Source organism: Streptosporangium carneum (genome assembly GCF_027922005.1).
Taxonomy (GTDB): domain Bacteria; phylum Actinomycetota; class Actinomycetes; order Streptosporangiales; family Streptosporangiaceae; genus Streptosporangium; species Streptosporangium carneum.
The window spans coordinates 1-57,671 of sequence record NZ_BSEV01000039.1; the positions used below are offsets into that span (position 1 = coordinate 1).

At 69.7% G+C, this 57,671-nt stretch carries 44 protein-coding genes (1 of these 44 running past the window's edge); 26 read left to right on the top strand and 18 right to left on the bottom strand.

Annotation, left to right across the window (positions count from 1 at the left end; genetic code table 11):
- Positions 1-252: 252 nt before the first annotated feature.
- From PKF00_RS40785 to PKF00_RS40795, 3 genes are read right to left on the bottom strand one after another with little or no spacing between them, the layout of a single operon-like run.
- Positions 253-1,053: an ABC transporter ATP-binding protein gene (locus PKF00_RS40785; RefSeq protein WP_271223128.1), complete on the bottom strand. Its 801-nt coding sequence runs from the start codon at positions 1,051-1,053 to the stop codon at positions 253-255.
- A complete protein-coding gene (locus tag PKF00_RS40790; protein WP_271223129.1) occupies positions 1,050-2,153 on the bottom strand; it encodes a FecCD family ABC transporter permease in 1,104 nt (367 codons plus the stop codon). The genes PKF00_RS40785 and PKF00_RS40790 overlap by 4 nt, the downstream gene beginning before the upstream one ends.
- A gap of 56 nt (positions 2,154-2,209) precedes the next feature.
- Positions 2,210-3,262 (bottom strand): FecCD family ABC transporter permease, encoded by a 1,053-nt coding sequence (locus tag PKF00_RS40795; protein ID WP_271223130.1) that lies wholly within the window; start codon positions 3,260-3,262, stop codon positions 2,210-2,212.
- Between the two features lie 213 nt (positions 3,263-3,475).
- Here PKF00_RS40795 and PKF00_RS40800 point away from each other — a divergent pair, with 213 nt between their 5' ends.
- Complete coding sequence (locus tag PKF00_RS40800) at positions 3,476-4,483, top strand: ABC transporter substrate-binding protein (RefSeq protein WP_271223131.1); 1,008 nt, start codon at positions 3,476-3,478, stop codon at positions 4,481-4,483.
- Between the two features lie 139 nt (positions 4,484-4,622).
- Here the strand turns inward: PKF00_RS40800 and cds1 are convergent, their stop codons facing one another.
- Positions 4,623-5,699, bottom strand: a complete 1,077-nt coding sequence (cds1, locus tag PKF00_RS40805; protein ID WP_271223132.1) for an L-cysteine desulfhydrase Cds1 — start codon at positions 5,697-5,699, stop codon at positions 4,623-4,625.
- Between the two features lie 282 nt (positions 5,700-5,981).
- Here cds1 and PKF00_RS40810 point away from each other — a divergent pair, with 282 nt between their 5' ends.
- Positions 5,982-6,569 (top strand): sigma-70 family RNA polymerase sigma factor, encoded by a 588-nt coding sequence (locus tag PKF00_RS40810; RefSeq protein WP_271223180.1) that lies wholly within the window; start codon positions 5,982-5,984, stop codon positions 6,567-6,569.
- Between the two features lie 57 nt (positions 6,570-6,626).
- Here PKF00_RS40810 and PKF00_RS40815 read toward each other — a convergent pair whose 3' ends face one another.
- On the bottom strand, positions 6,627-7,463 hold the full coding sequence (locus PKF00_RS40815) for an EamA family transporter (RefSeq protein ID WP_271223133.1): 837 nt from the start codon (positions 7,461-7,463) through the stop codon (positions 6,627-6,629).
- A gap of 85 nt (positions 7,464-7,548) precedes the next feature.
- Between PKF00_RS40815 and PKF00_RS40820 the strand changes: the two genes are divergently transcribed.
- From PKF00_RS40820 to fmdA, 6 genes are all read left to right on the top strand, one after another.
- The gene (locus PKF00_RS40820; RefSeq protein ID WP_271223134.1) at positions 7,549-8,124 is read left to right on the top strand and encodes a helix-turn-helix domain-containing protein; all 576 of its coding nucleotides are present in this window, start codon (positions 7,549-7,551) and stop codon (positions 8,122-8,124) included.
- A 144-nt stretch (positions 8,125-8,268) separates the two neighbouring features.
- Positions 8,269-8,583 carry a hypothetical protein gene (locus PKF00_RS40825; RefSeq protein ID WP_271223135.1) on the top strand — a complete coding sequence of 105 codons (315 nt, stop codon included), beginning with the start codon at positions 8,269-8,271 and terminating at the stop codon, positions 8,581-8,583.
- Positions 8,584-8,665: 82 nt separating this feature from the next.
- The gene (locus PKF00_RS40830) at positions 8,666-9,301 is read left to right on the top strand and encodes a DUF2461 domain-containing protein (protein ID WP_271223136.1); all 636 of its coding nucleotides are present in this window, start codon (positions 8,666-8,668) and stop codon (positions 9,299-9,301) included.
- Between the two features lie 264 nt (positions 9,302-9,565).
- Positions 9,566-9,841: an FmdB family zinc ribbon protein gene (locus PKF00_RS44790; protein WP_369011198.1), complete on the top strand. Its 276-nt coding sequence runs from the start codon at positions 9,566-9,568 to the stop codon at positions 9,839-9,841.
- Between the two features lie 231 nt (positions 9,842-10,072).
- Positions 10,073-10,720, top strand: a complete 648-nt coding sequence (locus PKF00_RS40835) for an AmiS/UreI family transporter (RefSeq protein WP_271223137.1) — start codon at positions 10,073-10,075, stop codon at positions 10,718-10,720.
- Positions 10,721-10,894: 174 nt separating this feature from the next.
- Complete coding sequence (gene fmdA / locus PKF00_RS40840) at positions 10,895-12,142, top strand: formamidase (RefSeq protein WP_271223138.1); 1,248 nt, start codon at positions 10,895-10,897, stop codon at positions 12,140-12,142.
- Between the two features lie 121 nt (positions 12,143-12,263).
- Here the strand turns inward: fmdA and PKF00_RS40845 are convergent, their stop codons facing one another.
- The gene (locus tag PKF00_RS40845; RefSeq protein WP_271223139.1) at positions 12,264-12,551 is read right to left on the bottom strand and encodes a DUF397 domain-containing protein; all 288 of its coding nucleotides are present in this window, start codon (positions 12,549-12,551) and stop codon (positions 12,264-12,266) included.
- 710 nt (positions 12,552-13,261) lie between these two features.
- Positions 13,262-15,115 carry a translational GTPase TypA gene (typA, locus tag PKF00_RS40850; RefSeq protein ID WP_271223140.1) on the bottom strand — a complete coding sequence of 618 codons (1,854 nt, stop codon included), beginning with the start codon at positions 15,113-15,115 and terminating at the stop codon, positions 13,262-13,264.
- 310 nt (positions 15,116-15,425) lie between these two features.
- On the opposite strand from typA, the gene PKF00_RS40855 reads away from it, so the two are divergent.
- From PKF00_RS40855 to PKF00_RS40870, 4 genes are all read left to right on the top strand, one after another.
- Entirely contained in the window at positions 15,426-15,647 is a 222-nt protein-coding gene (locus tag PKF00_RS40855; RefSeq protein WP_271223141.1) for a hypothetical protein, read from the top strand.
- 10 nt (positions 15,648-15,657) lie between these two features.
- Positions 15,658-16,440 (top strand): alpha/beta hydrolase, encoded by a 783-nt coding sequence (locus tag PKF00_RS40860; protein ID WP_271223142.1) that lies wholly within the window; start codon positions 15,658-15,660, stop codon positions 16,438-16,440.
- 132 nt (positions 16,441-16,572) lie between these two features.
- The gene (gene pta / locus PKF00_RS40865) at positions 16,573-18,615 is read left to right on the top strand and encodes a phosphate acetyltransferase (RefSeq protein WP_271223143.1); all 2,043 of its coding nucleotides are present in this window, start codon (positions 16,573-16,575) and stop codon (positions 18,613-18,615) included.
- Positions 18,616-18,653: 38 nt separating this feature from the next.
- Positions 18,654-19,793 (top strand): acetate kinase, encoded by a 1,140-nt coding sequence (locus PKF00_RS40870; RefSeq protein WP_271223144.1) that lies wholly within the window; start codon positions 18,654-18,656, stop codon positions 19,791-19,793.
- 325 nt (positions 19,794-20,118) lie between these two features.
- Here PKF00_RS40870 and PKF00_RS40875 read toward each other — a convergent pair whose 3' ends face one another.
- On the bottom strand, positions 20,119-21,552 hold the full coding sequence (locus PKF00_RS40875; RefSeq protein WP_271223145.1) for an aldehyde dehydrogenase: 1,434 nt from the start codon (positions 21,550-21,552) through the stop codon (positions 20,119-20,121).
- A gap of 341 nt (positions 21,553-21,893) precedes the next feature.
- On the opposite strand from PKF00_RS40875, the gene PKF00_RS40880 reads away from it, so the two are divergent.
- From PKF00_RS40880 to PKF00_RS40890, 3 genes are all read left to right on the top strand, one after another.
- On the top strand, positions 21,894-22,805 hold the full coding sequence (locus tag PKF00_RS40880) for a coiled-coil domain-containing protein (RefSeq protein ID WP_271223146.1): 912 nt from the start codon (positions 21,894-21,896) through the stop codon (positions 22,803-22,805).
- Positions 22,806-23,001: 196 nt separating this feature from the next.
- Positions 23,002-26,310, top strand: coding sequence for an ATP-binding protein (locus tag PKF00_RS40885; protein WP_271223147.1), 3,309 nt, complete (start codon positions 23,002-23,004; stop codon positions 26,308-26,310).
- A gap of 180 nt (positions 26,311-26,490) precedes the next feature.
- Positions 26,491-27,231 (top strand): hypothetical protein, encoded by a 741-nt coding sequence (locus PKF00_RS40890; protein WP_271223148.1) that lies wholly within the window; start codon positions 26,491-26,493, stop codon positions 27,229-27,231.
- 23 nt (positions 27,232-27,254) lie between these two features.
- Here PKF00_RS40890 and PKF00_RS40895 read toward each other — a convergent pair whose 3' ends face one another.
- Entirely contained in the window at positions 27,255-30,347 is a 3,093-nt protein-coding gene (locus PKF00_RS40895) for an AfsR/SARP family transcriptional regulator (RefSeq protein ID WP_271223149.1), read from the bottom strand.
- Between the two features lie 378 nt (positions 30,348-30,725).
- On the opposite strand from PKF00_RS40895, the gene PKF00_RS40900 reads away from it, so the two are divergent.
- The 3 genes from PKF00_RS40900 to PKF00_RS40910 all read left to right on the top strand — a co-directional run bounded on the left by PKF00_RS40900 (position 30,726) and on the right by PKF00_RS40910 (position 37,036).
- Entirely contained in the window at positions 30,726-35,651 is a 4,926-nt protein-coding gene (locus PKF00_RS40900) for a LamG-like jellyroll fold domain-containing protein (RefSeq protein ID WP_271223150.1), read from the top strand.
- A 384-nt stretch (positions 35,652-36,035) separates the two neighbouring features.
- Positions 36,036-36,161, top strand: coding sequence for a hypothetical protein (locus PKF00_RS40905; protein WP_271223151.1), 126 nt, complete (start codon positions 36,036-36,038; stop codon positions 36,159-36,161).
- On the top strand, positions 36,140-37,036 hold the full coding sequence (locus PKF00_RS40910) for an aldo/keto reductase (RefSeq protein ID WP_271223152.1): 897 nt from the start codon (positions 36,140-36,142) through the stop codon (positions 37,034-37,036). Before PKF00_RS40905 ends, PKF00_RS40910 begins: the two co-directional genes overlap by 22 nt.
- Before the next feature lie 10 nt (positions 37,037-37,046).
- On the opposite strand, the gene PKF00_RS40915 is transcribed toward PKF00_RS40910, so the two are convergent.
- The 8 genes from PKF00_RS40915 to PKF00_RS40950 all read right to left on the bottom strand — a co-directional run bounded on the left by PKF00_RS40915 (position 37,047) and on the right by PKF00_RS40950 (position 45,722).
- Positions 37,047-37,592 (bottom strand): NADPH-dependent FMN reductase, encoded by a 546-nt coding sequence (locus tag PKF00_RS40915; protein ID WP_271223153.1) that lies wholly within the window; start codon positions 37,590-37,592, stop codon positions 37,047-37,049.
- Positions 37,593-37,661: 69 nt separating this feature from the next.
- Positions 37,662-39,125: an MFS transporter gene (locus PKF00_RS40920; RefSeq protein WP_271223154.1), complete on the bottom strand. Its 1,464-nt coding sequence runs from the start codon at positions 39,123-39,125 to the stop codon at positions 37,662-37,664.
- A 40-nt stretch (positions 39,126-39,165) separates the two neighbouring features.
- Complete coding sequence (locus PKF00_RS40925; protein WP_271223155.1) at positions 39,166-39,909, bottom strand: hypothetical protein; 744 nt, start codon at positions 39,907-39,909, stop codon at positions 39,166-39,168.
- A 56-nt stretch (positions 39,910-39,965) separates the two neighbouring features.
- Entirely contained in the window at positions 39,966-41,282 is a 1,317-nt protein-coding gene (locus PKF00_RS40930; RefSeq protein ID WP_271223156.1) for a hypothetical protein, read from the bottom strand.
- A 31-nt stretch (positions 41,283-41,313) separates the two neighbouring features.
- Entirely contained in the window at positions 41,314-42,471 is a 1,158-nt protein-coding gene (locus PKF00_RS40935; RefSeq protein WP_271223157.1) for a YcaO-like family protein, read from the bottom strand.
- 20 nt (positions 42,472-42,491) lie between these two features.
- Positions 42,492-43,781 (bottom strand): TfuA-like protein, encoded by a 1,290-nt coding sequence (locus tag PKF00_RS40940; RefSeq protein WP_271223158.1) that lies wholly within the window; start codon positions 43,779-43,781, stop codon positions 42,492-42,494.
- Positions 43,782-44,081: 300 nt separating this feature from the next.
- Positions 44,082-44,219 (bottom strand): hypothetical protein, encoded by a 138-nt coding sequence (locus PKF00_RS40945; protein ID WP_271223159.1) that lies wholly within the window; start codon positions 44,217-44,219, stop codon positions 44,082-44,084.
- A 168-nt stretch (positions 44,220-44,387) separates the two neighbouring features.
- Positions 44,388-45,722 (bottom strand): GH1 family beta-glucosidase, encoded by a 1,335-nt coding sequence (locus PKF00_RS40950; protein WP_271223160.1) that lies wholly within the window; start codon positions 45,720-45,722, stop codon positions 44,388-44,390.
- Between the two features lie 71 nt (positions 45,723-45,793).
- Between PKF00_RS40950 and PKF00_RS40955 the strand changes: the two genes are divergently transcribed.
- The 3 genes from PKF00_RS40955 to PKF00_RS40965 all read left to right on the top strand — a co-directional run bounded on the left by PKF00_RS40955 (position 45,794) and on the right by PKF00_RS40965 (position 48,577).
- Complete coding sequence (locus PKF00_RS40955) at positions 45,794-46,486, top strand: TetR/AcrR family transcriptional regulator (protein ID WP_271223161.1); 693 nt, start codon at positions 45,794-45,796, stop codon at positions 46,484-46,486.
- 34 nt (positions 46,487-46,520) lie between these two features.
- Positions 46,521-46,961 carry a MerR family transcriptional regulator gene (locus tag PKF00_RS40960; protein WP_309298476.1) on the top strand — a complete coding sequence of 147 codons (441 nt, stop codon included), beginning with the start codon at positions 46,521-46,523 and terminating at the stop codon, positions 46,959-46,961.
- 98 nt (positions 46,962-47,059) lie between these two features.
- The gene (locus PKF00_RS40965) at positions 47,060-48,577 is read left to right on the top strand and encodes a peptidoglycan D,D-transpeptidase FtsI family protein (protein ID WP_271223163.1); all 1,518 of its coding nucleotides are present in this window, start codon (positions 47,060-47,062) and stop codon (positions 48,575-48,577) included.
- Here the strand turns inward: PKF00_RS40965 and PKF00_RS40970 are convergent.
- On the bottom strand, positions 48,565-50,364 hold the full coding sequence (locus PKF00_RS40970) for an ABC transporter ATP-binding protein (protein ID WP_271223181.1): 1,800 nt from the start codon (positions 50,362-50,364) through the stop codon (positions 48,565-48,567). The two genes, PKF00_RS40965 and PKF00_RS40970, sit on opposite strands and share 13 nt — an antisense overlap.
- 521 nt (positions 50,365-50,885) lie before the next feature.
- Here PKF00_RS40970 and PKF00_RS40975 point away from each other — a divergent pair.
- The 5 genes from PKF00_RS40975 to PKF00_RS40995 all read left to right on the top strand — a co-directional run.
- Positions 50,886-53,363, top strand: coding sequence for an ATP-binding protein (locus tag PKF00_RS40975; RefSeq protein WP_271223164.1), 2,478 nt, complete (start codon positions 50,886-50,888; stop codon positions 53,361-53,363).
- Between the two features lie 847 nt (positions 53,364-54,210).
- The gene (locus PKF00_RS40980; RefSeq protein ID WP_271223165.1) at positions 54,211-55,002 is read left to right on the top strand and encodes an AMP-binding protein; all 792 of its coding nucleotides are present in this window, start codon (positions 54,211-54,213) and stop codon (positions 55,000-55,002) included.
- A 253-nt stretch (positions 55,003-55,255) separates the two neighbouring features.
- Entirely contained in the window at positions 55,256-56,542 is a 1,287-nt protein-coding gene (locus PKF00_RS40985; protein ID WP_271223166.1) for an ABC transporter substrate-binding protein, read from the top strand.
- Positions 56,543-56,633: 91 nt separating this feature from the next.
- Positions 56,634-57,530: a carbohydrate ABC transporter permease gene (locus PKF00_RS40990; RefSeq protein WP_271223167.1), complete on the top strand. Its 897-nt coding sequence runs from the start codon at positions 56,634-56,636 to the stop codon at positions 57,528-57,530.
- A 74-nt stretch (positions 57,531-57,604) separates the two neighbouring features.
- A protein-coding gene (locus PKF00_RS40995) for a carbohydrate ABC transporter permease (RefSeq protein WP_425582203.1) crosses the window boundary here: on the top strand, positions 57,605-57,671 show its beginning. It continues 803 nt past the right edge of the window; 67 of the gene's 870 nt are visible here — the first part of the coding sequence; its start codon is at positions 57,605-57,607; the stop codon falls past the right edge of the window.

Sequence of the window (57,671 nt, forward strand, 5' to 3'; positions counted from 1 at the left end):
CAACCACCGACGCCCGCCAGGCCGGAGGCCTGAATCCGCCAGAGCTCAGCTGAGACGGCCGGCCGGACCACCCGCCCCCCTCCACGCGAACCAAGCCGAACCAAACAAACCCGACGAACAAGCCAACCCGGCGAACCAAAAGAGCCAAAAGAGCCAAGAGGCCCAAGAGGTCCAAGAGGCCCAAGAGGACCAACCGAACAGCACAACCCCTCCGACCTCCTCGGACGAGGGACCGTTCGTGAACGCCTCCGTTCAGTCGCGTCGCGCCGGGGGAGGCAGCGGGCCGACGGGCACGACCAGTGGGGTGCCGGTCACCGGGTCCTCGATGACCTTGGCGGCCAGGTCGAAGACCTCCGCCAGGAGTCCCTCGGTGAGGACGTCGCCGGGAGGCCCGGCGGCGACGACCTCGCCGCCGCGCATGGCGACCAGGTGGTCGGTGTAGCGCGCGGCGAGGTTGAGGTCGTGCAGGACCATCACCACGGTGCGGCCGAGCTCGCTGTGGAGCCGCCGGACGAGCTCCAGGACCTCGATCTGGTGGGCCAGGTCGAGGAAGGTCGTCGGCTCGTCGAGCAGCAGCAGGTCGGTGCCCTGGGCCAGGGCCATCGAGATCCAGGCGCGCTGGCGCTGTCCGCCCGACAGCTCGTCCAGCGGGCGTTCGCCCAGGTCGAGCAGGCCGGTCATGGACAGGGCCTCGTTGACCGCCGACTCGTCTCCGGACGACCACTGCCGGTACCACGTCTGGTGCGGATGCCGTCCCCTGGCCACCAGGTCGGCCACGGTCAGCCCCTCGGGAGCCGTCGGGGCCTGCGGCAGCACTCCCAGGATCTTCGCCACCTCCCTGGTCGGCATCCTGTCGATGCGCTTGCCGTCCAGCAGCACCTCGCCGCCTGACGGCTTCAGCAGCCGTCCGAGGGCACGCAGCAGCGTGGACTTGCCGCATCCGTTCGGTCCGATGATCGTGGTCACCGTCCCGGCCTCGATCCCGAGATCGAGTCCGTCGACGATGACGCGGTCGCCGTAGCCAAGCTTGACGTCGACGGCTCGTAGCCTCAAGATCGTGCCTTTCTCCGTGCGCGGATGAGGAGATAGATCAGATACGGGGCGCCGAGGACCGCGGTGACCACGCCGACCGGCAGTTCGACGGGGCTGAACGCGGTCCGCGCGACCAGGTCGGCGGCGACGGTGAGGGCGGCGCCGGTGAGCGCGGAGACGACCAGCGGGGGCCGGGCCGCGCCGGTCAGGCGCAGCGCGACCTGCGGGGCGGCCAGGGCGACGAAGGCGATGGGACCCGCGGCGGCGGTCGCGACCGAGGCCAGCAGCACGGCGGCGAGGACCATCAGGCTTCTGACGAGGTTCGACCGCACGCCCAGGCCGGTCACGGTGTCGTCGCCGAAGCGCAGCGCGTCGAGGGAGCGGGCGCCGAGCAGGGCGGGAGGAACGAGCACGGCGAGTCCGATGGCGACGGGGACCACGTGTTCCCATCCTCTGCCGTTCAGCGAACCGCTGATCCAGACCATGGCCCTGCCGCTGTCGTTGACGTCGCCGATGGTCAGCAGCCAGTACTTGACGTTGGTGAACACCGCGGAGACGCCGATGCCGACGAGCACGAGGCGGTAGCCGTCCAGGCCTCCGCGCCAGGCCAGCGTGTAGACCGCCAGTGCCCCGACCAGGCCGCCGATCAGGGACAGCAGGGGAATCCCGAGCGTGGCGAGCGTGCCGCCGGGGCCGCCCGCCGCGCTCGAGGTGGCCACGATGACCGCGACCACGCTCACGCTGGCTCCCGGGGTCACCCCGAGGACGTCCGGGCTGGCCAGCGGGTTTCTGGCGACCGCCTGGGTGACGGCCCCCGCAAGGGCGAGCGCCGCGCCGACGAGGACGCCGGTCAGCGCGCGGGGAAGCCTGAGCTCCATCACGACGAAGTGGTCGGGTCCGTCTCCCACGACGGCCCCGACCACCTGGGCCAGGCTCATCGGGATGTCGCCGATCCGCATGCCGAGAGCGGTCAGCAGCGCGGTGGCGGCCAGCAGGACCAGTGCCACGGCGGCGGAGCGGGGGCGCACCGTCCACGAGGCGGGGCCGATCCGCAGCGGCCGTTCGCGCACGCGGTGGTCACGTGCGTACGGCGTCGTGGCCTTTTCCTCGGAGGCGCTCACAGGCGTGGCCTTTTCCGCGGGGGCGCTCACAGGCCTGGCCTTTTCCGCGGGGGCGCTCACAGGCGCACCGGCTTTCTGCGGCGGACCAGCGCGACGAAGAAGGGCGCGCCGAGCAGGGCGAGCACCACCCCGACCTCCAGCTCGCCGGGGCGGGCGACCACTCTGCCGACCACGTCGGCCAGCAGCAGCGCGGCGGCTCCCGCGAGCCCCGAGTACGGCAGCAGCCAGCGGTGGTCGGGTCCGGAGAGCGGGCGGGTCAGGTGGGGGACCATCAGGCCGAGGAACGACAGCGAACCGCAGGCCGCGACCGAGGCGCCGCCGAGCAACGTGATCGCGGCGACGCCGACGGAGCGGGTCAGGGTGATGTTCTGGCCGAGGGCGCGTGCCACGTCCTCTCCGAGGGAGAGCGCGTTGAGCCCGGGGGCGTTGAACAGGGCGAGCAGCAGGCCCACGGCGACGAACGGGAGCACCTGCCACACGACCTCGCCGTCGCGGCCCGCGATCGAGCCCGCCTGCCAGAACCGGAAGACGTCCATCGCCCGCTGGTCCATGAGGACCAGGGCCGAGGTCAGCGCGTAGAGGAAGGCGCTGACCGCCGTCCCGGCCAGGGCCAGGGTCACCGGGGTCGGGCCGCCTCTGCCGCCCGCCATGCCGAGGGCGAAGACCCCGGCGCTCGCGACGAGGGCCCCGGCCATGCCGAACCAGATGTAGCCGTACAGGCTGGTGACGCCGAGCGCCATGATGCCGAACACCATGGCGAACGCCGCTCCCTGGGTGACGCCGAGCAGTCCTGGGTCGGCCAGCGGGTTGCGGGTGTGGCCCTGCATGAGCGCGCCCGCGACGCCGAGCGCGACCCCGGCCATGACGCCGACGGCGGTCCTGGGAATGCGCAGCGACCGGACGACGATGTCGTTCTCCGTTCCGGTCTGCGCGGTCAGCGCGTGCCACACGTCGCCGGGCGGGACCGGCTTCGCGCCGACCATGACGCTCAGCATGACCGCGACCGCGAGGATCGCGAACAGTCCGGCCAGGACGAGCAGTCTGCGCGAGTGGACCGTTCCGGCCCTGCCGGGGGCACGGGGTCGCGCGGTGGCCGCTGATGCGCTCACGCGCCGCTCCTCTCGTTCGCCGGACCGGGAAGCGGTCCGCCGTCCGTCTGACGCCACCTGACGCCACCTGACGCCATCTGCCGACACCTGCCGACACTGCCTGCCCGGCGCCGCCCGACTGTCCGGGACGGTGTTTGCCGGATCCTGGATGAGTATGCCAGTTTAGGCATGCCTAATCTAATTTAGGTTTGCCTTTCCTTTGAGGAGTGACTGATGAGAGCGTTGCGTGCGCTGACCGTGGGAGTGGCGGGAGCCGTACTGTCCGCGGGGCTGGCCGCCTGTGGATCCAGCGCCCCGAGCACGACGGCCGACGCCGGCGCGACGCCCGCTCCGGCGGCGAGCGGCACGGCGGCGTTCCCCCGCACGATCAAGCACGCCATGGGGGAGACCGTGATCCCCGCGGCGCCGATCCGGGTCGTCGCCCTCGACCAGAGCTTCGTCGACGCGGTGCTCACCCTGGACACCGACGTCGTCGGGTTCACCACCTACCGGGCGATCGACGACAAGCTCCCCGACTACCTGACCTCGGTCCTGGACAACGCCAAGGAGGCGAAGTCCGTCGGCACCCTCGAGCAGCCGAGCCTGGAGCAGATCATCGCGCTCAAGCCCGATCTGATCGTCTCGGCGAAGGTCCGTCACGAGGCGCTGTACGACAAGCTGTCGAAGATCGCGCCGACGGTGTTCAGCGAGACCACCGGTGCGATCTGGAAGGAGAACCTCAGGCTCATGGGGCAGACCCTGGGCAAGGAGGACCTCGCCGAGCAGCGGCTCAAGGCCTACCAGGACCGCGCGGCCACGATCGGCGAGTCCGTCAAGAAGAAGGAGGGCGACCTGCCGACCGTCTCGGTCGTCCGCTTCGCCGGGGAGCCGACCGTGCGGCTCTACGTGGAGAACTCCTACTCCGGGCTGGTGCTGAAGGACGTAGGTTTCCCGCGTCCGAAGGACCAGCCGACCACGACCGAGACCATCGCGGTCGACATCAGCCAGGAGAACATCTCCCAGCTCGACGCCGACCACATCTTCGTCGCGGCCTATCCCGACCCGACGGTCGAGCCGATCAAGAAGAAGTTCGAGGCCAACCCGCTCTGGGGCAAGCTGAAGGGCGCCAAGCACGACGTCAGCGACGTCACCTGGATGAGCGCCGTCGGCATCCAGGGCGCCCACGCCATCCTCGACGACCTCGCCACGACCTTCGGGGTCGACCCCGCCAAGACGGCCTGACGCGGGCGCAGGACGTCGTCCCCGGTCACGGGCGGGCCCGCTTCGGGCCCGCCCGCCCGGCGTTTCAGAGCCTCGACGTCCTGGAATTCAGAGTCCTCGCCCGCCCGTCCTGGGGCCGAGGCGGGGAGCCTGCCGGGGTTCAGGACTCGGTCAGGAAGGACCTGAGCTCCTCGAGGTGAGGCGCGATGTCCAGGCCGCGCTCCGCCAGCCAGGCGTCGTCGCCGTAGGTGCAGCGGTAGCGCTCGCCGCCGTCGCAGATCAGGGTGACCACGCTGCCCCGCTCGCCTGCCTCGCGCATCTCCCGCAGGATCTGCACGGCCGCCGCCACATTGGTGCCGGTGGAGCCGCCGACGTCGCGCCCTGTGACCTCGCGGACCCAGCGCATGGCCGCGATGGATCGGGCGTCGGGGACCTGGATCATCCTGTCGATCACGGTGGGCATGAAGGACGGCTCGACCCTGGGCCTGCCGATCCCCTCGATGCGGGAGCCGGGGGCGGTGGTCGCGGCGTCGCCGGTGCGCCAGGAGGGGTAGAAGGCGGATCCCTCGGGGTCGACCACGGCCAGGCGGGTGAGGTGCCGCCGGTAGCGGATGTAGCGGCCGATGGTCGAGGAGGTGCCGCCGGTCCCCGCGCCGACCACGATCCAGGAGGGCTCCGGATGGGGCTCCATCTCCATCTGCTGGAAGATGCTCTCGGCGATGTTGTTGTTGCCGCGCCAGTCGGTTGCCCGCTCGGCGTAGGTGAACTGGTCCATGAAGTGGCCGCCGGTCTCGGCCGCGAGGCGGTGGGACTCCTCGTAGATCGTTCCGGGGTCGCGGACGAGGTGGCACTTGCCGCCGTAGAACTCGATCAGGGCGATCTTCTCGGGGGAGGTCGAGGAGGGCATCACCGCGATGAACGGCAGGCCGACAAGCCGGGCGAAGTAGGCCTCGCTCACCGCCGTCGAGCCGCTTGAGGCCTCGACGACCGTGGTGGAGGGGCCGATCCAGCCGTTCGCCAGGCCGTACAGGAAAAGGGAACGTGCCAACCGGTGCTTGAGTGAACCGGTGGGGTGGACCGACTCGTCTTTCAAGTAGAGGTTTACCCCCCACTGCGCGGGAAGCGGAAAGACGTGGAGATGAGTGTCGCAGCTTCGATGGGCGTCGGCCTCGACTCGGCGGATGGCTTCGGCCACCCAGGCGCGGGTGTTCGGGTCGTGCCTGTCCACGTGTTCCATGCGTCCAAAACTACCGCGAACTGGGGTTATGTGATGATGGACACAACCTCTGTCATTTTTGGAGGGGGATGTTACGATAATGAGACTTGTCTGGCTGTAGGGCGTGTCGTGTCCGTCCTCGAAGCAGCCACCGATCAACCTCCTGACCAGGCGGAACGGCTCTTAACGGCCCGCTTACAAGCCGACTGCGAGCATGCAACAAGCCGTCAGAAGGGGTGTGTCGTACCTGTGCCGGACGGTAGCGGGGGGAATCAGTACAAGGGGGAAGAACACGTGATCACGATGACCGAAGAGCAGCGCCAGGACTGGTTCGAGCGCGACGTCGTTCCGGTCACCAACCAGCTCTACGCGTCCGCGATGCGTTTGACCCGCAACTCCGCCGATGCAGAGGATCTCGTACAGGAGACGGTGGCCAAGGCCTTCACCTCCTACCACCAGTTCCGGGAGGGCACCAACCTCAAGGCGTGGCTGCACCGGATCCTCACCAACAACTTCATCAACGACTACCGCAAGAAGCAGCGCTCGCCCAAGCTCTCGGCGACCGAGGAGATCGAGGACTGGCAGCTCGCCGCCGCCGAGTCCCACATGTCCTCAGGGCTCAAGTCCGCCGAGACCGAGGCGCTCGAGCAGCTGCCGGACAGCGCCGTGATGAACGCCCTGCGCGCCCTGCCCGAGGACTTCCGGGTCGCCGTCTACCTGGCCGACGTCGAGGGCTTCGCCTACAAGGAGATCGCCGAGCGCATGGGCACGCCCATCGGCACGGTCATGTCGCGTCTGCACCGTGGTCGTCGCCAGCTCAGGACGATGCTGGAGGACTACGCCCGCGAGGAGGGCGCGCTCCGGCTGCCCGAGCAGCGCCAGGCCGCCTGACAGCCCGTTTCCGGGTCCGCTCCACCCCGCGGGCGGGCATCCCGGAAACCGTCGCGCTCAGGCCGCGGCTATCAACGCCACGGCCGCGAGGGTGAAGCCGATTCCCGTCACCTGTACGGCGTTGAGCCGTTCCTTCAGGACGTATCTGGCCAGCAGCAGGGTGCTCGCCGGATAGAGGGAGACCAGGACGCCGACGAGGCTCAGCAGGCCGCGCTGCTGGGCGAGCACGAACAGCACGTTGGCCGCCATGTCGAGGGCTCCGGCCGTCACGATGATCCGCAGCGCGCCGTGCCCGGGACGCAGCGTGCGGCGGGTGACGAGAGCCAGCAGGGCGATCAGGCCGATCGAGGACAGCCGCGCGCCGAACAGCGGCCACATCCCCGCCCCCTCGGGGGCCTGCGCGAGCAGGACGAAGAAGCCGCCGAAGCCCGCGCCTCCGGCGAGTGAGGCCAGGAGCGACCCGCGTCCCCGTCCCGCCGTCGCGGCCGAGGAGTCGCGGCTCACCAGCACCACCGCGACCAGCGCGAGCGCGACGCCGGCCAGCGCCGTCGTCTCCGGGCGCTCCCCGGTGGCCAGGCCGAACAGCACCGGCAGCGCGGCCGAGGTGGTCGCGGTCGTCGGGGCCACCACGGACATCACGCCGGTGGCCAGCGCGCGGTAGAACAGCACCAGCCCGGCGGCTCCCGAGACCCCGGCCGCCATGCCCCAGGCGAGCGCCTGCGCGGTCGGAGCGCCGGGCAGGAACGGCAGCAGCGCGACCACCAGGGCCAGTCCGGCCGTCTGGGAGAGCACGACGACGGCCAGCACGCGTGAGCGCCGGGTGGCCAGACCTCCGAAGAAGTCGGCCGTGCCGTACACCACAGCGCAGAGCGTGGCCAGCGTCACAGCGATCACTTCTCACTCCGGTTCAATGGATTGAACTTTTAGTACAAGATATAGAGAACAATATAGTGCACGATGTGTTCACTACACTGAACTCATGGATCCTGAGACGATCACCGCGGCGGTCGCGAACAACGTGCGGGCCCAGCGGGCGCACCGGCAGATGACGCTCGACGAGCTCGCCGCCCGTTCCGGGGTGAGCCGGGGCATGCTCGTCCAGGTCGAGCAGGGGCGGACCAACCCCAGCATCACCACGCTCACCCGCATCGCCGACGCCCTCGGCGTGACGGTCGCGCGGATCGTCGAGGTGTCCGACACCCCCGTGGTGCGGGTGGTCAGCGCCCGCGACGTCGTCACCTTCCCGCACGGGACGGCGAGCTCGGCCAGGCTGCTGGTCGGCACGGACGCGCCGTCGATCCTCGAGCTGTGGGACTGGCGCCTGGCCCCCGGCGAGCACCACGACGGCGACGCGCACCCGCCGGGCACCCGGGAGATGCTGACCGTCCTCGAGGGGGAGCTGACCCTCTCGGTGTACGGCGGAAGCCATGTCATCGGCGTCGACGACGCCGTCGTGTTCAGCGCCGACCGGCCGCACAAGTACGCCAACCGGGGGGAGGTCCCGCTCCGTTTCGTGATGGTCGTAACGGAACCTCGTGAGACGCCTGACCAATAGTGGGGAACAGGTGTCGGCGAACACTTCGGAGCCGCATCATTACACTATGTCGCTTTCGGTGTCCCGTGCCGACGTGCTGAGCTCGTCGGCCGACGGGTGCGTGCCCCGGTCGTGCCGTCCGTCTCCCCGCATCGGAGGTGACGGGTGAACGAGGCGGCCGTGGCGGCGGAGGCGATAGACAGGCTCAGGGCCGAGCTGGTGGGGCTCGGCGTCACCGGTGTCTACGAGGTCGGCGACGACGGCACCCTGTCGGTGTGGATCGGGCTCGTCGTCCGCTTCCGCGACGGGTTCTACCGGTGGCAGGAGGGGCGGGTGAAACGGCGTCACCTGGCCACGGATCCCGGAGGGTGCGCCGTTCGCGTGGCGCGTCGCTACGTGGAGCTCCAGGCTGACGTCCCGACCTGGTGGGACGAGCTGGCCAGGACCCTGCGGGGAGACGTGGCCGAGGACTACCCCTGAGGGGGTGAGGCCTCGAGACGCCGTCCGGTTCCGCGGGGCAGGGCTTCCGCGGCTGTCGGTGACGGGTGGCACGATGGGCGGCATGGGTTTCAACGGCTTCCCCGACGAGGCGTTCGTGTTCTACGAGGGTCTGGAGGCGGACAACTCCAAGACCTACTGGGCCCGTCACAGGCAGGTCTACGAGGACATGGTCAAGGTCCCGATGACCGCGCTCGGCGAGGAGCTCGAGGCGGAGTTCGGGCGGGCGCACCTGTTCCGGCCCAACCGAGACGTCCGCTTCTCCAAGGACAAGTCGCCCTACAAGACACACCAGGGCGCCTACGTCGCGACCGGCGAGGCCATCGGCTACTACGTCCAGCTCGACGCCGCCGGGCTCCACGTCGGGGCGGGCCTCTACGCCGCGCAGGGGGAGCAACTGGCCCGTTACCGCCAGGCGGTCGACGAGGAGATCAGCGGCGTGCCGCTGGAGAAGATCGTGACCGAGACGCGCCTGGCGGGCTACGAGATCGGAGGCGACCGTCTCAAGACGCGGCCGAGGGGCGTTCCCGAGGACCATCCCCGCCTCGACCTGCTGCGCCACAGGTCCCTGCACGCGAGCCGCCGCTTCGAGCCCGAGGCGTGGGTCCACACTCCCGAGGTCCTCGGCCGCGTGCGCGTCGTCTGGCGCGACCTCGTCCCGCTCGTCGAGTGGCTCACCGTCCACCTGCCGGCCGACTGAGTCCGGCGGCCTCCGGAGTTCCGGCACGCTCAGGGCACCGGATGCCCTCGGTTCGGTCTTTGTTCGTTTACGCCCGGCCCGGCTGACGCGGCTGCCCGCTGTTTTCCGCGCGTCGGCGCGGCGGCCGCGCGGCCCGGGCCTTGACAGCTCAGCCGGATTTCGGATAGTCCGGAAAGGTGGGTCCAGGCCATCGTGGCTCTGTGATGCCATCAACCGGAGAGCCAGACAAGGACGTCCTGCCCTTGGGGGCGCGGGGAGGTGCCTGTGGCAACCTACGAATACGCCTGTCAGGACTGTGGGCGATTCGACGTTCACCTTCCGATAGGGACCGCACCGCTGTCTCGTGGCTGCTCCGCATGCGGGCGCGACGCCCGTCGCGTCTTCTCCCCCCCGAGCTTCTCCCGGGTGCCCCCGGCGCTGTCCGCCGCGTTCGGTCGTGAGGAACGCAGTCGGGACGCGCCCGAGGTCGTCTCCGACGTGCCGCGCCGCAGAGCTCCCCGGCCACCTCATCCGGCACTGGCACGCCTGCCCCGGCCATGAACGGGCGGGCGCGCGGGAGACGCGGGCGGGGACGCGCGTGAGCGCGTGAGCAACAGAACACGGAACAACACGTCCGCGTAGGGCCCGAGCCCGGGACGCCCGTCGCCCATGGGGGCGGGGGCCGGACGCGGCGCGGCCGCGTGGCCGGAAGACGTGGGCCGTGCCGCCGGACGGCGCGCGGACACGCGACTGGGAACCGCCCATCACGGACACTTAGGGGGTGTGTCACCGATGGGAGTCGTTGGACTGCTTTACGTCGGTGCGGTGCTTTTCATCAACGGGATGATGCTGCTGGGGAAGATCGATCCACGGGCCGCAGGCATCTTCAACCTCTTCGTCGGGGCGCTGCAGGTGATCACGCCGACTGTCCTGATCATCCTCGGGGGCAACGACCCGTTGACGATCCTTGGCGCGTCGGGGATCTTCCTGTTCGGCTTCACCTACCTCTACGTGGGCATCGGCCTGCTCGGTGGGTTCGACACCACGGGGGTCGGTTACTTCTCGCTGTTCGTGGCCATCATGGCGCTCGGCTTCTCGTTCGCCAACTTCCGGCTTCTCAACGACAAGCCGTTCGGCGTCATCTGGCTCTACTGGTCGTTCCTGTGGCTGTTGTTCTTCCTGCTGCTGGGGCTGAAGCACGGACACCTGACGGCCTACACGGGCTGGGTGACGGCGATCGAGGGGTGGGTCACCGCGGCCATCCCGTCGTTCTTCCTGCTCACCGGTTACTGGCAGCGCTGGAACCAGAACCTCCTCGCCACGCTCCTCGCCGTGTTCGGCGTGGTGGTGTTCGGCGGGCTGTGGGTGCTGATGAGAAAGCGGGGCGAGCTGCCCAGCAGGGCAGGTCCCCGGGGCGGCGAGACGATCGCCGCGCACTAGGCCGCCCGTCGGGCCCGTCGCCGGCGACCACGGGGCGGGAGCGGCGAGAGCGGCCCGTAAGAGGGGCGCGAGAGGTTCGCGCGCGGGCGCGAAAGCGCCGAAGGGGGTGATGCGACCTGCGGATGTCCGGTCGTCGGGAGTGTGCCGAGGAGAAGACGAGAAGAGGGAGTCATCATGCCGAAAGTCGTGTTCAGCGTGGACCAGTCGAAGTCAATGCGCGATCAACAAGTACCGGGTCACAACCGATGGCACCCGGACATACCGGTAGCCGCCATGGTCCGGCCGGGAGACGTGTTCCGCGTCGAGTGCCGCGAGTGGACCGACGCCCAGTTGCACAACAACGACTCGTCCAACGACGTGCGGGACGTCGACCTGACCCTCGCGCACATGTTGAGCGGTCCCATCGGGGTCGAGGGAGCCGAGCCCGGAGACCTCCTGGTGGTCGACGTCCTGGACCTCGGCCCGGTCCCTCAGGAGACCGGTGAGGCGCCGGGGCAGGGATGGGGCTACACCGGCATATTCGCCAAGGTGAACGGTGGCGGCTTCCTGACCGACTACTTCCCCGACGCCTACAAGGCGATCTGGGATTTCAACGGTATATACGCGACGTCTCGCCACCTGCCCGGCATCAGATACGCCGGAATCACCCACCCTGGCCTGTTCGGCACGGCGCCGTCGGCGGAACTGCTCGCGAGCTGGAACCAGCGGGAGCAGGCGCTCATCGACACCGACCCCGACCGGGTCCCGGCGCTCGGTCTGCCGCCGCTCACCGACAACGCCCTCGGGGGAACGGCGACCGGCGAGGTGGCGGACCGGATCGCCCGTGAGGGAGCCCGTACCGTGCCCGCGCGGGAGAACGGTGGCAACCACGACATCAAGAACTTCACCCGGGGGGCGCGGGTCTTCTACCCCGTCCACGTGAAGGACGCCAAGCTCTCGGGAGGCGACCTGCACTTCAGCCAGGGTGACGGTGAGATCACCTTCTGCGGGGCGATCGAGATGGGTGGCTTCATCGACTTCCACGTGGACCTCATCAAGGGAGGCATGGAGAAGTACGGCGTCAGCACCAACCCCATCTTCATGCCCGGCAACGTCGAGCCGCGGTACTCGGAGTTCCTGTCGTTCATCGGCATCTCGGTCGACCACGACACGAACACGAACTACTACCTCGACGCGACGGTGGCCTACCGCAGGGCGTGCCTCAACGCCATCGAGTACCTCAAGAGGTGGGGCTACACCGGCGAGCAGGCCTACCTGCTCCTCGGCTCCGCTCCCATCGAAGGCCGGATCAGCGGGGTCGTCGACATCCCCAACGCGTGCTGCTCGCTCTACCTGCCCACGGCGATCTTCGACTTCGACGTGCGTCCGAACGCGGATGGGCCCGTCAAGCAGGATCGGGGACAGTGCGCGGTGACGTCCTGACCGATGAGCGCGAAAGGGGTGCCATGGCGCTCCTTTCGCAGGGAGGGTCCCCGGCGATGGGGCTGGGGACCCTCCACCTGCTCAGGTGGGACACCCGGCATGCCCGCGCGGTGTGCGCGGACTACTCGACGTGTCCGAACCATTGGGTCCGTTTGACGTGCTCGGACTGTTCGGTGGGTCCTCCGCCGAGGTCAGAGGCTTTCACACTGTCGAGGAAGGCCTTCCAGCCGGCGGGAGTGAAGTAGAGCACGGGACCCGAGGGGTCCTTGCTGTCACGGACGACATGGCGGGCCCCCTGCTTGTGCTCGGGTCTGGGTGAGGTGACGCCGAGTTCGGCGACCTCGACGCAGTCGCCCCCGTTGGGGCTGCTGAAACTCGACTTTCGCCACGGGAGATTGCTCAGGTCCATTTCTGCTCCGCCATTCTGTTGGTGCGGTCCCCCGGCGTGCCGGGCGGTAATTCCTGGACGCGGACAGCCTCAAATAGCCGCACTGCCCCCGAGGCCCCTTGGCGGTTCACCGATGATGAGGTCGCAAACGCCGTTTCGAACACGCTACATCGCTTCCGCTCTCCAGGACGGTGATACTGGCCCTTCCACCAGGTGTGCCGTGGCTCGGCCGCTCCTACTCGGCCGCTCCTAAAGGAGAGGCTTCAAGGAAAAACGTGAGGTGGGTAAGCGATCACTTCTGAAGGGGGCTCCGTGTTCTCCTGCGACACGAGGGGAAACACGATGAATCGGCCATTCGAATCGGTGTCGATTGGAAGGCCGTGAACCCGGTAATCGATGCGTCGCGCGGAGGCGGAATTCGCCCGCGGAGGCAGGGGTGGGATCCCCTGGAGGAGGGCGGGACCCGACCGGCGCAGCCGCTCACGCCTCCTGAGCCGGAACGGCGGAGGCTCCGGGCCGGGGAAACGGAAGAGGTTCCCCAGGCGGTGGGGCGAAGGCCGCCGTTCACGGGCCGCGAGCCGGGAAACGAGGCCCGCGAACCGGGAAACGAGGGCCTACGAACCAGGAAACGAGGCCCGCGAGCCGAAAAACGAGAAAGGGCGCCCGGCCGGAAGGCCGGGCGCCCTTTCTTCTGAGTTCCGCGGAGGCGGTGCTCCGAGGTCGGCTCGGGGTCAGCTGCCGCGCTTGGCGCGGGCGGCGCTCCTGCCGCGCGTGGCGGCGTCCAGGACGACCTTGCGGATGCGCACGTTCTCCGGCGTGATCTCCACGCACTCGTCCTCGCGGATGAACTCCAGCGCCTGCTCCAGCGAGAGCAGACGCGGCGGGATGACCTTCTCGGTCTCGTCCGCGGTCGAGGAGCGCATGTTGGTGAGCTTCTTCTCCTTGGTGATGTTCACGTCCATGTCGTCGGAGCGCGAGTTCTCACCGACGATCATGCCCTCGTAGACCTCGGTGGTCGGCGAGACGAACAGCACGCCGCGCTCCTGGAGGTTCAGCATGGCGAACGCGGTCACCGGGCCGGGACGGTCGGCGACCAGCGAGCCGTTGTTGCGGGTGCGCAGCTCGCCGAACCACGGCTCGTAGGTCTCGAAGACGTGGTGCACCAGGCCGGTGCCGCGGGTCTCGGTGAGGAACTCGGTCCTGAAGCCGATCAGGCCGCGGGCCGGGACCACGAACTCCATCCGGATCCAGCCGGTGCCGTGGTTGGTCATGTGCTCCATGCGCCCCTTGCGCACGGCCAGCAGCTGCGTCACCGCGCCGAGGTACTCCTCGGGGCAGTCGACGGTCAGCCGCTCGACCGGCTCGTGCACCTTGCCGTCGACGAGCTTGGTGACCACCTGGGGCTTGCCGACGGTCAGCTCGTAGCCCTCGCGGCGCATCTGCTCGACCAGGATGGCCAGCGCGAGTTCGCCACGGCCCTGGACCTCCCAGGCGTCGGGGCGGTCGGTCGGCAGGACGCGCAGCGACACGTTGCCGATGAGCTCCTTGTCGAGCCGGTCCTTGACCATGCGGGCGGTGACCTTGGAGCCCTTGACCTTGCCGACCAGCGGCGAGGTGTTGGTGCCGATGGTCATCGAGATCGCGGGCTCGTCCACCGTGATCAGCGGCAGCGGGCGCGGGTCCTCGGGGTCGGCCAGGGTCTCACCGATCATGATGTCCGGGATGCCGGCGATCGCGATGATGTCGCCGGGGCCCGCCGACTCGGCGGGCTTGCGCTCCAGCGCCTCGGTCATCAGCAGCTCGGTGATCTTCACCCGCTGGATGCTGCCGTCGGTGCGGCACCAGGCGACCTGCTGGCCCTTCTTGATGGTGCCCTGGTGGACGCGGCACAGCGCGATCCGGCCCAGGTAGGACGAGGCGTCGAGGTTGGTGACGTGCGCCTGCAGCGGGGCGGTCGGGTCGTAGGTCGGAGCCGGGATCGTCTCCTTGATGACCTGGAACAGCGGCTCGAGGTCCTCGGAGTCCGGCATGCCGCCGTCGGCGGGACGCTCCAGCGAGGCGCGCCCCGCCTTGGCCGAGGCGTAGACGATCGGGAAGTCGATCTGCTCCTCGGTGGCGTCCAGGTCCATGAAGAGCTCGTAGACCTCGTCCACGACCTCCTTGATGCGGGCGTCGGGACGGTCGACCTTGTTGATGCACAGGATGACCGGCATCTTGGCGGCGAACGCCTTGCGGAGCACGAAACGGGTCTGCGGCAGAGGCCCCTCGGAGGCGTCGACCAGCAGCACGACGCCGTCCACCATCGACAGGCCGCGCTCGACCTCGCCGCCGAAGTCGGCGTGGCCGGGGGTGTCGATGATGTTGAGGGTCATGTCGCCGTGCTTGACGGCGGTGTTCTTCGCGAGAATGGTGATGCCCTTCTCGCGCTCGAGGTCGTTGGAGTCCATGACACGGTCGTCGACATCCTGGTTTGCCCGGAACGCTCCGGACTGCCAGAGCATGGCATCCACGAGAGTGGTCTTGCCGTGGTCGACGTGCGCGATGATCGCGATGTTCCGCAGGTCATCGCGGCTGTTCAAAGGCATGATGGAGTCTCACTCTGTGATCGTGGAGGCTGGCCGCGGACCGTGCGGCCCCTCCATTTTAGTTGATCCGAACAATCGCTCTTACGTCCCCACCGGACGAACCTCCTCTGTTCACCCCGGAGACACCGTTTCGACGCACGGCTTAGACCTTTTCTCCGGTATGGAGAGCTGCTGGAATCCGTTTCCGTGGCATCTGACGTAGATCATGTTCACCGCCTCTGCGCCGAAGGCGACCTCCCCTGGGCGCGCTCCTATGTGGCCCGGCTGATCGCCGACCGCCCAGAAGATCCGGAACCGCTGCTTCTGCGCGATGCTCCACGCCCACCGCGGCGACGGGGAGGCGGCCCGCCGGGACCTGGCCCTGGCCGAGGGGCTCGGCGACGCCGGGTCCGCCCCGCTCCGCGCCGAGGTCGAGCATCTGCTCGCCTCGCCCGGACAGAGGCCTCCGGAGGAGCCGGGGGCGAAGCCGCGGGACGCGAGCGGACCGCCCGCCCGTGAAGGAGGTCGAGGGCGCGGGCAGGGGTCGTCCTAAGCTCGGGGACATGCCTCTAGCGCCGTCGTTCGCCGTGATGCTCAGGACCGAGGACAACGTGCGGATCGACGCCGCGCACACGCCGCCGCGCGAGCCGGGAGACCTGGGGATCGTGCTGGCGCACGGGTTCACCGGATCCCTCAGGGAACGCCCGACGCGGCGGATCACCCACGTGCTCAGCGGGTTCGGTGGGGTGGTCTCCTTCGACTTCCGGGGTCACGGCCGCTCGGGAGGCGAGTCGACCGTGGGGGACCTGGAGATCCTCGACCTGGACGCGGCGGTACGGCACGCGCGGGCGATCGGCTACGCCAGGGTCGCCGTCGTCGGGTTCTCGATGGGCGGGGCGGTGGCCGTACGGCACGCGGGGTGGCGTGGGCCGGGGCCGGGAGGGCGTCCGCGCGGCGGCGAGGTGGACGCCGTGGTCTCGGTCAGCGCGCCCGCCCGGTGGTACTACCGGGGGACCCGGCCGATGCGGCAGGTGCACTGGGCGATCGAGCGGCCGCTGGGACGCTGGGCCGCGCGGGTCGGCAAGGGGACGCGCATCAGGAAGGGGGTGTGGGACCCGGTGCCGCTCGCCCCCCACGAGGCGGCCGCGTGCATCTCGCCGACCCCTCTGCTGGTCGTGCACGGCGACGTTGACGCCTTCTTCCCCCTCGACCACGCGCACCAGATCCACGACGCGGCGGGGAAGCCGAAGGAGCTCTGGATCGAGCCCGGGTACGGCCACGCGGAGTCGGCGGCCACTCCCGAACTGGTCCGCAGGATCGGACGGTGGGTCGTCGCGAACTCCTGACCTCGCAGGCGGTGGGAGAGCCGGAGGTCCGGAGTTCACACCGGCGATGCTTCGAGGGTGTTTACTCCTTTTGGGATGAGCTTTCTTGGGATGAGCTTTCGCAGCACGGTTTCACGGCACAGGGGGACGCGCATGCGCAGCATCTACGTGGCCGGTCTCGGGCGAGGGGACGGCAGGCAGATCGTCGAGCTGGGCCTGATGGAGCTGCTCGCCCGCCGCGTCGGCAGGACGGGGGTGTTCCGGCCGATCACCAGGGGCGACGACCGCGTCCTCGAACTGCTCAACGTGAGATACCGCCCCTCGGCCTCGGCGACCGGCGTCACGGCGGAGGAGGCGGCGGAGGTCTACGCGCGTCACGGCACCGAGGAGCTGATCGCCAGGCTGGTGACCCGCTTCCACCCCCTGGAGGGGGAGTGCGACGCGTTGCTGGTGCTCGGCAGCTCCTTCGCCACCGACGACCTGCCGAGGGAGCTGGCGTTCAACGCCCGGCTCGCCGCCGAGTTCGGCGCCCCGGTGATCGTGGTGGTGGGCGCGCACGGCGAGGGGGCGGCCGAGGTCGCGATGGAGATGCGCACCGCCTACCAGGTCTTCTCCGACCTCGGCAGCACGGTGCTCGCGGTCGTCGCCAACCGGGTGCCCAGGGGGATGACCGTCGACGTCGACCTGCCGGTGCCCTGTTACCTCATCCCCGAGCATCCCTCGCTGTCCGCGCCGACCGTCGGTCAGGTGCTCAGGGCCGTCGACGCCAAGCAGGTCCAGGGCGACGAGGACGCGCTGCGCAGGGACGTGCTGGGGTTCGTGTTCGGCGGGGCGACGCTCCCGGTGTTCCTGGAGCATCTGGTCGACGGGGCGCTGGTGATCACGCCCGGCGACCGCGCGGACCTGCTGCTCGTCTCGGTCGCCGCGGAGGCCTCGGGCACCGCCAGGCCGTCCGGCGTGGTGCTGACGCTGGGGGAGGAGCCCAGCGAGGCCGTGAAGGACCTCACCGCCCGCCTGGCGCCCGGAGTGCCGGTCCTGTCGGCCGCCGCGGACAGCTTCACCGTCGCCACCACCCTGGCCGGGCTCGAGGGGCGGCTCACCGCCGACAACCCGCGCAAGATCGAGACCGCCATCGGCCACTTCGAGTCCCACGTGGACACCGGGGACCTGGCCGACCGGATCGAGCTCGCCCGCTCCGACCGGCTCACCCCGATGATGTTCGAGCACACCCTGCTGGAGCGGGCCAGGGCGGACCGCAGGCACATCGTGCTGCCGGAGGGCGAGGAGGACCGGATCCTGCGGGCGGCGGACGTCCTGCTGCGGCGCGGCATCGTGGACCTCACCCTGCTGGGCAGGCCGGAGGTGATCCGCAGGCGGATCGGCGACCTCGGCCTCGACCTGTCCGGCGCGGCCGTCGTCGACCCGCTGACCTCCCCGCTGCGCGACTCCTTCGCCCAGGAGTACGCCGAGCTCAGGGCGCACAAGGGCATGACGCTCGAACGGGCGAGGGAGGTGGTGGCGGACGTCAACTTCTTCGGCACGATGATGCTGCGCGCGGGCGCCGTGCACGGCATGGTCTCCGGCGCCGCGCACACCACCGCCGCCACGATCCTGCCCGCCTTCCAGATCATCAGGACGGTCCCCGGCACCTCGATCGTCTCCTCGGTGTTCTTCATGTGCCTGGCCGACAGGGTGCTCGTCTACGGCGACTGCGCGGTCAACCCCGACCCCGACGCCGAGCGGCTCGCCGACATCGCCGTCTCCTCCGCCCGTACGGCGCAGCGGTTCGGCATCGAGCCGAGGGTCGCGATGCTGTCGTACTCGACGGGGCGTTCCGGCACGGGCGCCGACGTCGACAAGGTGCGCGAGGCCACGGCCCTGGTCATGGAGCGGGCGCCGGACCTGCTCGTCGAGGGCCCGATCCAGTACGACGCCGCGGTCGACGCCAGGGTCGCCGCGGCCAAGCTGCCCGGCTCCCCGGTGGCGGGCCGGGCGACCGTGCTGATCTTCCCGGACCTCAACACCGGCAACAACACCTACAAGGCCGTGCAGCGCTCCGCGGGGGCCGTCGCGGTCGGTCCCGTGCTGCAGGGGCTCCGCAGGCCGGTCAACGACCTGTCCAGAGGGGCGCTGGTCACCGACATCGTGAGCACCGTGGCCATCACCGCCGTCCAGGCGCAGGAGGTCGCCGGGTGAGCGGGCGGGACGGCAGGGGAGAAGGGGACGAAGGGGAGATGGTGGGTCGCGTACTGGTGCTCAACACCGGCTCGTCCTCCGTGAAGTACCGGTTGCTCGCCGGTGCGGAACGGCTGGCGTCGGGGACGGTCGAGCGGATCGGCGAGCCGGGGTCCCCGGTGGCCGACCACGAGGCGGCGCTGAAGATCGTCGCCACGGAGCTCGCGGACCGGGGGCTCGGACTCGACTCCCCCGAGCTGACCGCGATCGGGCACCGGGTGGTGCACGGAGGCACGACCTTCACCGAGCCCACCCTGATCACGGAGGAGGTGGTCAGGAAGATCGAGGAGCTCGTCCCGCTCGCCCCGCTGCACAACCCCGCCAACCTGGCGGGCATCGAGGTCACCCGGCGGCTCCGCCCCGACCTGCCGCAGGTCGCGGTCTTCGACACCGCCTTCCACTCCACGATCTCCCCGGCCGCCGCGACCTACGCGATCGACAGGGAGGTGGCCGAGAGGCTGAGGATCCGCCGCTACGGCTTCCACGGCACCTCGCACGCGTACGTCTCCCGTGAGGCGGCCGCCGCCGTCGGCAGGCCGGGCGGCAACGTGATCGTGCTGCACCTGGGCAACGGGGCCAGCGCCTCCGCGGTCTCCGGCGGGCGCTGCCTGGAGACCTCGATGGGCATGACCCCGCTCGAGGGCCTCGTCATGGGGACCCGCAGCGGCGACCTCGACCCGGCGGTCGTCCTCTACCTGGGCCGGGTCGCGGGCATGTCCCTCGACGAGATCGACGAGTTGCTCAACCGCCGCAGCGGCATGCGCGGCCTGTGCGGCGACAACGACATGCGTGCCGTGCAGGAGCGGCTCGCCGCCGGAGACCGGGACGCGCGGCTGGCCTTCTCGGTCTACTGCCACCGGCTGCGCAAGTACGTCGGCGCCTACTACGCCGTGCTCGGCACGGTGGACGTGATCGCGTTCACCGGAGGGGTGGGGGAGAACTCTCCGCTGGTCAGGCAGACCGCGCTGGACGGCCTCGAGGCGATGGGCATCGCCGTCGACCCCGCCCGCAACGCCCGGGGCGAGCGGATCGTCTCCCCCGACGACGCCGCCGTGAAGGTCGCCGTGATCCCCACGGACGAGGAGCTGGAGATCGCCCGGCAGACTCTCGGAATTATTTCGCGAACCAATCGCGGATAAAACGCGTCTACCTAAATCAGATGGATGAGATCCGCCGGGAGAGGCCCACGGGACTCGACCCTCCGCTTCGCGGGAGTCGTGGGGCATGCTCGGTTGGTGGCGGTGGCCCAGCGTCGCGGGGGCGTGCTGGGCCGTTCGTCCGTCCCCCGGCGTGCTTGTACGGCTCCGCGGAGCCGTACAAGCACGATCCGGGTCCTGCCGCTCTCCCCCCGGTGGACGGATCGGGTGGACGGATTCAGGCGGGCAGGTCAGGAGACGTCGTGACCGTCCGGGCGGACGGATCGGGCGGGACGGGCGGGACGGGCAAGGTTCGGGGCGTCAGGGGTCAGCCGAGGCGGGCGATGGACTTGTGCTCCAGGTAGGCGGACAGCCCCTCGGGGCCCAGCTCGCGGCCGACGCCGCTGCTCTTGAAGCCGCCGAAGGGGGAGCTCGGCTCGATCATGTAGAGGTTGACGCCGTAGGTGCCGGTGCGGACCCGGCGGGCGATGTCGACCCCGTGCTCGGTGTCGGAGGTCCACACCGTCCCGGCCAGACCGTAGTCGTTGTCGTTGGCGATGCGGACGGCGTCGTCCTCGTCCTCGTAGGGGATCACGGTCAGGACCGGGCCGAAGATCTCCTCCCTGGCGACGCGCATCTCGTTCGTGACTCCGGCGAAGACGGTCGGGGCGACGTACCAGCCCCGGTCGTGGGGTCGCTCCAGGCCGCCGACGACGGGCTTGGCCCCCTCGTCGATGCCGATCCTGACGTAGCCCTCGACCCGTTCCCGCTGCCGCTCGGCCACCAGCGGTCCGATGCCGGTCGCGGGGTCGGCGGGGTCGCCGACCCGCATGTTCCCGACCATCGCCGCGACCGCGTCCACGACCTCGTCGTAGCGGCGGCGCGAGGCGAGGATGCGGCTCTGGGCGACGCAGGCCTGGCCGTTGTTCATCAGCGAGGCGATCGAGAGGAAGCCCATCGCGGAGGGCAGGTCGCAGTCGTCCAGGATGATCGCGGCCGACTTGCCGCCGAGCTCGAGGGTGCACCGCTTGAGCCGCTCCCCGCAGATCCCGGCGATGCGGCGTCCCGCGGCGGTCGAGCCGGTGAAGGCGACCTTGTCCACGCCGGGGTGGGAGACCAGGTGCTCGCCCGTCTCGCGTCCGGCGGCGACGATGTTGACCACGCCGTCGGGGACGCCCGCCTCCTTGACCATCTCGGCCAGCAGGTAGGCGTCCAGCGGGGTCTCGGGGGCGGGCTTGACCACGATCGTGCAGCCCGCGACGAGGGCGGGGGCCAGTTTGATCATGATGACGAACTGGGGAACGTTCCATGGGACCACGGCGGCGACCACGCCGACCGGCTCGCGGCGGACGATCACCGGGCCGAAGGTGCCCGGCCGCTCCTCCTCGACGGGGAAGGTCTTTCCGAGTTCGGCGTAGTACCGCAGCATGGCGAGCGGCTGCGGGGCCTGCGCCAGGTTGGAGAAGGAGATCGGCGAGCCCATCTCCAGCGTGATGAGCTCCGCCATCTCGGCCTGCCGGGAGGCGTAGATCTCGGCGAGCCTGCCGACGACGGCGGCGCGTTCGGCCATCGTCATCCGGGGCCAGGGGCCGTGGTCGAACGCCTGGCGGGCGGCGGCGACCGCGCGGTCCATGTCGGCGGGGGCGCCGTCGGGGACGCGGCCGACGACCTCCTCGGTGTGGGGCGAGACGACGTCGATGGTCCCGGTGCCGGAGGGGGCCACCCAGTCGCCCCCGATGAACAGCGTGTCGTGCTGGAGCATGATGCGGTGCCTCCTGGTCGGCGGGCCTGAGCCGGTTCGTGAACCACTGCTTGCCGGGACAGTGTCGGTCGAGGAGGAGAGGCCCACAATGTTCTCTGTTGCTGAGACGCATCCTGTTGATGAGACCGAATCATGTTCTGCCGATGATGGCAAGAGGGCCTGGGTGGACGGGGTGGGGGCCTGAGAGGAAGTTGTGACCGCTGAGGCATTTGTTTAAAGCACCGCAGACTGGTAGATAGTTCGTCAATGGTGCGGGAGTTCCGCCGTTTCGGTGGCGAGCCTCAAGATCGTCTTCTATAGTTTCGCTCCGGCCATGAGGGGGCTCTGGAGGTGAGCGAAGCGTGAGATCGAGTCGCTCGATCGCGCTGGCTGTCATGCTTTCCGCCCTGCTCATGACCCCGGTCGTGGCCGGGGCGAGCGCGGGCACGGCCGCCAAGCCCAACCCCGAGGCGGAGTTCAAGAGGCTCACCCGTGAGGCGAGCGAGCTCAACAAGAGATACCGGGGCGAGGTGCAGAGCCTGGAGGAGACCCGGATCCAGGCCGGCAAGGCCACGGCGCGGGCCAAGGGCCTCAAACGCACCCTGGCCACCGCCGAGATCGCCGTCATGCGCTTCGCCCAGACCTCCTACATGGGCGGCATCCTGGACAACAGCAGCCTGCTGGGCTTCCAGGGAGACCCCGGCATCGCCCTCGACCGGGCCGCCACCGTCTCCTACCTCGCGGGCCAGCGCGCCAACCAGCTCAACCGCATCAAGCAGTTGATCAAGGACGCCAAGGAGGCGGAGAAGGCGGCGGAGGCGAAGGTCGTCAAGCTCAAGGACGACATCGCCAAGCTGAAGAAGGACCGCGTCAGGATCGAGGCCCTGCTCGCCAAGTACGACTTCCAGCAGCCGGGCGGCAGCGAGGGGCTCACCCCCCGCATGGTCAGCGTGCGCAACACGATCCTGCAGACCTTCCCGATGCCCTACCCCGTGGGGTGTCTGAGGCGAGGCGACCCGGGCGAGCACGGCAGCGGCCGGGCCTGCGACTTCATGATGAGCGTCGGCGGCCGCATGCCGACCCCCGAGGCCAAGGAGCGCGGCGACCGCCTGGCCCAGTGGGCCATCGACAACGGCCGCGAACTCGGGATCATGTACATCATCTGGCAGCAGCGCTACTACGACATCCGTACCGGCGCGGGCTGGCGGATGATGTCCGACCGGGGCGGCGTCACCGCCAACCACTACGACCACGTCCACATCTCGGTCTTCTGAGGACGGCCCCGCCGAGAACCGAGACGCGGCGGCCCCTCCGTGGCCGCGGGCGGATCCCGGGTTTCGTTGCGGGTTCGCGACCCTTCTCGTGCGTCTGGACACGATCAATGTCCGATGATGGGGGTTCGTACCTGTCACAGTGGCCGCACCTGCTGTGCCGACCGTGAGTTCTGTGTCGACCGTAGGCGGGGTAGGGGTGGAGTTTCAGGTTCTCGGCCAGGTGGAGGCCTACGACGGGTGGGCGCCAGTCGGCCTCGGCGGTCCGCGTCAGCGCGCGGTGCTGGCCCGGTTGCTGGTCGCGGGGGGAGCGCTCGTCTCCACCGACACGCTGATCGACGACCTGTACGGCGACGCCCCGCCGCCGAGCGTGGTGGCCACCGTCCAGGCGTACGTGTCCAACCTGCGCCGGGCCATCGAGCCGAAACGCGCCCCGCGCACCCCTCCCCGGCTGCTCATCGGACGGTCGCCCGGTTATCTGCTCGCCACCACCGACGTCGACGCGATCCGGTTCACCGGCCTCGTCACCCGGTCGGAGTCCAGGCCGCCCGGTGAGGCGCTCGCCGACCTGAACGACGCGTTGCGGCTGTGGCGCGGTGTGCCGTACGGGGAGTTCGCGACCGAGCTGTGGGCGGTCGCCGAGGTCGGTCGCCTCCGCGAGCTGCGTCTCGTGGCGGTCGAGCGGCGCGCCCAGGCGCAACTGGACCTCGGTCGCCCGCAGGCCGTGATCACCGACCTGGAGATCGAGACGGCCGCGGACCCGCTGCGTGAGCGGCTGTGGTGTCTGCTGGCGCTGGCCCTCTACCGCGCCGGGCGGCAGGCCGACGCGCTGGCCGCGCTGCGCGGGGCCAGAGACCTGTTCGCCGACCAGCTCGGCCTGGATCCAGGGCCCGAACTGCGGGCGCTGGAGGAGGACATCCTGCGGCAGGCCGACTCGCTCATGCTTCCCCGGGTCCCCGCGACGCCCGTCCTCGTCACGGCCTCCTCGAGGCGGCGGGTCCCGCACGGCAGGGATCGGCAGTTCGCCGAGCTGGAGAGGCTGCTGGAACGGGACGGCCTGACCGTCGTCGCGGTGAGCGGCGAGCCCGGCATCGGCAAAACCCGGCTGATCGAGACCTTCCGCGACCACTGCGCCGACCTGGGCCGCCTGGTGCTCTGGGGGCGCTGCCCGGAAACCGAGGGCGCTCCGCCGCTGTGGCCGTGGCTGCGGATCCTGCGGGCGCTCACCCGGGTCTGCCCTCCCGCCGACCGGCAGGCGCTGGCCGGGCTTCTCGACGACGAGACGCCCACGGGGTCGACCGAGGCGGCACGGCTCCGCCGCCACCAGGCCATCGCCCACTGGATCACGACCACCGCGCTGACCCAGCCGGTGGTGATCTTCCTGGACGACCTGCACTGGGCGGACACCGCCTCGCTCGGGCTGCTCGGCGACGTGGTCGCGCTCATCGAGGACATCGAGGACTCAGGGAGGAACGCCCCCGTCACGCTGGTCGTCGCCTTCCGCGAGGGCATGGAGCGCCTTCCCCTTGAGGGCGTGCTGGGCCGCCTCGCCCGCCACGACATGCTCCGCCTCCGCCTGCCGGGCCTCGGGGCCGACGCCGTACAGGCCGTCGCCGCGGACATGGGCGTCGACATCGACGACCGCACCACCCGCAGGGTGGCCGAGCGCACCGGCGGCAACCCCTTCTTCGTCCGCGAGACGGCCCGGATGCTCGCCCAGGGCGGCAGGCTGGACGGGGTGCCCGAGGCGGTCGCCGACCTGATCCGCCAGCGGCTGAACGTGCTCGGCCCCCAGGTCGGCGAGGTGCTCAGGACCGCCGCGGTGATCGGCAGGCAGTTCGACCCCGACGTCGTGGCCAGGGTGTGCCGGACGGAGGCGTACGACCCGCTGGACCAGGCCGCTCGCGCCGGGCTCGTGGTCGCCCGCGCCAACCACATGGCCTTCACCCATGACCTGGTCAGGGAGACGCTCGCGCACGACATCCCCCCGCTGCGCAAGGCGGCGATCCACCGGGAGGTGATGGCCGTCCTCGCCGCCCGCCCCGGCGTGGACGTGGCCGTCATCGCCCACCACGCGGTCGAGGCCGGTCCCGCGGCGTACACGGAGGCGGCGCGCTGGGCCCGCGCCGTGGCCGAACAGGCGTCCCTCCGGCTGGCCTACGAGGAGGCCGCCCTCTGGTGGGGTCGGGCCGTGGAGGCCCACGGCGCCTGCGAGGGCGATCCGCTCGACCACGTCGAACTCCTGCTCCGGCAGGTCCGCGCGCTGCTTGAGGCGGGAGACCCGCTCGGAGCCAGGCAGGCGCGGGCACGGGCCATCCGCGTCGCCGACCGCGCCGCGGAGCGGGGCGGGCCCGCACTGATCGCCCGCGCGCTGACCGCCCTGGACGCCCCGTCGATCTGGACGCTGCGCAACCCCTACGAGGAGGTGGAGCTGCGCCTGGTGCACCGGTTCGAGACGGCGTTGCGCTCGCTGCCCCCGGGGGACAGCCCTGAACGCGCGCTGCTGCTCGGCGGGCTGGCGCAGGAGTTGTACGACGGGACCGACGACCCGCGCCGTCACTCCTTCGCCGAGGAGGCCGTCGGGATGGCGCGCAGGCTGGGGGATCCGCACCTGCTGATGCGGATGCTCAACGCGCGGCACCTGTCGCTGCCCCAGCCGATGCACGTCCCCGAGCTGCTGGAGATCGCCGCCGAGTTGCTCGACCTGGCCTCACGCACCCGGACGCCCGAGTTCGAGCTGTTCGCGCAGATGCTGTTCACCCACGACAGGCTGGAGATGTTCGACGTGGCGGGCGCGGACGAGGCCGCCACGCGCTGCGACGTCATGCTGGAACGGCTGCCGCTGCCCTGGCCGCGCTTCCAGCACACCATGTGGCGGGCCAACCGGCTCACCCTGGTCCACCGCTTCGACGACGCCGAGATCCTGTACGGCGAGGCGGAGCGACAGGCCGAACGGATCGGCATGTGGTACGCGGGTGCCGTGGTGGCCACAGGACGCATCCTGCTGCACCACCAGCGAGGCACCATGGCCGACGCCGGACCGCTGATCGACTCGATCACCGGCATCCACGCCACCATGGACCACGACGCCCGGGTCCTGCACCTGTGCGCGCGGGGCCGCGCGGAGGAGGCGTGGAAGCTGGTTGAGAACGGCTGGCCGTCGCCGCCGATCGACTGGTCCTGGCTGACCATGACCTGTCTGCAGGGAGCGGCGCAGGCGGCCCTCGGCGACATCCCCGCCTGTCAGGTGAGCTACTCGGCGCTGCTGCCGTACAGCGGGCGGATCTCGGCGGGCTCGGCGATCGCCCTCGCGGGGCCGGTCGACTGGTACCTGGCGCTGCTCGCCTCCGCCCTCGGCGACCACGGAGCCGAGACCCGGCACCTCATCACGCTGGCCCGGCTGGCGGGCCAGAGCGGGCTCCTGCGGTGGCGGGACCGGGCGATGTCGAGGGCGGGCACCGTCCCGCCCACCCGGGGCCTCCTGGCCGAGAAGGAACGATCCTCGTGACCGGGCGCGCCGTTCCCCGCGGCGCGCCCTGGCCGCCGACGGCGTCGGCCCCGAAACCGGTCCGCGGACCTCAGGCTGCAATCTGACGCAAGCGTTCCCAAGCCATCTGCAAGTAACGCCGGTGACCCTGTTCGTCTACCCCTCCGCTCGTCGGGCGAACGATGCAAACAGGGAGACACCGTGAGTGCAGTGATGGACCGATACGACGCGGCGCTGGACGCCGACCGGCGGCGCTTCGCCGGTGACCCGGCCGTGGAGCAGGTGCTCTCGCCCTCCTGCGACGGGCGGCTGTTCGCCCGGTGGACGCTTCGCTTCAACGCCCACGGCGTCCACATGACCCATGACGTCGCGCACTGGATCTCCGCCATGGACGAGCGGTGCTGCAGCCTCGGCACGGACGGGCTGGACAGAGCGCTCAGGGCGCACTCCCGCGCCGCGGCGAAGCACGACCGGATGATGGCCGCCGACGCGCGCGCCACGGCCGCCTGGTGGCACGAGCGGCACGGTGAGCCGCTCGACGCCGGAGCCCTGCTGGCCGCGCCGCCGCTGACCAGCGCGGAGTTCTACGCCAAACTGCACGAGAACGTGCTCTCAGGCCCGGCGCCGTTCTGCTGGCTGGCCGTCGAGTACGAGATCGGGCGACTGTCTGCCGTCGTCGGTCCCGCCCTGCTCGCGAACTGCCGGCGGGTCTTCGGCGCGTCCCCGGCCTGCTACGGCTTCCTGGCCGGACGCGTGGAGCCCGCCCCCGCCCGCGCGGCCCTCACCCGGCGACGGCTCGAAACCCTCATGTCGCCGTCGCCGTCCGTGCTGGACACGATGGTCAAGGCGGGAAAGACCGCCCTCGCGGTCTACGCGGCGTTCGCCGCCGAGTGCTGGGACCTCGCCCAGACCGACCTGCGGGCGGTGGCGGCCGCCGGGTGAGGCCCCGCCCGCGTGCGCCCGGGTCATCCGGAGCCAGGCGGGGACATGCCGAGGTCGGTGAAAATCGCGCGCGCCTCTCCACGGTGCTTCTCGGCGTCCTCGTGATCACCGAGGGCCTCCAGACCGTCGGCGACTCCCCTGTGGGCGTGTCCCATCTCGAGGCGGTCGTCGACGCGATTGGCGACCGCACACGCTCTGAGGTGGTGGGTTATGGCGGCCCGGTGATCGCCGAGGCCGCTGTAAGCACGGCCGAGCCGGTTCGTCGTCTCGCATTCGATGTGCGGATCGCTCAGGTCCCTGTTCAACTCCAGGGCTTGGCGCAACAGGGGCACGGCCTGCTCGAAGTCGCCCTTCAACAGGTGAACGGCTCCGCGCGTACCGACGGTGTGCACTCTGGCTTCAAGGTTGTCGAGGTCGTGAAGGATCTCCTCCGCCTGGTCCAGCGCTCTGGCGGCCGCCTCGTGGTCGGCTGAGTGCGTGAGGGCCAAGGCCATGTTGGTGAGCGCGAGGACTTCTCCACGACGCTCTGACAATCCTCGATAGAGGTCTATCGCGCTGAGGCTGTGCTTGATCACCAGGTCCGGCTGGACAAGGCGATTACCGGCGGTGGAGATGTTCGCATGGATTCCCGCCTCGCTGTGAGGATCGCCCATGCGGCTGAAATAGGTCAGTGCCTGCCGCCAGTAGGTCATCGCTTTGTCGAACTGACATCGGCGGGCATGGAAGATGCCCAGGTTGCTGAGGATCGTCGTCTCTCTGGTCTGGTCGCCGACTTCACGGAAAAGCTTCAGGGCACGCTCGTAGTATCGACCCGCGACGGAGAACTCGCCCAACAGGTCGTAGGTGAGCGCGAGGGCGTTCGAGACACGGCCCTCACCGTGGAGGTCGTCAGACCGGTCACGCAGCGCCTTGCCGGCCAGGTAGTGGTCGATGGCTTCGCGGTAGTTGCCGGAGCGCCGGTGGGCGTGGCCCAGGGTTTCCAGCAGGTAGGCCTCGGCGGTCGCGTCGTTCAGCGCTCTGGCTGTCTCCAGGGCATGCCGGTGAGTGCCGAACCAGTCGTCGGTGTGACCGCGGTAGGCGAAGAACTGCCACAGTGTGCACGCCAGCTGCCATGAGTGCGTCGGGTGTTTCTCCGCGGCCGCCCGGTGTATGGCCGCGACCAGGGCGGGGCGCTCGGTCTCCAGCCAGTTCAGCGCCTGTTCCAGAGTTCCGAGGACGGGGCCTGGAAAATGCGGGCGAGCCGCTGTGACGTCAATGGGGATCCGGTTGGCGTCGATGCGGTCGGCGGCGGCGCCCGCGGTGTGCAGGTACCAGTCGAACAACCGGGTCTGTACCGCGTCGAGCTCGGTCTCCGGCTCCTCGGAACGCGCGCGTTCGGCGGCGTAGACACGAAGAAGGTCATGCATCTGCCATCGGCCTTCTTCGGCGGGCTGAATCAGATGGGCGGTGGCCAACCGGTTCAGCGACGCCTCGGTGTCCTGGAGGCTGAGGCCGCTCAGCGCGGCAGCGGCGTGAAGGGAGACGCTTGGCCCGAGACCGGTCCCCAGCAGACGGAACAGCCGTCGCGTCGTCCCGGGAAGACTCCGGTAGGAAAGGCCGAACGCCGCACGGACCCCGATGTGGGGATCTTCCTCAAGGTCCAGAACGTTCAGTCGGTTCTCCTGCCCGAGTTTGGCCACGAGGTCTCCGACGCGCAGGGCGGGTCGGCCGGTGAGCTGTGCGGCGGCGAGCCGGAGGGCGAGCGGCAGATGTCCGCACAGGCGAGCCAGCTCGGCGAGCGAATCGATCTCGAGATCCGCTCGCGTTGGCCCCAGAAGTGAGGTGAGCAGGGCGGACGCCTCAGCGGGTGACAGCACGTCGAGGACGATGCCGTGCACGTCGTGGGTGACGAACAGGCCGCGCAAGGAGTCCCGGCTGGTGATGACGACCCTGGAGGGTGAGGAACCCGGCAGCAGCGGCCGGACCTGGTCGGGGGTGGCGGCGTTGTCCAGGACGATGAGCAGACGTCTGTCGGCCAGCAGGGACCGGTAGAGCGCCGTGCGCTGGTCGACGTCCTGCGGTATCTCGTCATTCGCGACGCCGAGCCCCTGGAGCAGATAGTGCAGGGCGTCGGACGGCGGCGTCAGACCTCCCTGGGAGTATCCGTGAAGGTTGATGTAGAGCTGTCCGTCGGGAAACCGGGAGGCCACCCGATGTCCCCAGTGCGTCACCAGGGCTGTTTTGCCCACTCCGGCGGCGCCCGCCACAGCCGACAGCACCAGAGCCCTCCCGCGCGGCTCCTCGGACAGCAGCGTGTCCAGTTCCAGGAGCTGGTCGGCTCGGCCGGTGAAGCGCAGGATGTCCGCGGGGAGCTGCCGCGGAACGTATGAGGACGGGAGCCGCTCCGGGGCACGCGGCGCCGAGACCGAGGCCGTCTGGCGCGCTTCGGGCCGTTCGGATTCGAGGTTCCCCGACAGGATCGCCTGGTGCAGGCGAGACAGTCCCTCCCCGGGTTCCAGCCCGAATTCGTCGCGGAAATGCTGTCGTCCGAGTCTGAATTCCTCCAGCGCTTCCGCCGTACGGCCGACATGGTGCAACGCCCGCATGAGCTGACCGCGCAAAGTCTCGTCCAACGGGTTTTCCGTGACCAGGCCGCGTAACTCGCCGACCAGCTCCGCGTGGCGTCCCAGGGCGAGGTCGGCCTCTATGCGGCTGATGAGTGCGGCGACGCGCGATTCCTCCAGGGCGGCGCCCTCACTGGCCTGGAGTTCCGGGTGGGTGCCGCCGAGCGCGGGGCCGCGCCACAGCGTCAGCGCCCCGGTGAATCGCTTCGACGCCTGTACGGCGTCGCCCGTGGAGAGCGCCGAACGGCCGAGAGCCGTCTCCGTGCCGAATACGCCCAGGTCGGAGGCGTCCGAATGGATCTGAAGCGAGTAACCGGTGGCCGTGCCGGCCAGTACGGCGTCGTCGTCCAGCAGCCGCCGCAGGGACCACAGGTGGTTGTGAAGCAATCGTCGCCCGTTGGCTGGAACGTCCGCTCCCCATAGCGCGGACAGCAGTCGGTCGTGTGAGACCACGCGGTTGGCGTGAAGGACGAGAACGGCCAGCAGGGTCCGTTGTTTCAGACCCGTCACCACGACAGGACTCTCATCTCGCCATATGTCAACCGGCCCGAGAACGCGAAGCTGCATATTTACCCCCGTAAAGCAGATATGTAACGCTGTGCCGTGCGTCGATCACTCATGTGTGTTTTGTGGAGGACGACTCCTGAGTGCGGCTTACCTTGATAAATCATTCTGAAGTAAGGCAAATCACAAGATCAAGACATTGTGGATGACAAGATCAACAGCATCGTCCGTCATCCTTGCGCTGATCATTCCGGCCAGACTCCCTCTTCCATACCTGGCCGCTCTCCCCCTTTGACGATGGAGGTACCGGTGGGGTCTTCCTTACCGAGCCGTCCTTCCACGCCACCGCCACGGCGTGGATCCCCCCGACGAGTCACGTCGACGATCGTGACCGTCTCGGCGCTGGCCGCGTCGCTCCTGGTGAGCGGTGGAACCTCGCCCGCGCAGGCCGACCCGGAACCGAGCGCCAAGCCCGCTCCTTCCGGACCGACGCTCACGACCTTTCCTCGCCCGAAGGACCCGGACGCCGCGCTCCGGGCCGGAATCGCGGAGGCGAAGAAGCAGAACAAGACGATCGAGGTCGCCGAGGCGGGCACCGAGACGGCTCGCACCTGGGCCTTTCCCGACGGCCACCTGACCACGCAGTCCTACGCCGCCCCCACCCGGGTCAAGCAGGCCGACGGATCCTGGGCGTGGATCGACACCACCCTGGTCGAGCGGGACGGGGCGCTGCGGCCGAAGGCGGCCAAGGCCGACGTGGAGTTCTCCGCAGGCGGCGCCGACAGGCCGTTCGCGTCGATGCGACGGGGCGACGGCCAGCGGTTCGCGCTGAGCTGGCCCACCGCGCTGCCCAAACCGACCGTCACCGGAAACGTCGCCACCTACACCGACGCCGCAGGACCCTCGGCCGACCTGGTGGTCACCGCCCTGCCGACCGGCTTCCGCCACGACGTGGTGCTGCGCGCCAAGCCGACGGGGCCGGTGGAGTTCCGCATCCCCGTCCAGACCGACGAGCTCACGCTCGCGACCACCAAACAGGACGGTCTGAAGCTCTCCGACGACAAGGGCAAGGTGGTCGCCCAGGCCCCGACGCCGGTGATGGCCGACTCGACCACCCCGGCGGCCGACGCCACCGGCAAGGGAACCGCCCGGCCGAAGACCGGGAAGATCGACACCCGCGTGGCCGTGGAGAACGGCAAGCCGGTGCTGATCCTGAAGCCGGACGCGAAGTTCCTGGCCGACCCCGCCGTCAAGTATCCGGTGACCGTCGACCCCACGACGACGCTGACCCTGCAGTCGGACGTCTCGGTGCGCTCGCGCTCCCAGTGCAACAGCCTGGGCGGCCCCGGTGCCGACAAACTGTGGGCCGGCGGCCAGTCCTACACCTGCGCGGGCACCAGCGCCCTGAACTACTACCGGACCTTCCTGAAGTTCGACACCGCGCCGTTGACCGGCAAGGCCGTCGGCAGCGCACAGCTGGAGCTGTTCGCCCAGACCGGACCCGGCTGCAACTTCAACACCAGCGGGATCAAGGTCTCCAGGGTCACCGCGGCCTGGGACCCCAACACGATCGACTACCTGGCCTGGTCGAGCCTTCCGGCGGCGGCCGAGAGCGGCTCGCAGGTCCAGCTGTGCCCGGAGTACTCGGCCTATCCGAAGCTGTTCTCCTGGTCGATCAAGGACATCGCCGCCGCCTGGGCGGCGGGCGCGGCCAACCACGGCCTGCAGCTGCGGGGCGTCAACGAGTCGATGACCTGGGGCCAGAACGGCTGGGTGGAGTTCCACTCCGCAGAGAGGACCGGCTCCGACGCCCGTCCGCCGAGGCTGACCGTCTCCTACATGCTGCCGCCGGAGATCCCCGTCGTCCACGCCGAGTCGATCGACTCGACCGTCGGCAACGACGTGATCGCCCGCAGCACCAATGTGAAAGTCGACTTCAAGTCCAGTGTCGCCGAGGGCACCGCCCTGGACTACACGGTCTCGGTCAACGACTCCACCATGGTCACCCCGCCCGCCCTCCCCACCGGCGAGGTCGCCTACTACAAGCTGGACGAGACCTCCGGCACCACTGCGGCCGACTCCTCCGGCCACAACGCCACCGCCACCCTGACCGGCCCCGTCACCCACGACACCGGCCAGCTCGGCCAGGCGCTCGTCTTCGCCAACGACCAGTCCGACAACAACGGCAACGACGCCTACGCCGCGACCGCCGGGCCGCTGCTGCACACCAACGCGAGCTTCTCGGTCAGCGCCTGGGTCAAGCTGACCGACCCTGTCGGCGAGCAGACCGTCTTCAGCCAGAGCGGCACCGTCCAGCCCGGCTTCGCGCTCGCCTACAACGACTCTCCCGGCAATCCCGACCTCGACCAGAAGTGGTGGCTGAGCATGCCGGCCACCGACGCCGGTTCCACCAGCTACACCGTGGCCGCTTCTGACAAACCCGCCAAGGTCAACGCCTGGACCCACGTGGCCGCCGTCTACGACGCCACCGCGCACAAGCTGCGCCTGTACGTCGACGGCGCCCTGGCCGCGGAGAAGGACCACACCGCTGCCTGGGATGCCCAGGGGCCGTTCCAGATCGGCCGCGGGAAGATCATCGGAATGCCGGGCTTCCTCAACGGCGCGGTCGACGACCTGCACGTCTACGACCGTGCCCTGACCACCACCGACGTCAGGGCGATCCATGGAGCCCCCAGCACGACCAGCTACAACGGCATTCCCTCCGGCCAGGTCATCGACAAGGTCTTCGCCCTGGACAACCCGGCCAGCTTCAAGTTCGTCGTCAAGGCCTGCCGCACCGGCGTGACCCCGCCCTCCTGCAACGAGAGCCCCGCCTACCGCATCACCTCGGACGCGCCCTTCCTGCCCACCGACACGCAGACAGGCTTATGGGGGACAGGACTGACCCCGATTCTGTCGGGCATGGTGGCCCGACCATCGGGCGGTCCAGTAACCGCCAAGTACTTCCTCTACGACAGCACGGGTGCGCCTGTCGGGTCAGTTCCCCTAGGGGAACACGTTGTCGGCGGTGGCGAGCGGGCCTCTTTCCAGATCCCGGAGAACACCCTTCAAGCCGGTCACACCTACAGCTGGCAGATGCAGGCCTGCATCTTGGAAGTCTGCACTCCGAAAACGGCTCCTGTCAGCTTTGACACTGAGGCGCTCGGGGAGGAGGTGATTGAGGAAGGCGATGACGAACGGCAGGTGACACTGGGGCAGGACAGCTTTGTAATCAAGAACGTGAAGACTGATCCGACAGCATGTGGTGGTGCCCCCTGCTCGGTGACGGACTCCACGGTTTTGCAACTCGGTGGTGTTGGCGTCGAGAAAACTGCCGCAGTCATAGGGATCAAGCTGGACGAGCTGCCCGATGGGGCAGCCGTAACAAAGGCTGTCCTTAAGCTTGGAACTCCCAGTTGCATTGGAGAAGCCTGTCCCGCTGACACCGTGATCACCGCAGTGCCTCTCAAAAAAGAGGTGAACGCGGAGACCAAAAGTTCCGACCTGGTGGCCGGCGTCGATCCCGGCGCCACCTATGCCCTGCCGATCACCGCACCTCAAGCCGATGTCTACGGCAGCGTGTACCAATGGCTGATGCTCACCTCCAATCGGGGAGAAGTAGTTACATTCGGTGCTGCCGGGTCTTCGGAGTCGAGATCGCTGGGTGTCACCTACCGACTGGCGAGTTCTCCTAGCCCTGTGTTGAACCTTGTGACACAGCCAGGCGACCAGGGCGCCGTCGCGAGTTGGGGGCTTCCAGAGAGCACCGGCAGCATCGCCCTCCTGGACGGCTACGACGTTGAGGCGGTCGACCAGAGTGGCAGTGTCGCTCGTACCACGTTCACCCCTGACCCGTGGGCGACGATCAACGGTTTGGCCAATGGCACGACATACACCATTAGAGTTCGCGCAAAAACCCGCTTTGGTGTGGGCGGCTGGGAGTCGGCTACCGTGACACCCAAGGCCCCGCCCCCCATTCCGCCTGCAGGTCAGGAATGTCACCCGGGCGAACCAGTGGGGTCCGCACAGGTGCAGGCGGCAAACGATGAAGCCGTGGAGTACGCCGACGCGATCAAGAGCTACTTTGAGGCGCAAGACGCCGTTCTGGAGGGGCGGGCGGCTAACGTCTGGCAAGCTCCGGGCATCACCTCGACCAGTGCTGTCGCCGCCGAGCTTTCCCTTGCTAATGCTCCGTTGGTGGCTGAGAAGCAGGCAATGGATCAGGAGAGTGCGCAGCGAACAAACTCCACAGTGGCTTTGAGCGATGTCGTCGCCTACAAAGCACCCGATGGAAACAGGTATGTCCGGGCAACGGTGAAGCGCACGTGGAACGTTGTCCATCCTGATCCTGAGGCACAGTCTCGGCCAGGTCGGAATGAAATCGTCGCTGGCCAGGTAGAACCTCATCAGAGTGAAACCAGTAGAGTGCACGCGTTCAACGACTGTGGTGAGCTCATCACCTTCCTGGAGCCCGACGGCGTCTACGAAGATGAGAGCGACGCCAGTGGCGTCTCCGATGAAGTCGACTTGCTCAAGCAGGAGATCAGGTGGTCGAATTTCGCCGTCCCCGGCACGCCGGGCGGCAGCTTCTCTGCGGGGCCTAATAATAGCTGCACCCCCTGGCTGCCCGGTGACGCGAGAAGTCAGGAGAAGAGGTCTATCGCAAAGGGAATGGTATTCGAGGTGACGGGGCTGGCTCAATGGCAAAGATGTAATCCTCGTCACGACTCCACAGAATGGACAGTCGACAAGGTGGCGGTGTCGGCCGTTATCTGGACCTCGCGCTGGTTCAGGAAGCCCACCAAGAAAGTCGGCAACAAGTACGTGGTCACCAAGAAGGACAAGGACAGGCACAACGCCATCGTCGCCAATTCGTCGCTCGATGCAGTCGCGTCTCCTTGCTATGTTCAGACAGTTACTCCGTGGCAAATCACTGGCCAGGTTCAAGTTGAGTTCAGTACCGGCTTCCCTATTAACTGGGCAGAACTTTCCGCGGGAGGCAGCCTGGGAGCCGTCTACTCACAGTCTAAGAACAAAGACTGTCCGTCGCCTGCTTCTGAAATCGGCAAGGAGGGCGGTGACAATGCGGAGATGCCCAGCAGTTATCTGAAGGGCGCCTTTAAGCGCGCCTTCCGGACGAGGATGCTGGTTGATCCAAACGCGGTGCTCGGTACGTGCTGGCAAGGCGCCACAACTGCCTGCTCCATCAACAAGTTCCAGCTGGTCACCAGTGGCATCTTCCATCAGCGGCAGAGCAAGGGAGACACGTTCAACAGGACCATGATCACAAAGTCTCCGTGGGAGGACTGGTGATCATCCGCGCGCAGGTCACTGCGGTGAGCTGTGGATAGTTGAGGAGGTCATTCTCCTCGCGCCGATGGTCCGGCCGAATGCTGATTCGGCCGGACCGTCGGTCAACCTGGCCTGCTTCATCCGTGCACCTCATCAGGTTCTCTTCGACGGCTCGCCGCGATGTCGCCTATCGGATAGAAAAAGAGAAGATTTTTGGGGCCGGTTCTCCGCTGCCGGTCCGCACTGGTTCACCTCGCACAAGCTTTGGTCGGTCTTCGTTGGGTCCGTCTGTCCACACAAGGCGTCGGAGGGACGATCTCATCCGGAACCGCCGCGTCAGGAGTCTGCGATCTGCCTCACACAGGCTTGAATCTCACATGGATGTGAGCTTCTGGCGTCGCCGTCATGACGAACAAGACGAACGACACGACGGCGACGACGACCTTCGACCTGGGCGGCGACCCGCTCTTGCCGACCGTGATGGCGCGCTGGCCGTACTGCGGCGGGCGGTGGAGTTGGGGGTCAGGCTGATCGACACCGCCGACGCCTACGCTCTGGGCGCGAACGAGGAACTCGTGGCCGACGCCCTGCACCCGTACGCGGAGGGGGTGGCGGTCGCCACCAAGATCGGTGTCGTACGGCCGAGCCCCACTGAGCGGATCCCCCTCGGCAACCCCGCCTACCTGCGGCAGCAGGCCGAACTGAGCCTGCGGCGGCTCAGGGTCGAGCGACTCGACCTGCTCCAACTGCACCGGATCGACCCGAACGTGCCGTTGGCCGACCAGATCGGCGCGCTCAGGCAGCTGCGGGACGAGGGCAAAGTCCGTCACATCGGCTTGTCGGAGGTGACCGTCGCGCAGCTCAGGGAGGCCTCGGAGATCACGCCGATCGCCGCCGTGCAGAACATGTACAACCTTCTCATCCGGCAGCTCGACGACGTGGTCGACTACGCCGCCGAGCACGGCATCGCCTTCCTGCCCTTCTTCCCGATCGCGATGGGCGGGCACGCCGGTCCTGACAGCCCGGTCGCGACCGTGGCGCGGGAGGTGGGCGTGACCCCGTCCCAGGCCGCGCTCGCCTGGCTGTTGCGCCGCTCGCCCAATATCATCCCGATCCCCGGAACCTCCTCGGTCGGGCATCTGGAGGAGAACGTCACCGCGCTGGAGGTCTCCCTGTCCGACGAGCAGTTCGACCGGCTGTCCGTCCTGGGCGGTCGGGCGGAGGCCGGCGGCGGTCAGGGGAAGTGCCACCGCGACGCGCCGTTCAGCGGTGCCGGTCCGCTTCGCACTGCGGCTCGCCGTACCGGCGCGGTGAGTGTGAGCCGGGGGGATGGGGGAGAGGCGCCGGTCCGTTCGGGGCGTCGTATCAGCGCCTCGGACGGTGAAGCCGTGAAGGCAGGAGGATGAGCCGCGTCGCTCAGGTCCGTTCTCCGGTGACCGCGGCCGACAGGGTTTCGAGGGCTCCGATGATGCCTGCCGTGACGCGGTCATCGGGGATCAGGCCGGTGGGGGTCACGAGGGCGCGGTCGATCGGGAGGCGCACGCAGGCGTCGGGGATGACCAGGGCTCCGGTGTAGTTCAGGACCGTGTGGAGTGACTCGTGGGCGCGGGCCGCTGCGGAGGGGGCGGTCGAGGTGTTGATCCAGCCTGCCGGCTTCCGGTACATCCAGCCTCCTATCGCCCACTCCAGGAGGTTCTTCAGGGCTCCGGGGAGGGCCCCGGCGTACTCGGGCGTGCAGAACATGAACGCGTCCGCCGTGGCGAGCGCCGAACGCAGCCGGGTGACGACCTCGGGCAGGCCGTCGCCCTCGAGGTCGGGGTTGAAGTGCGGCAGCAGGCTCGTCTCGCCGTAGGCCCTGACCACGTGGCTCTCCGAGGTGAGGGCGGCGGCGGTCCTGGCCACGGCGTCGCTCACCGAGCCGCGCCGGACGCTTCCGGCGATCACCAGCAGCGTGGGCCTCATCGCTCGCCCTTGAGGACGCTCACGGAGGTGGTGGGGGGAAGGGGCCGTACGGGGAGCGGTGGGTGGGCATCAGGGCTTCGCCTCCCATTTCTCGGGGAGTTCCCGCACCGTCAGCAGCGGGGAGAAGACGAAGGGGACGATCGTGAGGGCGGCGAGGGAGGCGGCCAGCCAGAGTGTGGCCGTGTTGCCGGCCAGGGAGGCCACCAGGCCGCCGAGCATCGCGCCGACGGGGATCGCGCCCATGGTGACGAACCGTCTGGCCGAGGTGACCCGTCCCATCAGCGCGTAGGGCGTCACGCGGGCGTTGATCCCGGTCGAGCTGATGCTGGCCATGACCAGCAAAGCGCTGAAGAGCAGGCTGCTCGCGGTGATCGGCACGACATGGGGGACGGGCAGCACAGCGGCCAGCGGCACCATGGCGAAGGCCGCGGAGAGCGAGCAGTAACAGGTGATGACGGCCCGGATGGACCCCAGCGCCTTCTTCACCCGCAGCCCCGCGAGTGAGCCGACGATCCCTCCCAGCGCGCCGACGGAGGTGGCCATGCCGAGCGTCGCCGGGCTCAGCCCCAGGTCGCGCAGGACGAACAGGGCCAGAACCGCGCCGTAGGCGCCCGCCCCCATGTTGATCAGTGCGCCGGACATCAGGAAGGTGCGCAGGACGGGGTGCCCGGCCACGAAGCCGAGTCCTGTCCTGAGCGAACTCCAGAAGGGGGCGTGTTCCTTGGCGCGCGCACCGGACCCGTCGGTCCCGCCGGACGCGGTGGACGCGGCGGACCCGCCGCCGGATCCGCCGGACCTGCCAGACATGGTCGAGGCGGTGGACGTGGTGGACGCGGCGGGCTCGTTCACGTTCCGCGCGGTGTGTTCGTCGCCGTTCCGTGCCGCGCGTTCGCCGCTGTTCCGCGTGGCGGGCTCGTCGAGGTCGATGCCCGAGATGAACAGCCACGACAGGACGTGCGTGACCGCGGTCACGCCGTAGACCAGCGGGCCGCCGGCGAACCGCAGGACCTGTCCGGCCAGCCCCGGCCCCACGACCCGCACGGTGGTGTCGCTGGTCTGGAGCCTGGCCGACGCCTCCGACACCCTCTCCCTGCTCACGATGGCGGGCAGGACGCTGGTGTGGGCCACGCTGAAGAACAGGTCGGCCACCCCGGTCACGGCGGCGACCGCCATCAGCTGCGGCACGGACAGGACGCCGAGCACGAAGGCGAGGGGAACACTGGCCACGGCGACGGCGCGGACGGCCTCGGCGGTCAGGAGAACCCTCTTCTTCGACCATCTGTCGACCCAGACGCCGGAGGGGATGCCGAGGACCAGGTACGCCATGGACCCGAGGGCGGTGATGACGCTCATCTCGAACGTCGAGGCGTGCAGGGCGGTGACCGCGGTGACGCTGAGGGCCAGCGTTCCGAACTGCTGGCCGACGCTTCCCGCGAGGTTGGCCAGCCAGAGCCTTCTGAACGAGGCGACGCGGAGGACTCCGGCCTCGCGCACCGGGGTGAGGACGGCGGTCCTGTCGTTGTCTGAAGTCATGGTCGCTTTCCGGGAGGAGGATTCCGATGCCGTCACGGGGTCAGCGTCCGACGCCGCCGAACATGTCCACCGCCTTCGCGAAGCCGGTCCAGTAGTCGACCTCGGTGATGCGTTCGTGCCCGAGCCCGTTCCGCAGCAGCGAGATGTGGACGTTCCGCAGGGCCGACGACTCGGTGAAGATCGGCTCGATGTGGAACCTCAGGTGGTGGTAGTCCCGGTCGTTGACCGTGATGTAGACGGCCCTGTCGGCGGCGGGAGGGGTCTCGCGGAGCAGTTCGGTGATCGGCGGCACGTCCTGCCCGGCCAGTTCGCCCGCGGCCGTCGGGGCGAACTCCCGCCAGTAGGGGAACCGTCTGGGGTCGTTCTGCGGGCCGACGGCGAAGGCGAGGCCAGGCGTCCTGGAGCGCAGGGCGTTGCGTATCGCGACGTATCCGCCCGCGGAGGGACCGTGCCAGGCGATTCCGGACAGTCCGTTCTCCGCGCAGACGCGGGCCGTCAGGTCGTCCAGCCGCGGCCAGAACTCGTCGTCCCCCAGCAGGAACCAGCCGATCGACGGCTCCCGGCTGAAGAGCAGCACGGGGTCGGAGGCGAAGAGGCATATCGCCTCCAGCCGGAGGGAGCTTCTCCTGCGGTGGTAGACGGGTGGGACGAAACGCGCCCGATCGACCTGACCGTGGAAGAAGACGTGCAGCAGGGGGCTGGCGACCACCTCCGGCGTACGGCGCAGCACGCGGAGCTCGTAACCCCGGGAGTGCAGGTAAACGATCTCTTCTTCCTGGTGCATCGTCACCCTTTCCGAGGTCGGCGGGTTCACCGGAGGGTTTCGCGGGGGCGGCGGGTTCACCGGAGGGCGGGCATCGAGCAGTCCCGCGGGATCAGGGGCGGGAAGAGGAGCGGGCCGGGCCGGGGCTCGGCCCGCCTCGCCGGGTCTGTCCGGAACGCGTTCGACAGGGGGGAGTACTCGACGCGGACCGGTTCGAGGCTCACCCCGAACCGCCGGGCGAGCCTTTCCAGCCGGAAGGCCACCGGACCGTAGACGACGTTCGTCCCCGAGGTCGCCTGGTACAGGATCGCGGGGGGAATCACCGACAGCAGCCCCTCGGGGAAGCTCCGCGGCAGGGACAGCTCGAAGTACGGGGCCCGCCAACGCGGAGCACGGCCGAGCACTCTCACCGGGCCGTGGGGTCGGACGTTGGAGAACATGGTGAACGCCCATTCCGTGCGCAGCCCCATGACGACGGAGAGCAGGTTTCCGGCCAGCGACGCCACACCCAGTGCCGTCCACCCCGAACCGGGGTCGATCGGGCTGTCCGCGAACGCGCCGGAGGCGATCATGGCGTACACCGCCGTCCCGAAGACCATGGCGAAGACACCGCACAGCACGCCGCCCGCCCTGGTGTTCCGGTATATCCACCTCGTGCCGAACCGGACGCCGATCCCCAGCGACGCGAGCGCCACCAGGGTCAACGGGACGGCGGGCGGCCGGTCGAATCCCGCCGGGGGCTCGGCGGCCGCCGCCCACAGGCAGAGCGCGACGAGCGAGAAGGGGAAGTTTCCCGTCAGACCGAACAGCAGGTGCATTCCCGCGGCCACCGCGAAGAGCGGCAGGAGAGGGGCGTTCAGGAGAAGCGCGCCCCCCAGGAGCAGCTCTGTCGCCACCACCGCGAGGGGCACGCGGGACAGGAGGCGGTCGCCGAGCCTGAGACCGGTCCGTTCGGCGTACAGGCGGGGGATCAGCCGGCCGCAGCTTCGCGCCGTCGCCAGGAACTGGTGGTTGGTTTTGAAAAGGCCCGCCGTGAGATAGACCCCGCCGAGCAGGAACCTCGCGACCTCGCCGGCGTGGTCGGCGGGCACGGCCTGGAACAGGGCCACGGCCAGGAACGCCAGCCAGACGTGGTTCGACAGCCGCCAGTTCTGCACCGCCACCCAGAGCGCGAGCAGCACGACGGCGACCAGGCCGCCGGGGCGTCCGCCGAGCAGGAACAGCGCCGTGCAGACAGGGAGCAGCGAGGTCTGCAGCGCGGCCACGAGGGCGCGGGGCAGCGGGACGCCCGTCACCGGCGCGAAGGTGTGGAGAACGTAGCCCGTTCCCTCACGCAGGACGTTGTTCGCCTGGTGTCCGACGAGCGCCAGGGTCAGTGCCGCGCACCAGTTCATCGCCTGCCTGCCAGGGGGCCGAGGGTGGCGTTCACCGGGGGATGACGCCGCGGTTGCGGTAGGCGAGACCCGGCGCGACGATCCGGACGACGGAGAAGTCCTCCGGAGCCGACGAGATGTCGACCATGACCGGTTCCAGGCCGACGGTCCGTTCCACGTGCTCGGCGACCGAGCGGAACTCGGCGGCGATGCTGTCGGAGTCGAAGGGCGTCTCCTGCACGGCTTCGGCCCACGTGAGACCGCCGGGATCGAACCTCGGCGCGACCATGCCCCCCATGCCCGTCTCCAGGGCCGCGTTGCCGGACGGGATGTCGTCGCGTGTCCCGGAGATTCCGGTGAGCCTCGTCTGGACGGCCTCCGTCAGGGCGCGGGAGAGCGCGACCTCGGCGTTCGAGTGGCACCCCGATCCGGCGCAGAGGACGGGATACTCCGGTGACCAGACGAAGCAGACGAAGCACGGCAGGCCGAACTCGTTCGGCACGAAGGAGACCTCCGTGTCCACGCCCGCGGCGTGGAGGGCGTCCAGCAGGGCCGTGCAGTGGCCGCCGGTTATCGTCTCGACGCGGACGGTCCGCCGCCGGTCACGCGCTCCGGGCCTGAGGAAGCTGGTCGCGTGGCGTTCGACGAGCTCGTACATCGCGTGCAGGGCCGCCTCCTCCCGGCTGTTGCCCGACGCCAGGCCGTTGCTCGAGGCGTGCAGGGCGGCGGGCCGCCAGTCGAGGCCGGCGGCGAGAGTGAGCCCCACGAGGTCGGCGGGCACGGGGACGGCGCGCCCGCTGACCGTGCCGACCCCTTCGACCCAGTCGAGGCGCAGGCTGTCGCGGTACGGCGCGAGCTCCGTTCTGATGCGCAGGTCGGCCAGGCCGTACGGCAGGTCCAGTTCCTCGGCGGAGGCGGTGAAGGTCTCCACCGCGGGCCTTTCGGCGTGCCAGAGCTCGATCGACTCCATGACGGCCGATATCTTCGCCAGGAGCGGCGTCGCGCCCTTTCCCTGGGAGACCGCGAGCGTCTCCGAGCCAGGCCGGATGGCCAGGCAGACGGGCACGCCGATGCAGTCCAGATGGGTGACGTCCGCGACCCGGCTGATGCCGACCCTGTCGAGGTGCCGTTTCGCGACGGCCCAGGTCTCCTCAGGGGTGCGCGTCCGGTGTGTTCCGGGGAGTCTGATCTTGTCTTCCGCTGGGTTCACCTGATCACTCCGGGATTCGATCAGCTGGAAAGTGCGGTGCGGATCATGGAGCAGTGTCCGAGGACGAATTCCCTGAACGCCTCCACGGCCTCTTCCGTGCTCCGGAATCCCCGGCGGGCCGCTTCGTGACGCAGGCCGTCCTCCTGGATCCGCCATATGTCGCTCAGGAGCTTCGCCGTCACGGAGCCGCGCATGAGGTGGTGGCTCAGCCCCGGACGCCTCGTCGCGAACGAGGCGTTCTCCGCCAGACATGACCGGATGCGCGCCTTGTCGTCGGCGGTCTCGTGCCTGAGCAGCAGACGGAGCGACTCCGGACGCCCGAGGTCGAGGCGGGGACGGAAGACGTCCGTCGCCCTGAGCGCGCCCGCGTCCCGATGGAATCCCTCCATGCGCTTGGCGAGGGGCAGGGGAGGCGACCCGTCCGCGGGGGTCTCGGAGAGCCGGTGCAGGTAGTCGGTCCAGACGGACGGGAAACCCGGGTCGAAGATCTGCTGGTAGCGGACTCTCAGCCGGGCGGGGATGTCGGGATCCGCCGCGTCGCGGGCGAAGTGGTTGACCCAGTCGCGGTAGAAGGCCGTGCGCCACTCCCGGTCAGAGCGGGGAGGGCGCGGGCGGGACCGGTCGCCGGTTCGCAGTCTCCGGCTCACCTGGTCGATCGCGAGGAGGGCGTCGGCTCTTTTGAGGTCGCAGAAGTGCGGGTCCTCCCTGAGACGCCCGGTCAGCCAGTCGACGAACGCGGCGCCCTCCGCCTGTTGGCTCACCTCACGCATCGTGACGAGGGTCCGCTGCGGGTAGTAGATCGCCCGGAACAGCTCCGCGTGACGCCTGGCCGCCGGATCGGCGAGGACGCCCTCCTCGACCGCCCGCCGGAGCATCGCCCTGACGTTGACCATGGGGACGCTCAGCGCGCGCTGGTCTCCCGAAGGCGACTGCGCCACGGCGACCTCGTCGTCGCCTTCGATCTCGCCGCGGGCGTACTGCAGGTACACCTCGCCGAGCCCGGCCATGCCGTGGTCGCGGAGCTCGACCGCGCGGAGCGCGCCGATGCTCGAGGCGCCGTAGACGCCGACCCCCCGGTGCAGCACGTGCAGGATCTCCTTGTGCCGCAGGGCGCGTGACTGGTGGAACAGCCCGTCGACGATGAGGACGGCGTCGTCGCGCCCGATGGCGGGGTCGAAGAGGTCGCCGTGTTTGACGGGCCCGTGGGCGACGACGTTCGGCTGCGAGCGTCGCGCCTCGCCGGGATCCAGGGTGGGGCCGCTGAAGACGTGGATCCTCGGCTGACGCTGGAAGGATTTCTCTTCGTGCATTCGGCTTCCTCACGGCTCTCTCACCGGCGGGATCCGGTGCCTCGCGGTGTCGCGCCCTGCCGGCCGGTTCGGCTCCGCGCCGCCTCGTGGAATGGCGGTTCGCCCTCCGGGACGTCTGTTCCGTTTTCGGTGGACCGGCGCCGCCCCTGAGAAAGCCGCCCCTGAGAAAAAGGGAAACGGCTTCGGTGATTTCCGGCGGAGGCGGTGTTCTGAGGCTTTCACCGAGGGCCGAGGCCGCGGACACGACGGGGGTCTCGTCCGCGGACTCGGCTGACTTTCCGTGCTGACCGGTGTGGACCGTCAGTCCTGCGTCGCGGCGTCGTGGCAGATCATCGAGGGAGAGATCCCCTCGAAGAGCTCACGAAAGTCCTCGGCCTCGATCTGCCGGGCAATGCTGGCCGTGACATCGGTCACAACATCACTGGGATTGGTGGACATATGCTTCCCCTTCCCTTGTGGACGCCCGTTTCAGGCATCTGGGGCGCTCATTGTCGGCCCCCTGGGATGAGATTGTCATTTCCCGTTCCGGCTCGGTCAAGCCGTTATTTGCTGACGGGTGAATTGCCCTTTCAGTTCCAATGAAAAATATATTTATATCCGAATTTGTCAGTGGGGCGAGTTCGCGTCGTCCGAACGATCTCCCCCGGTGGCGATCCGGTCCCTGAACCAGTGGTACGACGCCTTCGGAGTGCGTTTCCCCGTGGCGAAGTCGACGTGGACGAGGCCGAAGCGCTGGGTGAAGCCCTCGGCCCACTCGAAGTTGTCCAGCAGGGACCAGACGTAGTAGCCGCGCACGTCCACGCCCTCCGCCCGTGCCTGTTCGAGGGCGTCGATGTGGCCCTCGAGGTAGGCGATCCTGGCCTGGTCGTCGACCACGCCGTCGGGGCCGGGGAGGTCGGGCTGGGAGCAGCCGTTCTCGGTGACGTAGACCGGGGGGAGGGCGTCGCCGTACCTCGACCTGAGGCCGACGAGGAGTTCGCGCAGGCCGTCGGGGACGACGGGCCAGCCGAAGCCGGTGGTGGGGTGGCCGGTGACGCCGGTGTCGGTGAACGGCAGGCCTTCCGTCGTCGGGGCGGCGATCCGGGTGGGGTTGTAGTAGTTGACGCCGAGGCCGTCGAGAGGGGCGGAGATCAGGTCGAGGTCGCCGTCCCGGACGCAGTCGAGCGTCACGCCGTACGCCGACAGGTCGGGATAGGACCCCAGGAGCACGGGGTCGTTGAACAGCCGGTTGTGCAGCGTGTCGTAGGCGTCGGCGGCGGCCAGGTCGGCGGGGTCGTCCGAGGCGGGCCAGACGGGGGTGCAGTTGTTGGTGATCAGCACCCGTTCCGCGCCCCGTTCGCGCAGCGCCCGTACGGCCAGGCCGTGCCCGAGCAGTTGGTGGTGGGCGACCGGCAGCGCGTCCAGCAGGAGCGCCCTGCCGGGGGCGTGGGCGCCCAGGGCGTGGCCGTAGACCATGTGCACGAACGGTTCGTTCAGCGTGATCCACATCGGGATCCGGTCGGCCAGCCTGTCGGCGACGAGGGCGGCGTACTCGGCGAAGCGGTGCGGGGTGTCACGGTTCAGCCAGCCGCCCTCGTCCTCGAGGGCCTGGGGCAGGTCCCAGTGGAACAGCGTGGCCGCGGGGAGGATGCCCCGCTCGTGCAGGGCGTCGGTCAGCCGGTCGTAGAAGTCCAGGCCCGCCTGGTTGGCGGGGCCCCTGCCCTCGGGCTGGATCCGAGGCCAGGCGATGGACAGGCGGTAGGAGTTCACGCCGAGGTCCGCCATCAGTGCGACGTCCTCCGGCCAGCGGTGGTAGTGGTCGCAGGCGACGTCGCCGGTCCGGCCGTCCCGGACGCGCCCCGGCTCGCGGGTGAAGGTGTCCCAGATGGAGACGCCCCGGCCGCCCTCCGTGACGCCGCCCTCGATCTGGTAGGACGCGGTCGCCGTACCCCAAAGGAACATCCGGGCCTCCATAAGACATGAGTAGGAGTCATGTTAATCGCCGCCGGTTCCGCATAGGGGATGATGGAGTGATGACGAACGTTTCCGGAGGGACGCTCCGCCGTCGTCCGGCCCAGCGCCGCAGCCTCGAGCGCGTCGAGCGCATGCTGGACGAGTGCGCGCGACTGCTGGACGAGGTGGGATACGAGGCCCTGACGACCAAGGAGGTCGCGCGCCGGGCCGAAGTGCCGATCGGCACCTTCTACCAGTTCTTCCCCGACAAACAGGGGCTGGTGCGCGCGCTGGCGCTGCGCAATCTGGACGCGTTCCTCGACAGGGTCACCGCCCGGCTCGCGGAGGTGCGTCTGTCCGACTGGACGGAGATGGTGGACCTCGCGATCGACGAGTTCGTCGTGATGAAGCGGTCCACGCCGGGGTTCGCGGTCGTCGACTTCGGCGAGGTGCTGCCGACCCCCGGCGGCCCCGCGCTCAAGGGGAGCGAGCGGATGCTCGACGCCGCGCTGGAGAACAACGTCATCGTGGCCGACCGGCTCCGCGCGATCACGATCGACCTGCTCGGAGCCCCGATCGGGCCGAGGCTGGACAGGGCGCTGGTCGTCGCGGTCGAGGCGGCGGACGCCGTGCTCAAGCTCGCCTTCCGCTCGCACCGCGACGGCGACCCCGACCTGATCGAGGAGTGCAAGCGCCTGGTCCGCCGCTACCTGTCGGACCATCTGCCCGGCGACGCTCCCGGCGGTCGAGGCGGAGCGGGCGCCCTGGCTTGACCTGGAGCGCACTCCAGGTGGGATGCTGCGGGACGTGAGTGTCTACACGCCGGGACAGGTGGTCGAGGAGACCGGTTTCAGCCTCGACACGCTGCGTTACTACGAGCGGATCGGACTGCTGGAGCGGGTGGGCCGCAACGCCGCGGGGCAGCGCAGGTTCACCCAGGCCGACGTCGGATGGCTCGGCCTCATCCGCTGCCTGCGCGACACCGGGATGCCGATCGCCGAGATGCTCCGCTTCGCGGAGTTGGTCAGGGCGGGTGACCACACGATCCCTGACAGGGTCGCGCTGCTCGAGGCCCACGACAGGCGGGTCGAGGGGCAGGTGGCGAACCTGCGCGAGAAGCAGCGGGCGATCCGGAACAAGGTCGGTCACTACCGTGCGGTGATCGACGTGCCCCCATGTGACGACCTGGTCGGAAGCCGTGGTGGCGGCCGGTCCCGTGCCGTGCCGCAGGCTGATCAGAAGCTGTGACATCGGTGGATTAGAAGTCGTACGACCGCTTTGCCCCGGGGCTGCCCCTCCTTTCCGCTTCGCCTGTTAGACCGGTAGCGGGACCGGGGGAGGGGCCGATGGCCGCACCGCGCGCACGCCGGATCAATATTCCACTTCGGCACGTCGCCCTGACGTGCGGAGCCATGATGTTCGCGCTGCTCGCCAACGTGACCTACCTCCAGGCCTTCCGGGCCGCCCGGCTCGCCGACGACCCCCGCGACAGGCGGACGGTGATCGCGCGCTTCGGCGTTCCGCGCGGTGACATCCTGACGCGCGACGGCGGCGTCGTCGCGACCAGCGTCGAGGACGGCGGCGGAGAGTACAGGTACCGGCGGGCCTATCCCGGCGGGCCCGTCTACGCGCCCGTGACCGGTCACCTCTCCCTGTACGGCACGGCAGGGCTGGAGAAGGCGGAGGACGCGGTGCTGTCCGGCGCCGACCCCAGGGTCAGGCTGTACTCGCTGCTCGACGGCACCGCGGCGGGGGCGACGCTCAGGCTCACCGTCGACCCCAGGGCGCAGCGCGCCGCCTACGAGGGACTGCGCGCCACAGGACTGCGCGGGGCCGCCGTCGCCATCGAGCCGGCCACCGGGGCGATCCTGGCGATGGCCTCCTTCCCCTCCTACGACCCGAACGTCTACACGACCTTCAACGCCGCCAAGCTCGACAGGGCCGACAGGCTGCTGCGGAACGACGCCCGTGAACCACTGCTGAACCGGGCCATCCAGCGGAACTACCCGCCGGGATCCACCTTCAAGGTCGTCACCAGCGCCGCGGCGCTCGGCTCGGGGAGGTACCGCCCGACCACCGGTGTCAGCGCGCCGGTCGCCCTGCGCCTGCCCGGCACCGGCGCCTACCTGCGCAACTCGGGCGGCGCCTCCTGCGGGAGCGGCAACCCGCCGCTGGCCTACGCGTTCAAGGTCTCCTGCAACACGCCGTTCGCGAACCTGGGCATCGATCTCGGCCAGGACGCGCTGCGCGAGCAGGCGCGGGCGTTCGGCTTCGACGCCGACGACCTCGCCGTGCCCATGCCGGTGGCGGAGAGCGTCTATCCCCGGGACATGGACACGGCGCAGACCGCCATGTCGGCGCTGGGACAGTTCGACGACAGGGCGACCCCGCTCATGGTCGCCATGCTGTCGGCGGCGGTGGCGAACGACGGCTCGCTGATGCGCCCCTACCTGGTCGAGGAGGTCCGCCTCGCCGACGGCACGGTGATCGACGGCGCGAGGCCGTCGGTGTACCGCAGGACGCTGGAGGCCGAGGAGGCCAACCGGCTCACCGCGATGATGGTCACGGTCACCAGGCCCGGCGGCACAGGGGAGGCCGCGGCCATTCCCGGCGTCGAGGTCGCCGCGAAGACCGGCACCGCGGAGAACTCCGTCGAGGGGCGGGACCACGCGGTCTTCACCGGCTTCGCCCCGGCCGCCGCCCCCAGGGTCGCGGTGGGGGTCCTCGTCGAGCACGGAGGTTCGGGCGGCGAGGTCGCGGCCCCCATCGCCCGGGCGATCATGCGGGCCGTGCTGGAGCCGCCCTCCGACGAGGACCGGGCGGCCGGAAGCCCGCCGGGGGAGCGGGACGATCAGGTCGAGTAGGCGCTGGCCTGCAGCCCGTAGAGGTCGGCGTAGAGGCCGTTGACCCCGATCAGCTGGCTGTGGGTGCCGTGCTCGGCGACCCTGCCGTGGTCGAGGACGTAGATGCGGTCGGCGTAGCGGACGCTGGCCAGCCTGTGGGTGATCAGCAGGACCGTACGGCCGTCGGCGTGCTGCCTGACGCGCTCGAAGAGGGCGTGTTCGGCGCGCGCGTCGAGAGCGGCGGTCGGCTCGTCGCAGATCAGCAGGGGGGCGTCCCGGTGGAATCCCCTGGCGATCGCGATCCGCTGCCACTGGCCGCCGGACAGCTCCTGACCGTTCTTGAACCGCCTGTCGAGCAGGGTGTCGTAGCCGTGCTGCAGCTCGGCCACGACCTGGTCGGCGCCCGCGACCTCGGCCGCCGAGACCAGCGCGGACTCTCCCTTGTCGGTGCCCATGCTGATGTTGTGCCTGGCGGTCAGCGGCCAGCGCGTGTGGTCCTGGGCGATGACCGCGATGTTGTGCCGAAGCTCCTCGGGGTCGACGTCCACCAGGTCGGTCTCGTCCCACAGGACGCGTCCGCTGTCCGGTTCGTACAGGCCCGACAGGATCTTCGCCAGCGTGGTCTTGCCCGAGCCGTTCTCGCCGACGAGGGCGATCACCTCCCCCTTGTCGATGTGCACGGAGACGCCCCGCAGGGCGGGGGTGTCCGAGCCGGGGTAGGTGAAGACGACGTCCTGCGCGGTGATGCGCTCGAACGTCTCGGGGGCCTTCTCCGGACGGCCGGAGCCGACGCGGCTCTCCGCGTCGGCGCAGAAGTCGAGGAAGTCGGTGAAGTACAGCCCCTCCTCGTAGAGCCGGTTGGTGGCGTACATCAGGTTCGACAGGTAGGTCTGTCCCGAGCGGATCGCCAGCACGGCGGTGCCCGCGACCGCCAGCGGCACCGCGCCCGCGGCGAGCAGCAGGCCCAGGGCGACGTAGACCACGGCCGTCCCGAGTCCGCCGAGCGCCTCGCCGACGATCCTGGCGACCGTCTGCCGCCGCGCCAGGCCGAGCATGACGTTCTGCTCGGCGGTCGCGACCGCGTCGTACATCCGCAGCAGGAAGCTCCGCATCGTGAAGGAGCGCACCTCGGCGGCGGGCTCGCGCTCCGCCAGCAGCTCCGAGATGATCCACTTGCGCCGGACGGCGGGGATCATCGCGTACATCGTGGTGTAGCGCATGCGCGCGGTGCGGACCGCCGCCCACGCGTCCGGCAGCACCGCCAGCACCAGCAGCGGCAGCAACGCCGGATGGAGCACCCCGAGCACGCCCGCGGCCGCGGCGATCCCGATGACGGCGGTCAGCACGTTGATGGCCGTGCTGACCACGACGTCGGCCATCGAGACCCCGCGTGACCTGGCCCGCTGGAGCGCGTCGTGGAAGTCGGGGTCGTCGAAGGCGGCCAGGCTGACCTGGCTGGTCAGCCCGTAGAGCCGCTCCTCCGCGATCCTGCCGACCTGGGGGTCGAGCCGGGACTGCGCCCACCCCGCGCCCGCCTGCGTCAGCGTGCGCAGGGTGCCCGCGACGCCGACCAGGACCAGACTGGGCAGGGCGGCCATGACCCGCTCCGGGGTCGGGCCCGCCTCGAACAGGGCCGACAGCACCCCGGTCGTGGCCAGCAGCCCGAACGCGGTGAACACGCCGCCGAGCAGGCTCAGGCTGATCGTGACGACGGTGTCGCGGGGACTGGCCAGCCATGCCAGCCGTACGGCCTGCGCGACGAGGGCGGGCAGCCGCCTGGCGATGGTCAGGAACCCGACGCCGGTCATCTTGTCGGCGTGGGCGTGCCACTCGGAGAGGTTGAGCTCGCCCAGCTCGGACTCGGACACGGGGCCGGGCTCAGGAGCGGGCACTGTGCCGGAGAGGGGGCGGGGGACGGCGTCTGCGCCCGGGACGGTGTCGGGCAGCGTGTCGGACGCGCGGCGCGGAGCGGGGGGCGAAGCGGAGTCGGGCAGGGAGTCGGGCGCGCGGCGTGGCGAGGGAGGGGACGGGGGATCCGGCAGGGAGTCGGGTGCGCGACGTGGAGAGGGGGGAGACGCGGGATCGGGGCCTGGGGAAGTGTCCGCCATGTTTGCAGTGTGAATCGCCAGACCGACAATCCGCCATCCGATGGCCGGTGACGGTCAGTAAGGTGGTTCCCCGGGCCTGCCGCGCGGGCTAATTCATTGCGACCGGCCATTGGGGACGGCCAGCCAATCCGAGCATCCGAAATGGTGCTAAGACTGGGCACGGCACGGTAATTGGTGTCACACTTTCTGTGACGGCTGCCCCGCGACCTCATTAAGAGCCGATGACACAGGACACCGCGCACATTTCTCTTACCGGCGGGAATCTCCCCCTTGAGCCCAACGGCTTCGTAGGCCGTGAGGGCGACGTGGAGGAGCTCATCGAGTTGCTGGGCGTCGCCCGGCTGGTGACCCTGTGCGGGGCGGGCGGCATCGGCAAGAGCAGGCTGGCGATCAGGGTGGCCACCCAGCTGGCGGCCGACTTCCCCGGAGGCGTCTGGCTGGTCGAGCTGGCCGAGGCGGTGCGCGACGAGCTGATCGTGCCCCGCGTCGCCGCCGTTCTCGGGGTCAAGGCCGAGCCGTCGCGCCCGCTGGCCGACACGCTGCTCGACGCCCTCGCCGACCGGCAGCTGCTGCTGGTCATCGACAACTGCGAGTCGCTCATCGAGGAGGCCGCCCGGTTCTGCCGGACGCTGCTCACGGTCTGCCCCGAGGTGCGTGTGCTCACCACCAGCAGGGAGCCCCTGCGCGTCGCGGGGGAGACGGTGTGGCGGGTCCCGCCGCTCAAGCTGCCCAGGGCGGACGACCACGAGCGCGCGGAGGACAGCGAGGCCGTTCGGCTCTTCGTCGACCGCGCGGCCGCCGCGGCGCGCGGCTTCACCATCGGCCCGAACAACGCCGCCGAGATCGCCAGCCTCTGCGAGGCGCTCGACGGGATGCCGCTGGCCATCGAGCTGGCCGCCGCGCTGTGCAGGGTGCTGACGGTCGAGCAGATCCACGCCAGACTCAGGGACAGGTTCAGGCTGCTGTCCACCGGCGACAGGACCGCCCCGGCCAGGCACCAGACGCTGAAGGCGACCGTCGACTGGAGTTACCAGCAGCTCAAGGAGCCCGAGCGGATCCTGCTGCGGCGGCTGGCGGTGTTCACCGGGGGATGGACGCTGGACATGGCCGAGAAGGTCTGCGACGGCAACGGCCTGTGGGCCGAGGACGTCCTGAGCGTCCTGTGCGGCCTGGTCGACAAGTCCCTGGTGCTGGCCGACGCCGAGGTCGCGGGCGAGACCCGCTACCGGATGCTGGAGACGATCCGCCAGTACGCCGCGGAGCAGCTGGAGAGCTCCGGTGAGGAGGGCGAGCTGAGGCGGCGGCACCGCGACCACATGATCGAGATCGCAGGCCGGAGCCATCGGCTGATCGTCCGGCACCCCCGCCCGACCTGGGCGGAGATCTGCCCGATGCTGGTCCTGCTGGACGAGCTGCAGGCCAACGTGTGGGCGGCGGTGCGCTGGTCCGCGGAGGTCGACGAGCCGGAGAGCGCGTTGCAGCTGCTGGTCCTGCTGCGCTGGCCGACCATCGCGGGCGGCAGGTTCACCCCCGCCGACGAGTGGCTGGACCGCCTGCTGTCGACGGAGCCCGCGGTGCTGCCCCCTCGCGTGCGCGGCGACGCGCTCGTCCTGCGCGGACAGGTGGCCTTCGGCCAGGGCGACCCCGACAGGGCGCAGGACGCCTGCACCGCCGCGGCCGAGCTGTGCAGGATGACGGGCCTGCACGGGCCGCTCAGCGGGGCGCTGGCCATCCTGGCCTGGGTGGCCATCTACCAGCGGCGTCCCGACCGGGCGAGATGCCTGCTGGACGAGGCCCTCGAGGCGGTGCGCAGGGTCGACGACCCCTGGCACGAGATGGTGATCCGTTCGATGGAGGGGACGTTCGCGCTGTCCGAGGGACGGGCCAAGGAGTCACAGCGCTCGTTCGAGGCCGCGCTGGCCATCGCCCACGAGCTCGACAACCACTGGGCCTCACCGGTCGCGCTCATCGGCCTCGCCCAGGTCGCATGGCTGCGGGGTGATCTGGCCGAGGCCCGCTCCTACTACGAGCAGGCCCTCGACCTGCTCAAGGACGTCACGGCCCACTGGCAGACCATCACCTGCCTGTCGGGGCTCGGCAGGATCGCCCTGGCCCAGGGAGACCTCGCGACCGCCCGGGCGAGGCTGATCGAGAGCCTGCGCCTGTGCCGGGGAACCGGTCAGCGGCTCGGCGTGGCCCGGCGGATCGAGACGCTCGCCCAGCTGGCGCTGGCCGAGGAGGACGACCAGCGGGCGGTGCGCCTGGCCGGAGCCTCGTCCGCGATCAGGAACGCGATGAGCGGCGTCGTCACGCCGTCCGGGTTCGGCGCGCGCATGGAGGAGCTGCTCCAGCCGGCCCGTGCCCGGCTCGGCGAGGCGATGGTCGCCCAGCTGTGGGCGCTCGGCAACGAGATGACCCAGGAACAGGCGGTCCGCTACGCCCTCGAGGGCGAGTGCCACCCCGACATGCCCGTGCAGGCCGGCAGGGGCCCGGTCGCGGCCCCGCTCACCACGCTGACGGGGCGTGAGTGGGAGATCGCCGAGCTGGTCGCCAGGGGCCTGAGCAACAAGGCCATCGCCGACGAGCTGGTGATCAGCCCCGCGACCGCGGCCCGGCACGTCGCCAACATCCTCGCCAAGCTCGGTTTCTCCTCCCGCACGCAGGTCGCCACCTGGGTCATCGAGCACAACCGCGCCTGAGGGCCCCAACCGGCCCCTACACACAGGGCTACACATCAGCGGCCGCACAGATACATCTCGGGATACGCACTCCGGAGCATGCGCCGTCCCCGCCGACCGCCGTACGTTTTCCTCGTGTTCGACCGATGACGCCCAGCCTTCCGGGTCGTGCCCGCCACGACGGCGGTCCGGTACGGCGGGCCCACACCATCCATGGCGTCTCGGTCGAGCACATCGTGAACGTCGCGTGTCCCTCCCGACGGTCGAGGTCTCCTCGGAGGGGTGGGGACCGAAGGCCACGGGGCACGCGACAGCGGGCTCGAGCCGCGCAGGGCTCGGGCCCGCACTCACGAACGGGCCAGGTCGGCGGGTCTCGCCGAGCCTCGCGACGGGGCGTCCCACCGGGGCGGCGAAGACCCCTCCGGCGAGCCGGGACACCCGGAGACCGGGGCGTTCAGCGAGCGGGACGCTCGGAGGGCCGGAGAACCTCGGGGTTCGGAAACCAGGGGAAACAGGGGATCAGACAAGCGGGGCCCGGAAAGCGGGGCCCGCAAAGCAGGGGCCGGAAGGCGGAGCCCAGGGCGGGGCTCTCGGGGAGGCCGGGACGCTCGCGAGGCCGGGAAGCCGAGGAGATCCGGAACACCTCGTCGGGGGTTCGCGGGACGGCGGGCGTTCTTGGGGGCGCGGGCGATATCCAGCCCGAAATGTCAGGCATTTCCCTAAAAAGTCGCGAAACAGGGGAACGCATCGGACGCCAGACATCGGGGAATCGGGGAAAGGCTCATCAGAGGGGGCGGGCCCGGATACACACTCATTTACATATATCTGTCGATGCCCGTGCGGACACGTCGACCGTACGGTCGTCGTCATGAGACCCACCTCCTCGTCCATCAGGGGCACCGTCACCGAGGCGGTGTTCGGTTGCGCGCACGAGCGAGGTGACCGGCCCGCGCTGATCGATCTCGGCGCGGGGGTGGTCTACGGCTACCGCCGCCTGGCCGAGGAGGTGACGCGGGGAGCCTCGGGGCTGGTCAGGCGTGGTGCCAGAGGACAGCAGGTGGCGGGCATCCACGTGGACAACGTGGCCGCCCAGACCCTCGCGGTGCACACGGTCATCGCCGCGGGCGGAGTGGCGGCGCCCATCGCCTCCCGGAGCGGGGAGACCCGGAGCGGGGAGATGGGCGAGTTGCTGGTCCGGCTGGACGCGCGGCTGCTGATCACGACTCCCGGTCTGGCGGAGACGTCGCTGCAGGCCGCCGACGTCTCCAGGGTCCGGCAGGTGATCGCGTTCGGCCAGGCGCGCGACACCGTCGACTTCGCGGACCTGCTGCTGCTCGCGCCGGCCCCGCTGCCGCACCTCGACCCGTCCGTACAGCCCGCGTTGCAGGTCGAGGACGGCGGCGTGTTCACCCACGAGGACCTGATCTGGCAGATGGGCGAGCTGGACAAGCTCGTCGTGCTGGAGAAGTCCGACGTCCTGCTGGTGACCTGGCCGCTGACGTGCACCCTGGCGCTGACGACCCTGGTCGGGCTGGCGCTGATGCGCGGCTCGCTGGTGGTGGTCGCTCCCGGCCTGGCGTCCGAGGAGCTGTCGTCGACCATCCACGACTTCGGCGTCACCGTCCTGGCCATGCTCGACGGAGCCGTTCAGCGCGTGTGATCCGGGCGGCGTGGCGTCGTCCGCCGCCGCCTGTCCGAGCGGGCGAGGGGTCGTCCGCGGGTCCGGGCGGATGAGGCGCGCCATGCGGGCCGGCACGTGGTGTCGTCCGCGCGATCCGGGTCCGAGCCGTTGTTCACGCATGCCTTGACTCAGATCGGTGACAAATGCATTGATTGTTGTGCGGACATGCTGACAACGTTGTCATCTTTCTCGGGGAACCTGTGGAACCTCGACCCCGAAGGGACGGGAAGTTATGCGACGACGGTGGAGGGCGGCCGTCGCGGTCACCGTGGCGAGCCTGCTCGCCCTGACCGCCTGCGGCGGCGGCGACGGAGCGGGGCAGGGCTCGCAGACGAGTGACAAGAAGAAGGTCGAGGTCTTCTCCTGGTGGACGGGGCCGGGTGAGGTCGACGGCCTGAAGGCGATGAGAGCGATCTTCGAGAAGCGGAACCCCAGCCTGGAGTTCTTCGACGCCGCCGTCGCGGGCGGGTCCGGAGACAAGGCGCGCGCCCTGCTGACCACCAAGCTCCAGGCGGGCACCCCGCCCGACACCTTCCAGGGGCACGCGGGCGCGGAGCTGCAGGGGTATGTCAAGGCGGGACAGCTCGAACCGGTCAACTTCCTCTACGACGAGCTCAAGCTGAAGGACGTCTTCCCGGGGCAGCTGATCGACCAGATCAGCGTGCAGGGCAACGTCTACTCGGTTCCGGTGAACATCCACCGCTCCAACGTGATGTGGTTCAACCCCGCCCTGCTGAAGAAGGCGGGCGTCACCGAGGTGCCCGCGACGATCGACGAGTTCGTCACCGCTCTGGAGAAGGTCAAGCAGACGGGCAAGGTCCCGCTCGCGATCGGCTCGGAGTGGACGATGGTGCACCTGCTGGAGAGCGTCCTGCTCGGCTCGCTCGGCACCGACGCCTACAACGGGCTCTGGACGGCGAACGCCGACTGGTCGGGCCCGGCGATGACCAAGGCGCTGAACGACTACAAGACGATCCTGTCCTACGCCGGGGAGCCGGCCGAGGACTGGCAGCCGGCGGCCAAGCAGGTGGCCGACGGCGGGGCCGCGTTCACCATCATGGGCGACTGGGCCTACGGCTACTTCCACAACCCGCCGGACGGCGGCCTGGGCAAGAAGTCCAAGGTCGACTTCGACTGGGCGCCCTCGCCGGGAACCGGCGGCACCTTCATGTGGCTGTCGGACAGCTTCACCCTGCCCAAGGGCGCGCCGAACCGCGACGGGGCGGTGGCCTGGCTGAAGGTGGCCGCGAGCAAGGAGGGGCAGGACGCCTTCAACCCCAAGAAGGGCTCGATCCCCGCGCGCAAGGACGCCGACACCTCCCTCTACACCGACTATCTCGCCGAGGCGCTCAAGGACTGGAACACCGACAGGCTCGCCGGGTCCATCCAGCACGGCGTCACCGTCAACGACGCGTGGCGGGTCAAGATCAACGAGGCTGTCGGGGTGTTCCACACCGACAGGGACGTGGCCGCGCTCCAGGCTTCACTGGCCGAGGCGGCCAAGAGCTCCGGCCAGTGACGTGGGGCACGGCCCGCCCGGGGGCGCGGGCCGTGCCCCACGGAGCCGCGCCTCTCGCGAAGCCCCGTACTCCTTGTGAGGAAGGACGCCAGTGACACGGGTGCGCAGGTGGCTGCCGGGGTTGCTGCTGGTCACGCCGTCGATCGTCGTCATCGGGGTCTTCGTGTACGGAATGCTCGGCTGGAACCTCCGGCTGGCCATGACGGACCGGCACGACGAGATCTCCGAGGGGCGTTTCGTGGGCCTGGAGAACTTCGTCACGCTCTGGGATGAGAAGCGGTGGGGCATCTCGGTCCATCACGCGATCGTCTTCACGGCGGTCTTCGTCCTCGGGGCGCTGGCGCTCGGCTGGCTGCTGGCGTTCCTCATGGAGAAGGGGATCAGAGGGGAGGGGACCTTCAGGGCGGTCTACCTGTTCCCGATGGCGGTGTCGTTCGTGGCGACGGGAGTCGTCTGGCGCTGGCTGATGAACTCGGGACAGGGAGAGCGGGCGGTCGGGCTGAACCGGCTGTTCGGCATGCTGGGGCTCGACTCCCTGCAGTGGGAGTGGTTCCGGAACCCGGACTGGGGCATGGCCGCCATGGCGATCCCGGCGATATGGCAAATGTCGGGATATGTCATGGCGCTGTTCCTCGCGGGGTTCCGGGGCGTCCCCGAGGACCTCAGGGAGGCGGCGCGGGTGGACGGCTGCACCGAGTGGCAGGTCTACCGGCATGTCGTGCTGCCGTTGCTGCGCCCGGTCACCCTGTCCGCGCTGATCATTCTCGGCCACATCTCACTGAAGGTCTTCGACCTGATCGTGGCGGTCTCCGGCAAGCAGATCATCACCGACGTCCCCGCCGTGTTCATGTGGGTGGCGGTCTTCGACTCCCACGACCCGGCGAAGGGCGCGACCATCGCCTCCTACATCGTGCTCGCCGTGAGCGTGTTCGTCGTCCCCTACCTCGTCTGGACCCTTCGCAGGGAGAGAGGGGAGAAGCGGTCGTGAAGGGCGGAACGACGGCGGACGCCCCCGCGCGGGAGCGGGACGGGGGCGCGCGTGCCCCGCGGGAGCGGGACCCGGTGGCGCGGGCCCGGCGGCGTTCGGGCCTCGCCCGCGGCGTCCGTCTCGCGCTGTTGGTCGCCTTCC

Excerpts from the sequence above, each read along its gene's own strand:
- PKF00_RS40800 (WP_271223131.1), top strand. The coding sequence starts at position 3,476 with ATGAGAGCGTTGCGTGCGCTGACCGTGGGAGTGGCGGGAGCCGTACTG.
- cds1 (WP_271223132.1), bottom strand. The coding sequence starts at position 5,699 with ATGGAACACGTGGACAGGCACGACCCGAACACCCGCGCCTGGGTGGCC.
- PKF00_RS40810 (WP_271223180.1), top strand. The coding sequence starts at position 5,982 with ATGACCGAAGAGCAGCGCCAGGACTGGTTCGAGCGCGACGTCGTTCCG.
- PKF00_RS40820 (WP_271223134.1), top strand. The coding sequence starts at position 7,549 with ATGGATCCTGAGACGATCACCGCGGCGGTCGCGAACAACGTGCGGGCC.
- PKF00_RS40830 (WP_271223136.1), top strand. The coding sequence starts at position 8,666 with ATGGGTTTCAACGGCTTCCCCGACGAGGCGTTCGTGTTCTACGAGGGT.
- PKF00_RS40835 (WP_271223137.1), top strand. The coding sequence starts at position 10,073 with ATGGGAGTCGTTGGACTGCTTTACGTCGGTGCGGTGCTTTTCATCAAC.
- fmdA (WP_271223138.1), top strand. The coding sequence starts at position 10,895 with ATGCCGAAAGTCGTGTTCAGCGTGGACCAGTCGAAGTCAATGCGCGAT.
- PKF00_RS40845 (WP_271223139.1), bottom strand. The coding sequence starts at position 12,551 with ATGGACCTGAGCAATCTCCCGTGGCGAAAGTCGAGTTTCAGCAGCCCC.
- typA (WP_271223140.1), bottom strand. The coding sequence starts at position 15,115 with ATGCCTTTGAACAGCCGCGATGACCTGCGGAACATCGCGATCATCGCG.
- PKF00_RS40855 (WP_271223141.1), top strand. The coding sequence starts at position 15,426 with ATGCTCCACGCCCACCGCGGCGACGGGGAGGCGGCCCGCCGGGACCTG.
- PKF00_RS40860 (WP_271223142.1), top strand. The coding sequence starts at position 15,658 with ATGCCTCTAGCGCCGTCGTTCGCCGTGATGCTCAGGACCGAGGACAAC.
- pta (WP_271223143.1), top strand. The coding sequence starts at position 16,573 with ATGCGCAGCATCTACGTGGCCGGTCTCGGGCGAGGGGACGGCAGGCAG.
- PKF00_RS40870 (WP_271223144.1), top strand. The coding sequence starts at position 18,654 with ATGGTGGGTCGCGTACTGGTGCTCAACACCGGCTCGTCCTCCGTGAAG.
- PKF00_RS40875 (WP_271223145.1), bottom strand. The coding sequence starts at position 21,552 with ATGCTCCAGCACGACACGCTGTTCATCGGGGGCGACTGGGTGGCCCCC.
- PKF00_RS40905 (WP_271223151.1), top strand. The coding sequence starts at position 36,036 with ATGACGAACAAGACGAACGACACGACGGCGACGACGACCTTCGACCTG.
- PKF00_RS40915 (WP_271223153.1), bottom strand. The coding sequence starts at position 37,592 with ATGAGGCCCACGCTGCTGGTGATCGCCGGAAGCGTCCGGCGCGGCTCG.
- PKF00_RS40920 (WP_271223154.1), bottom strand. The coding sequence starts at position 39,125 with ATGACTTCAGACAACGACAGGACCGCCGTCCTCACCCCGGTGCGCGAG.
- PKF00_RS40925 (WP_271223155.1), bottom strand. The coding sequence starts at position 39,909 with ATGCACCAGGAAGAAGAGATCGTTTACCTGCACTCCCGGGGTTACGAG.
- PKF00_RS40930 (WP_271223156.1), bottom strand. The coding sequence starts at position 41,282 with ATGAACTGGTGCGCGGCACTGACCCTGGCGCTCGTCGGACACCAGGCG.
- PKF00_RS40940 (WP_271223158.1), bottom strand. The coding sequence starts at position 43,781 with ATGCACGAAGAGAAATCCTTCCAGCGTCAGCCGAGGATCCACGTCTTC.
- PKF00_RS40945 (WP_271223159.1), bottom strand. The coding sequence starts at position 44,219 with ATGTCCACCAATCCCAGTGATGTTGTGACCGATGTCACGGCCAGCATT.
- PKF00_RS40950 (WP_271223160.1), bottom strand. The coding sequence starts at position 45,722 with ATGTTCCTTTGGGGTACGGCGACCGCGTCCTACCAGATCGAGGGCGGC.
- PKF00_RS40955 (WP_271223161.1), top strand. The coding sequence starts at position 45,794 with ATGACGAACGTTTCCGGAGGGACGCTCCGCCGTCGTCCGGCCCAGCGC.
- PKF00_RS40965 (WP_271223163.1), top strand. The coding sequence starts at position 47,060 with ATGGCCGCACCGCGCGCACGCCGGATCAATATTCCACTTCGGCACGTC.
- PKF00_RS40970 (WP_271223181.1), bottom strand. The coding sequence starts at position 50,364 with ATGACCGGCGTCGGGTTCCTGACCATCGCCAGGCGGCTGCCCGCCCTC.
- PKF00_RS40975 (WP_271223164.1), top strand. The coding sequence starts at position 50,886 with ATGACACAGGACACCGCGCACATTTCTCTTACCGGCGGGAATCTCCCC.
- PKF00_RS40980 (WP_271223165.1), top strand. The coding sequence starts at position 54,211 with ATGAGACCCACCTCCTCGTCCATCAGGGGCACCGTCACCGAGGCGGTG.
- PKF00_RS40985 (WP_271223166.1), top strand. The coding sequence starts at position 55,256 with ATGCGACGACGGTGGAGGGCGGCCGTCGCGGTCACCGTGGCGAGCCTG.